The 57671-nt window shown below is 48.2% G+C and carries 53 protein-coding genes and 4 tRNA genes; 33 read left to right on the top strand and 24 right to left on the bottom strand.

Annotated elements, in window-relative coordinates; translation table 11 throughout:
- Window positions 1–565 precede the first annotated feature (565 nt).
- The 15 genes from ACXAH4_RS05545 to ACXAH4_RS05615 all read left to right on the top strand — a co-directional run bounded on the left by ACXAH4_RS05545 (window position 566) and on the right by ACXAH4_RS05615 (window position 13137).
- Window positions 566–1318 carry a hypothetical protein gene (locus ACXAH4_RS05545; protein WP_474845350.1) on the top strand — a complete coding sequence of 251 codons (753 nt, stop codon included), beginning with the start codon at window positions 566–568 and terminating at the stop codon, window positions 1316–1318.
- A 144-nt stretch (window positions 1319–1462) separates the two neighbouring features.
- A complete protein-coding gene (gene gmhB / locus ACXAH4_RS05550; protein WP_474881095.1) occupies window positions 1463–2014 on the top strand; it encodes a D-glycero-beta-D-manno-heptose 1,7-bisphosphate 7-phosphatase in 552 nt (183 codons plus the stop codon).
- Window positions 2015–2150: 136 nt separating this feature from the next.
- Window positions 2151–3140, top strand: coding sequence for a UDP-N-acetylmuramate dehydrogenase (murB, locus tag ACXAH4_RS05555; protein ID WP_474845346.1), 990 nt, complete (start codon window positions 2151–2153; stop codon window positions 3138–3140).
- The gene (birA, locus tag ACXAH4_RS05560; protein ID WP_474845344.1) at window positions 3137–4123 is read left to right on the top strand and encodes a bifunctional biotin--[acetyl-CoA-carboxylase] ligase/biotin operon repressor BirA; all 987 of its coding nucleotides are present in this window, start codon (window positions 3137–3139) and stop codon (window positions 4121–4123) included. Before murB ends, birA begins: the two co-directional genes overlap by 4 nt.
- A complete protein-coding gene (locus ACXAH4_RS05565) occupies window positions 4113–4853 on the top strand; it encodes a type III pantothenate kinase (RefSeq protein ID WP_474881097.1) in 741 nt (246 codons plus the stop codon). The genes birA and ACXAH4_RS05565 overlap by 11 nt, the downstream gene beginning before the upstream one ends.
- Before the next feature lie 115 nt (window positions 4854–4968).
- Window positions 4969–5044: transfer RNA gene (locus ACXAH4_RS05570), tRNA-Thr, on the top strand.
- Window positions 5045–5057: 13 nt separating this feature from the next.
- A tRNA-Tyr gene (locus ACXAH4_RS05575) sits at window positions 5058–5142 on the top strand.
- A gap of 33 nt (window positions 5143–5175) precedes the next feature.
- Window positions 5176–5250, top strand: a tRNA-Gly gene (locus ACXAH4_RS05580).
- 8 nt (window positions 5251–5258) lie between these two features.
- Window positions 5259–5334 (top strand) — tRNA-Thr (locus ACXAH4_RS05585).
- Window positions 5335–5404: 70 nt separating this feature from the next.
- Window positions 5405–6589 (top strand): elongation factor Tu, encoded by a 1185-nt coding sequence (gene tuf / locus ACXAH4_RS05590; protein WP_474845340.1) that lies wholly within the window; start codon window positions 5405–5407, stop codon window positions 6587–6589.
- A gap of 143 nt (window positions 6590–6732) precedes the next feature.
- Window positions 6733–7182, top strand: a complete 450-nt coding sequence (locus ACXAH4_RS05595; RefSeq protein ID WP_474845338.1) for a hypothetical protein — start codon at window positions 6733–6735, stop codon at window positions 7180–7182.
- Window positions 7169–8443 carry a hypothetical protein gene (locus ACXAH4_RS05600; protein WP_474881098.1) on the top strand — a complete coding sequence of 425 codons (1275 nt, stop codon included), beginning with the start codon at window positions 7169–7171 and terminating at the stop codon, window positions 8441–8443. The genes ACXAH4_RS05595 and ACXAH4_RS05600 overlap by 14 nt, the downstream gene beginning before the upstream one ends.
- Window positions 8444–8466: 23 nt before the next feature.
- Window positions 8467–10047 (top strand): sensor domain-containing diguanylate cyclase, encoded by a 1581-nt coding sequence (locus ACXAH4_RS05605; protein ID WP_474881100.1) that lies wholly within the window; start codon window positions 8467–8469, stop codon window positions 10045–10047.
- A gap of 209 nt (window positions 10048–10256) precedes the next feature.
- Window positions 10257–11930, top strand: a complete 1674-nt coding sequence (locus tag ACXAH4_RS05610; RefSeq protein ID WP_119499905.1) for a carbon starvation CstA family protein — start codon at window positions 10257–10259, stop codon at window positions 11928–11930.
- Between the two features lie 139 nt (window positions 11931–12069).
- Complete coding sequence (locus ACXAH4_RS05615; protein WP_119499906.1) at window positions 12070–13137, top strand: CNNM domain-containing protein; 1068 nt, start codon at window positions 12070–12072, stop codon at window positions 13135–13137.
- A gap of 7 nt (window positions 13138–13144) precedes the next feature.
- On the opposite strand, the gene pdsS is transcribed toward ACXAH4_RS05615, so the two are convergent.
- Together pdsS and pdsR are read right to left on the bottom strand one after the other, a co-directional pair.
- Window positions 13145–15322 (bottom strand): proteobacterial dedicated sortase system histidine kinase, encoded by a 2178-nt coding sequence (gene pdsS / locus ACXAH4_RS05620; protein ID WP_474881102.1) that lies wholly within the window; start codon window positions 15320–15322, stop codon window positions 13145–13147.
- Window positions 15323–15328: 6 nt separating this feature from the next.
- Window positions 15329–16018: a proteobacterial dedicated sortase system response regulator gene (gene pdsR, locus ACXAH4_RS05625; RefSeq protein ID WP_474881362.1), complete on the bottom strand. Its 690-nt coding sequence runs from the start codon at window positions 16016–16018 to the stop codon at window positions 15329–15331.
- A 258-nt stretch (window positions 16019–16276) separates the two neighbouring features.
- Between pdsR and pdsO the strand changes: the two genes are divergently transcribed.
- The 4 genes from pdsO (at window position 16277) to trmB (ending at window position 19491) form a co-directional block, all read left to right on the top strand.
- Complete coding sequence (pdsO, locus tag ACXAH4_RS05630) at window positions 16277–17011, top strand: sortase-associated OmpA-like protein PdsO (protein WP_474881103.1); 735 nt, start codon at window positions 16277–16279, stop codon at window positions 17009–17011.
- Between the two features lie 100 nt (window positions 17012–17111).
- Window positions 17112–18041 carry an ABC transporter ATP-binding protein gene (locus ACXAH4_RS05635; protein ID WP_119499908.1) on the top strand — a complete coding sequence of 310 codons (930 nt, stop codon included), beginning with the start codon at window positions 17112–17114 and terminating at the stop codon, window positions 18039–18041.
- A gap of 2 nt (window positions 18042–18043) precedes the next feature.
- Window positions 18044–18817 (top strand): ABC transporter permease, encoded by a 774-nt coding sequence (locus ACXAH4_RS05640; RefSeq protein WP_474881105.1) that lies wholly within the window; start codon window positions 18044–18046, stop codon window positions 18815–18817.
- A gap of 2 nt (window positions 18818–18819) precedes the next feature.
- Window positions 18820–19491 (top strand): tRNA (guanine(46)-N(7))-methyltransferase TrmB, encoded by a 672-nt coding sequence (gene trmB, locus ACXAH4_RS05645; protein ID WP_474881107.1) that lies wholly within the window; start codon window positions 18820–18822, stop codon window positions 19489–19491.
- A 105-nt stretch (window positions 19492–19596) separates the two neighbouring features.
- Here trmB and ACXAH4_RS05650 read toward each other — a convergent pair whose 3' ends face one another.
- The 3 genes from ACXAH4_RS05650 to ACXAH4_RS05660 form a co-directional block, all read right to left on the bottom strand.
- Window positions 19597–21909 (bottom strand): GH92 family glycosyl hydrolase, encoded by a 2313-nt coding sequence (locus tag ACXAH4_RS05650; RefSeq protein ID WP_474881109.1) that lies wholly within the window; start codon window positions 21907–21909, stop codon window positions 19597–19599.
- Window positions 21910–21964: 55 nt separating this feature from the next.
- Window positions 21965–22675 (bottom strand): FadR/GntR family transcriptional regulator, encoded by a 711-nt coding sequence (locus ACXAH4_RS05655; protein ID WP_474852180.1) that lies wholly within the window; start codon window positions 22673–22675, stop codon window positions 21965–21967.
- Between the two features lie 123 nt (window positions 22676–22798).
- The gene (locus ACXAH4_RS05660) at window positions 22799–25456 is read right to left on the bottom strand and encodes a TonB-dependent receptor (RefSeq protein ID WP_474845317.1); all 2658 of its coding nucleotides are present in this window, start codon (window positions 25454–25456) and stop codon (window positions 22799–22801) included.
- 404 nt (window positions 25457–25860) lie between these two features.
- Here ACXAH4_RS05660 and ACXAH4_RS05665 point away from each other — a divergent pair, with 404 nt between their 5' ends.
- From ACXAH4_RS05665 to ACXAH4_RS05680, 4 genes are all read left to right on the top strand, one after another.
- Window positions 25861–27096 carry a sugar MFS transporter gene (locus ACXAH4_RS05665; RefSeq protein ID WP_474845315.1) on the top strand — a complete coding sequence of 412 codons (1236 nt, stop codon included), beginning with the start codon at window positions 25861–25863 and terminating at the stop codon, window positions 27094–27096.
- A gap of 14 nt (window positions 27097–27110) precedes the next feature.
- On the top strand, window positions 27111–28289 hold the full coding sequence (locus ACXAH4_RS05670; protein WP_474845375.1) for an AGE family epimerase/isomerase: 1179 nt from the start codon (window positions 27111–27113) through the stop codon (window positions 28287–28289).
- A gap of 20 nt (window positions 28290–28309) precedes the next feature.
- Window positions 28310–28618 carry a mannonate dehydratase gene (locus ACXAH4_RS05675; RefSeq protein WP_474852186.1) on the top strand — a complete coding sequence of 103 codons (309 nt, stop codon included), beginning with the start codon at window positions 28310–28312 and terminating at the stop codon, window positions 28616–28618.
- A 110-nt stretch (window positions 28619–28728) separates the two neighbouring features.
- Window positions 28729–31692, top strand: coding sequence for a glycosyl hydrolase 115 family protein (locus ACXAH4_RS05680; RefSeq protein WP_474881111.1), 2964 nt, complete (start codon window positions 28729–28731; stop codon window positions 31690–31692).
- 68 nt (window positions 31693–31760) lie between these two features.
- On the opposite strand, the gene ACXAH4_RS05685 is transcribed toward ACXAH4_RS05680, so the two are convergent.
- Window positions 31761–32489 (bottom strand): EAL domain-containing protein, encoded by a 729-nt coding sequence (locus ACXAH4_RS05685; RefSeq protein WP_474845312.1) that lies wholly within the window; start codon window positions 32487–32489, stop codon window positions 31761–31763.
- 309 nt (window positions 32490–32798) lie between these two features.
- On the opposite strand from ACXAH4_RS05685, the gene panP reads away from it, so the two are divergent.
- Window positions 32799–34427, top strand: coding sequence for a pyridoxal-dependent aspartate 1-decarboxylase PanP (gene panP, locus ACXAH4_RS05690; RefSeq protein WP_474845310.1), 1629 nt, complete (start codon window positions 32799–32801; stop codon window positions 34425–34427).
- A 98-nt stretch (window positions 34428–34525) separates the two neighbouring features.
- Here the strand turns inward: panP and panC are convergent, their stop codons facing one another.
- The 7 genes from panC to sfsA all read right to left on the bottom strand — a co-directional run bounded on the left by panC (window position 34526) and on the right by sfsA (window position 40501).
- Window positions 34526–35374: a pantoate--beta-alanine ligase gene (gene panC, locus ACXAH4_RS05695; RefSeq protein ID WP_474881112.1), complete on the bottom strand. Its 849-nt coding sequence runs from the start codon at window positions 35372–35374 to the stop codon at window positions 34526–34528.
- Between the two features lie 3 nt (window positions 35375–35377).
- Complete coding sequence (panB, locus tag ACXAH4_RS05700) at window positions 35378–36172, bottom strand: 3-methyl-2-oxobutanoate hydroxymethyltransferase (RefSeq protein ID WP_119499914.1); 795 nt, start codon at window positions 36170–36172, stop codon at window positions 35378–35380.
- A gap of 61 nt (window positions 36173–36233) precedes the next feature.
- Window positions 36234–36737 (bottom strand): 2-amino-4-hydroxy-6-hydroxymethyldihydropteridine diphosphokinase, encoded by a 504-nt coding sequence (gene folK, locus ACXAH4_RS05705; protein ID WP_474845305.1) that lies wholly within the window; start codon window positions 36735–36737, stop codon window positions 36234–36236.
- Window positions 36730–38052, bottom strand: coding sequence for a polynucleotide adenylyltransferase PcnB (gene pcnB / locus ACXAH4_RS05710; RefSeq protein WP_303573946.1), 1323 nt, complete (start codon window positions 38050–38052; stop codon window positions 36730–36732). Before pcnB ends, folK begins: the two co-directional genes overlap by 8 nt.
- 84 nt (window positions 38053–38136) lie before the next feature.
- Complete coding sequence (gene gluQRS, locus ACXAH4_RS05715) at window positions 38137–39063, bottom strand: tRNA glutamyl-Q(34) synthetase GluQRS (protein ID WP_474845303.1); 927 nt, start codon at window positions 39061–39063, stop codon at window positions 38137–38139.
- Window positions 39064–39129: 66 nt separating this feature from the next.
- Window positions 39130–39579, bottom strand: coding sequence for an RNA polymerase-binding protein DksA (dksA, locus tag ACXAH4_RS05720; RefSeq protein WP_119503274.1), 450 nt, complete (start codon window positions 39577–39579; stop codon window positions 39130–39132).
- 220 nt (window positions 39580–39799) lie between these two features.
- Window positions 39800–40501 carry a DNA/RNA nuclease SfsA gene (gene sfsA / locus ACXAH4_RS05725; RefSeq protein ID WP_474845301.1) on the bottom strand — a complete coding sequence of 234 codons (702 nt, stop codon included), beginning with the start codon at window positions 40499–40501 and terminating at the stop codon, window positions 39800–39802.
- 69 nt (window positions 40502–40570) lie between these two features.
- Here sfsA and pepB point away from each other — a divergent pair, with 69 nt between their 5' ends.
- On the top strand, window positions 40571–41854 hold the full coding sequence (pepB, locus tag ACXAH4_RS05730; RefSeq protein ID WP_474845299.1) for an aminopeptidase PepB: 1284 nt from the start codon (window positions 40571–40573) through the stop codon (window positions 41852–41854).
- An 85-nt stretch (window positions 41855–41939) separates the two neighbouring features.
- Here the strand turns inward: pepB and ACXAH4_RS05735 are convergent, their stop codons facing one another.
- The gene (locus ACXAH4_RS05735) at window positions 41940–42122 is read right to left on the bottom strand and encodes a helix-turn-helix domain-containing protein (RefSeq protein WP_119499919.1); all 183 of its coding nucleotides are present in this window, start codon (window positions 42120–42122) and stop codon (window positions 41940–41942) included.
- Between the two features lie 173 nt (window positions 42123–42295).
- Here ACXAH4_RS05735 and ACXAH4_RS05740 point away from each other — a divergent pair, with 173 nt between their 5' ends.
- Entirely contained in the window at window positions 42296–42904 is a 609-nt protein-coding gene (locus ACXAH4_RS05740) for a YhgN family NAAT transporter (protein ID WP_119499920.1), read from the top strand.
- Window positions 42904–43485, top strand: a complete 582-nt coding sequence (locus ACXAH4_RS05745) for a YjaG family protein (RefSeq protein WP_474845296.1) — start codon at window positions 42904–42906, stop codon at window positions 43483–43485. Before ACXAH4_RS05740 ends, ACXAH4_RS05745 begins: the two co-directional genes overlap by 1 nt.
- Before the next feature lie 181 nt (window positions 43486–43666).
- On the opposite strand, the gene rsmD is transcribed toward ACXAH4_RS05745, so the two are convergent.
- Window positions 43667–44257 carry a 16S rRNA (guanine(966)-N(2))-methyltransferase RsmD gene (rsmD, locus tag ACXAH4_RS05750; protein ID WP_474881114.1) on the bottom strand — a complete coding sequence of 197 codons (591 nt, stop codon included), beginning with the start codon at window positions 44255–44257 and terminating at the stop codon, window positions 43667–43669.
- An 85-nt stretch (window positions 44258–44342) separates the two neighbouring features.
- Here rsmD and ftsY point away from each other — a divergent pair, with 85 nt between their 5' ends.
- Genes ftsY through ftsX form a run of 3 tightly spaced genes read left to right on the top strand, consistent with a single transcriptional unit; the run spans window position 44343 to window position 47539 of the window.
- Complete coding sequence (ftsY, locus tag ACXAH4_RS05755) at window positions 44343–45830, top strand: signal recognition particle-docking protein FtsY (protein WP_474881116.1); 1488 nt, start codon at window positions 44343–44345, stop codon at window positions 45828–45830.
- A 42-nt stretch (window positions 45831–45872) separates the two neighbouring features.
- Window positions 45873–46562, top strand: a complete 690-nt coding sequence (ftsE, locus tag ACXAH4_RS05760) for a cell division ATP-binding protein FtsE (protein WP_119499924.1) — start codon at window positions 45873–45875, stop codon at window positions 46560–46562.
- The gene (ftsX, locus tag ACXAH4_RS05765; RefSeq protein WP_474881118.1) at window positions 46559–47539 is read left to right on the top strand and encodes a permease-like cell division protein FtsX; all 981 of its coding nucleotides are present in this window, start codon (window positions 46559–46561) and stop codon (window positions 47537–47539) included. The genes ftsE and ftsX overlap by 4 nt, the downstream gene beginning before the upstream one ends.
- Before the next feature lie 81 nt (window positions 47540–47620).
- Here ftsX and ACXAH4_RS05770 read toward each other — a convergent pair whose 3' ends face one another.
- Window positions 47621–48859, bottom strand: a complete 1239-nt coding sequence (locus tag ACXAH4_RS05770; protein WP_474845288.1) for an EAL and HDOD domain-containing protein — start codon at window positions 48857–48859, stop codon at window positions 47621–47623.
- Between the two features lie 153 nt (window positions 48860–49012).
- On the bottom strand, window positions 49013–50230 hold the full coding sequence (locus tag ACXAH4_RS05775; protein WP_474881120.1) for an EAL and HDOD domain-containing protein: 1218 nt from the start codon (window positions 50228–50230) through the stop codon (window positions 49013–49015).
- A 428-nt stretch (window positions 50231–50658) separates the two neighbouring features.
- Here ACXAH4_RS05775 and rpoH point away from each other — a divergent pair, with 428 nt between their 5' ends.
- Window positions 50659–51513 (top strand): RNA polymerase sigma factor RpoH, encoded by an 855-nt coding sequence (gene rpoH, locus ACXAH4_RS05780; RefSeq protein ID WP_119499928.1) that lies wholly within the window; start codon window positions 50659–50661, stop codon window positions 51511–51513.
- Window positions 51514–51553: 40 nt separating this feature from the next.
- Here the strand turns inward: rpoH and ACXAH4_RS05785 are convergent, their stop codons facing one another.
- The 6 genes from ACXAH4_RS05785 to pip all read right to left on the bottom strand — a co-directional run bounded on the left by ACXAH4_RS05785 (window position 51554) and on the right by pip (window position 55617).
- Window positions 51554–51748 (bottom strand): YrhK family protein, encoded by a 195-nt coding sequence (locus ACXAH4_RS05785; RefSeq protein WP_349583794.1) that lies wholly within the window; start codon window positions 51746–51748, stop codon window positions 51554–51556.
- Between the two features lie 3 nt (window positions 51749–51751).
- Window positions 51752–52210 (bottom strand): carboxymuconolactone decarboxylase family protein, encoded by a 459-nt coding sequence (locus ACXAH4_RS05790; RefSeq protein ID WP_474881122.1) that lies wholly within the window; start codon window positions 52208–52210, stop codon window positions 51752–51754.
- A 101-nt stretch (window positions 52211–52311) separates the two neighbouring features.
- Window positions 52312–53118 carry a helix-turn-helix domain-containing protein gene (locus ACXAH4_RS05795; protein WP_474881124.1) on the bottom strand — a complete coding sequence of 269 codons (807 nt, stop codon included), beginning with the start codon at window positions 53116–53118 and terminating at the stop codon, window positions 52312–52314.
- Window positions 53119–53144: 26 nt separating this feature from the next.
- Entirely contained in the window at window positions 53145–54065 is a 921-nt protein-coding gene (locus ACXAH4_RS05800) for a bifunctional GNAT family N-acetyltransferase/hotdog fold thioesterase (protein ID WP_474845279.1), read from the bottom strand.
- Window positions 54066–54205: 140 nt separating this feature from the next.
- Window positions 54206–54643: a D-aminoacyl-tRNA deacylase gene (gene dtd, locus ACXAH4_RS05805; protein WP_474881126.1), complete on the bottom strand. Its 438-nt coding sequence runs from the start codon at window positions 54641–54643 to the stop codon at window positions 54206–54208.
- Window positions 54640–55617, bottom strand: coding sequence for a prolyl aminopeptidase (gene pip, locus ACXAH4_RS05810; RefSeq protein ID WP_474845275.1), 978 nt, complete (start codon window positions 55615–55617; stop codon window positions 54640–54642). Before pip ends, dtd begins: the two co-directional genes overlap by 4 nt.
- An 86-nt stretch (window positions 55618–55703) precedes the next feature.
- On the opposite strand from pip, the gene ACXAH4_RS05815 reads away from it, so the two are divergent.
- Both ACXAH4_RS05815 and ACXAH4_RS05820 read left to right on the top strand, forming a co-directional pair.
- The gene (locus ACXAH4_RS05815) at window positions 55704–55946 is read left to right on the top strand and encodes a DUF6677 family protein (RefSeq protein ID WP_119499934.1); all 243 of its coding nucleotides are present in this window, start codon (window positions 55704–55706) and stop codon (window positions 55944–55946) included.
- Window positions 55943–56593 (top strand): DUF2959 domain-containing protein, encoded by a 651-nt coding sequence (locus ACXAH4_RS05820; RefSeq protein WP_474881128.1) that lies wholly within the window; start codon window positions 55943–55945, stop codon window positions 56591–56593. The genes ACXAH4_RS05815 and ACXAH4_RS05820 overlap by 4 nt, the downstream gene beginning before the upstream one ends.
- A 49-nt stretch (window positions 56594–56642) precedes the next feature.
- Here ACXAH4_RS05820 and ACXAH4_RS05825 read toward each other — a convergent pair whose 3' ends face one another.
- Window positions 56643–57527 (bottom strand): virulence factor BrkB family protein, encoded by an 885-nt coding sequence (locus ACXAH4_RS05825; RefSeq protein WP_119499936.1) that lies wholly within the window; start codon window positions 57525–57527, stop codon window positions 56643–56645.
- Between the last annotated feature and the right edge of the window lie 144 nt (window positions 57528–57671).

A 57671-nucleotide genomic window follows, 5' to 3' on the forward strand; every position in this document is an offset into this window, starting at 1 on the left:
TGGTAGTGTGGGGTCTCCCCATGTGAGAGTAGCACACCGTCAGGCTCCCAATTCGAAGAAGCCCGCTCATCTGAGCGGGCTTTTTTCGTTTGTGCGAACTATATTTTCCGAACTTAGGTTAATCATACCTTTGCTGCTAGGTTGTTAATTCAGGAATTTGACAAGACGGATGCGGGATACTATTACTTAACTAGTAAGGAATGCTGAATATATTATCTGGGTATCCTTTCTAACCACGGCATCTCACGGCTTAGTACATGAAAAGCCCTATATAACACTGCACGCATGTTACTTCAGATTTAATTAAATAGTATTAGAATATTCTTATTTCACTTAAGAAATAAGAAATAATTTGTATCGAAAAAATTTACAATTAATTTGCGAAGAACCCTGCTGAAATTCAGGAATTTGAAATTAGTAAATCAATTTCAATAGCTTATAGGTCCCGAAAAACTTGGTTTGTTTATTGCTAAAAACGCATACTGTACTTTGTAACAATATGTACAGAATTTTAAAAATGTAGTTTTGGTTTTACTACGGGAAATGGACTTATAAGGATCTGGAAATGAAAAATACATTTGTAAAGTTCGGAGCTATTGCTGGTCTCACTTTGGCTTCAGGCTTCTCCGCTAATGCGACAATCTTAACGGTTTTTGATGGAATCGCCGATGGTGTTGCGTCTTTTGACAGTACTGTAGCGGCTGCTGGTGAATCAGTAACTGTTGACATCTGGGACACGATTTCAGGTGGTGTAAGTATTGATCGTGGTGACTACGTGATCACTCAAAATGACGGTGGTGCCGGTAGTGTGAGCGGTTATGGCAGTATGTCAGGTCGGGTAATTGGTATTAATCCGTCTGGTGGTGGTTCAACTCCACGCACGGACCCAATGGATTACTTTGGTAGCGGCATTACTTTTACTTTTGATTCACCTGTGAATGCTGTTGGTTTTGAAGTAGGTGACTGGGCAACTTGCTGTTCTTCTCCTACAACAGATTTATTTATTTCATTTGATGGGGGCACGCCGATTATGGTTGCGTCTGCATCATCGACTGCAGAAGGACGCTTTCCTTCTCAGGTAAATCCGTCAGCATCAGTTTTCGAAATTTTCGTAGCAGCTTTTGATGACAGTGATGAATTCACTACTGTGTCTTTCTGGGGGAACGGTATCGGTGAAGTATTATATGCAGGTGGTCAGTTACGGTATGCGCTGTTAGGCCAATCTAGCTTGCCACCTACAACATCAGTACCTGCTCCAGCTACATTAGGTATGCTGGCTTTATCACTGGTTGCTCTACGTCGCTTTCGTCGTTCGTAAGTAACTTAGTTTAATCACAAACACCATACCTCATTAAAGCCGCACTTTCGTGCGGCTTTTCAGATTGCCTTATTGCCCAATTCTTTTACCTCATTTCCGGCTGAGTGATACACTTGCCTCTAAATATTCTCTACTTAGTAAAACATGAAAGCCAAAGCCTTCTTCCTCGACCGTGATGGCGTTATCAATATCGATCACGGCTATATTTCTTCGCCTGATTCATTTGATTTTGTTCCGGGTGTTTTTGATGCCTGCCGCACCATCAGAAAAAATGGATATGAAATCATCGTCGTTACAAATCAGTCCGGTATTGCGCGGGGCTATTACGACGAAACAGCGTTTATGTCATTAACTACATGGATGCTCGGTGAATTCGAGAAGGAAGGGATCAATATTAAAGCCGTAAAATATTGCCCGCACCATAGCAAACATGGAGAAGGGAAATATTTGCTGGATTGCTCATGCAGAAAACCTGAACCGGGTATGCTGCTTGACGCGGCGAAACAATTTGATATCTCACTCAGTGAAAGCGTCATGGTAGGGGATAAACTATCTGATATTGAAGCAGGACGCAGAGCGGGAATTTCTCAGTTGTACAAAATAGGCAAAGATGATGAGAACAAAGAAGGTTATTACGTTACCTGCAATAATTTATACGACGTGGTTACCCATTTCTTCAGTCCTGGCGACAAATAAATAAACCAGATAACGATATAAAATAGTCCACCTTTGCAAAACCAATAGTCGCTGACCGGCTTTAAGCGCTGCGATGCTTTTATTCTCTGGTCAGTTCGCCTACCATTGCGGCAAAGAGAAAAAGTATTATTAGACTGTGCCCACACTAACATCACACCACACTTTCCACCTCCCGGCCAATTGCAAAGCAGTTTGTCATTTTACAACGCCGGATGAGTTTCTCCTGAACTGGCGGGAGTCTGCCTGTAGCTATCTTTTGGGCGGAGGCAGCAACACGCTGTTTTTATCAGATTTTGACGGCACGGTATTTATCAATGGCATGCGGGGAATAGAAGTTAATACCTCCGAAGATAGTTACAGGCTGCGCGTCGCCGGCGGTGAGAACTGGCATAACCTGGTTACTCACTGTTTAAATAATGGTTGGTACGGTTTAGAAAATCTGGCACTGATTCCGGGGTCTGCAGGTGCAGCTCCAATACAGAACATCGGGGCTTATGGTCTCGAGGTCGGCAGATATATCGAGTCTGTTGAGTATATTGATATCACCACCGGTGAACAGCACACGTTATCCAACGATAAATGTGAATTTGGATATCGCGACAGTGTGTTTAAACGCCGTCTGTCGGGAAACGTACTGATCACCTACGTTAATTTTCGTCTGCCGGTAAATAACGAGCTGATTGTGTCTTATGGGGAGCTTGCAACACTGAAGGACCCGACACCGGAAAGTATCTACAACAAAGTGATTGAAGTGAGAAAGGCAAAGCTGCCTGATCCTGATCTGTTGGGCAATGCCGGTAGTTTCTTTAAAAACCCTGTCATTACCGCGGCCCGTTACGAAAAAATTAAAGATACATACGGAGAAGTACCGGGATTTGCAGCCGGGAGCGGTAAAAAGGTGCCTGCAGCCTGGTTAATCGATCAATGTGGATTCAAAGGCCGCGAAACGGGTGGTGTGCGATGTCATCCCACGCAACCTTTGGTGCTGACCAATACCGGAAACGCTTCCGGTGAGGACGTGATCAAGATGGCGGGTGATATTATTAATGCCGTAAATGAAAAATTTGATATTCAGCTGGAGCCGGAAGTCAGGCTTGTTGGCAAATCCGGAGTAATTACGTTATGAAGCAGGCCTCGAAAATTATACGACAGCACATTTTGTCTGTACTGGCTGACGGACAATTTCATTCCGGCGAAATCATTGCTCAACAGGTAGGGCTTTCAAGAACCGCTGTGGCAGGGCACATCTCGCAGCTTGCTGACTGGGGCCTGGATGTATTTAAAGTAAAAGGTAAAGGTTACAGATTGAATCAGGGTTTTCCTATGCTCAGTACAGAGCAAATCAAAAAACACCTGGCCAGACCAGGGTTGTCGACCATACAGGTAGAGCCGGTACTGGCGTCCACCAATACAGAAATGAAAAAACGTATTGCAACAGCACGGCACGATTTAGCTGATGGTGACGTAATACTTGCCGAAGTTCAAACAGACGGTAAGGGCCGCCATGGTCGTAAATGGACTGCGCCGGTGGGAGGCAGTCTTACTATGTCTATGTACTGGTCTTTTCCGGATGGTTATCAAAGCATGGCCGGATTGTCCCTTCTCGTTGGGGTAGCCATCTGCGAAGCGTTAAGAAAATTCAAAATTGAAGATGCTCAGCTTAAGTGGCCGAATGATATTTATCTGAATGGCCGTAAACTGGCCGGTGTTCTCATTGAAGTTGAGGGCCAGATCGGCGCTACTGCGCACAGTGTCATTGGTATTGGCCTAAACGTGAATGTACCCGACACCCAGTATGATGTGGGTCAACCTCACAGTGATTTAACCGGCTACTTAGGTGAAGTGCCCGACCGTAACAGGCTCGCTGCTGCTGTTATCGAATCACTCCGGGAGTTGTTGCCTGAGTTTACTCAGCGGGGCTTTGGCAAGTTCGTACCTTACTGGGAATCTCTGGATTTATTTGCAGACAAGAAAATTGTTTTGCAAATGGGCGACAAGCGTTTCTCCGGTATTGACCGTGGTGTGGATCAGAGCGGGGCGCTGCTGGTAGAAACTGAAGACGGTATTACCCGCTTCCATGGCGGTGAGGTAAGCCTTCGTGGTATCTGATACCGCCGTTCTGTTGGTTGATGCCGGGAACAGCAGAATAAAGTCTGTTGCTCTTGCTGATGTTAAAGATTCAGAGCCTCTTGTTCATACAGATGCAGATGCATTTATTCTTTGGCTGTCGGATACACATTTCTCCCATATTTTTTTATCTAATGTGGGTAAAAAAGACATTTCAGAAAAAATTATTCATTTCTGTGACACAGAAAATAGAGTCATTCAGGAAATTTTTACCGAAAAAGAAAATTTTGGGGTACGCAACAGCTATCAAGATGTCACAAAAATGGGTGTCGACCGGTGGCTGGCGATGGTCGCTGCACAGGAAATGACCGGAAAAATGTTTTGTGTGATCGACATGGGTACTGCAATTACCTGTGATTTTGTTGAAGATGGTCAACATTTAGGCGGTTGGATAAGTCCCGGTTTTCATCTTATGCGTGATGCTCTGGTTAAAAATACAGCAAGAGTCACCTCAGACAACTCAGTACCGCAAAATTTAGCACCGGGCTCTTCAACCGAAATGTGCGTTGCTCAGGGTTGTCATGCAGCGCTAAATGGTGTTTATTTAAGCGTGATTGATTATTTGCTGAGCAAACGATCCGATTTTGCTGTAATTATCGGCGGTGGAGATAAAAATATGCTTGCAATAAATCATTCCACTGATACTATCCGTTCCGCGAATTTGGTGGTGCAAGGTCTTGCCCGCTACGCAAGAAGTAAGCTTTTTGCGTAACATTTTTCGTTTAATTTGAAAGAGAAAACGCTCTGACAAAAAAACGAAAAAAAATAAAAAAGACGCTTGCACGGAGTAATAACTTACTCTAGAATGCGCACCCACTTGATGAGGAGCCGACTTAGCTCAGTTGGTAGAGCAACTGACTTGTAATCAGTAGGTCGCCAGTTCGATTCCGGCAGTCGGCACCAATCATCAAACTCTGGAGGGGTACCCAAGCGGTCAACGGGAGCAGACTGTAAATCTGCCGGCTCAGCCTTCGCAGGTTCGAATCCTGCCCCCTCCACCACTTTTTCATTGAGGTGGCCAGAGAATTAGGAACGCGGGCATCGTATAATGGCTATTACCTCAGCCTTCCAAGCTGATGATGCGGGTTCGATTCCCGCTGCCCGCTCCAATTTCCGTGCTGATATAGCTCAGTTGGTAGAGCGCACCCTTGGTAAGGGTGAGGTCGGCAGTTCAAATCTGCCTATCAGCACCATTTCTCCCCAGCTCATGTTTAAATTAATTGTTTTTTATTTTTAACGTAACTTTGCTGGGATACTAGAAAAATGGCAAAAGAAAAGTTTGAACGTACGAAACCCCACGTAAACGTGGGTACAATCGGCCACGTTGACCACGGTAAAACCACTCTGACTGCAGCAATCACTACCGTCCTTTCAAAGACTTACGGTGGTTCAGCTCAGGCTTTCGACCAAATCGATAACGCGCCTGAAGAAAAAGCTCGTGGTATCACCATCTCTACTTCACACGTAGAATATGACACGCCTACCCGCCACTACGCGCACGTAGACTGCCCGGGACACGCTGATTACGTTAAAAACATGATCACTGGTGCTGCTCAGATGGACGGCGGTATCCTGGTAGTTGCTGCGACTGATGGTCCTATGCCACAGACTCGTGAGCACATCCTGCTGGGTCGTCAGGTTGGTATCCCTTACATCATCGTATTCATGAACAAATGTGACATGGTTGATGATGAAGAGCTGCTGGAACTGGTTGAGATGGAAGTTCGTGAACTTCTGACTGAATACGAATTCCCGGGTGACGACCTGCCAGTAATCAAAGGTTCTGCTCTGAAAGCCCTTGAAGGTGACGCAGAGTGGGAAAAGAAAATCATCGAACTGGGTGAAGCACTGGATTCTTACATTCCAGAGCCAGAGCGCGCTATCGACAAGCCGTTCATCCTGCCAATCGAAGACGTATTCTCAATCTCAGGCCGTGGTACTGTTGTAACTGGTCGTGTTGAGCAAGGTATCATCAAAGTTGGTGAAGAAGTAGAAATCGTTGGTATCAGAGATACAACCAAAACTACTTGTACCGGTGTTGAAATGTTCCGTAAGCTGCTTGACGAAGGTCGTGCAGGTGAGAACGTTGGTGTTCTGCTGCGTGGTACTAAGCGTGATGACGTTGAGCGTGGTCAGGTACTGGCTAAGCCTGGTTCAATCACTCCTCACACTCAGTTTGAAGCGGAAGTATACGTACTGTCTAAAGATGAAGGCGGTCGTCACACTCCATTCTTCAAAGGTTACCGTCCACAGTTCTACTTCCGTACAACTGACGTAACTGGTGCCGTTGAGCTGCCAGAAGGCGTAGAAATGGTAATGCCTGGTGACAACCTGAAATTCGTCGTTGACCTGATCGCTCCAATCGCGATGGAAGAAGGTCTGCGCTTCGCAATCCGTGAAGGTGGTCGTACAGTAGGTGCTGGTGTTGTAGCTAAAATCATCAAGTAATTGATGACTACACACTAGTCCAAAAAAAAGGTCGCGCAAGCGACCTTTTTTGTTTTTCTTTTCCTCCCGCAAAATTAGCAACTTAAAACATATCGGCTATAGTTAAGTCACCTTCTTCGTTACTCAGTAATCCCAGCTTCTTCATGACAAAAAGTTTGGCAATTATCTGGCTGCTGTTCAGCGTTGTATTCTGTACAACGTCTTTTCATGCAAGCGCGTTAAATGCTGAAAACTCCATTGCTGTCGTCGTTCACTCCGACAGTGCCGTCCAGTCCCTTTCGAAAGCTGAAGTCATCGATTTATTTATGGGGCGTTTTACCGAGACATCTGACGGCGAAGTGCTTATTCCCCTTGATTACAAATCTGAGCTTCATCTGAAAGGAGAGTTTTATCAGACACTGGTGAACCGCTCCCTGCGTCAGGTGAACTCGTACTGGTCCCGCTTACTGTTTTCCGGTCGTGCCAAAGCGCCGGTTCAGGTGAATTCGGTAGCGAATCTTGGTGAGTTGTTTAATGGCAATCAGCACTATATTGCCTATGTTCCAATGAATGCTGTTTCAGAGGAGATGAAAATTGTTCTTGTACTCGAATAAAATCCGTCTCTTACTCGTTTTACCTTTGTTGCTGGTCTCTGCCGCGGCACAATGCGCGGATGACGATAACTGGCGGTTCAGCGGTTTTGCAACGGTGGGCGGCAGTTACAGCAGTAACGACGAGCTTGCGTTCCGTTCCTCTTATCTGAATAAGCCCAGAATGCATTTTAATGTCTTCACCGATACCATGATCGGGTTTCAGTTCAACTATCACTTCTCAAACGATCTGGACTTAGTGGTACAGGCTATTGCACAGGACCGCGGAGACAGCGAAGTTGCTAACTATTTTGAAATGGTCTTTCTTCGCTATCAGTTCGACCGGAACTGGTCAGCCCGTGTTGGCCGGATGAATTACAACGCCTATTTACTCTCTGAATACAGAAATGTCAGCTATGCCTATCCATGGGTAAGACCGCCGGTCGATTTCTATTTGCCCACTTCATCAGTGTCGTATGTGGACGGTGCTGAGATTCAATACCGCCATAATGCGAATAACGGCGTGTGGCAGCACACATTTGCTGCCGGAAAGTCAGAAAGTAATCTGTTTGCCCTCGACAGTTTTACCACGATTTATTACGACTATGTCCTGAATGCGACTACAACATACGAGGCATACGACTGGCTTGTAAAGGTAACCGGGTCCTACTTTATGGGAGACAGAACCCATTTTAACGGAGGAGATTTCGAGGCCTTTTATGATAGCCTTCTGGCGGTACCTGATGTGCTCTGGCCGGGCGTTGATGAAGTCTATGATCATTTGCACATGGACAATGAGGCTATCTGGTATTTGTCTTTAGGGTATCAGTACAACAACGATGAATGGCTCGTCATGGCAGAAATGGTCGCGATGGATTCAGCCTGGACCCTTTTATCTCCTTATGTATCCGGGTATATCAGCCTTGGCTACCGTTTTGGCGACTTTCTGCCTTACATCACCTTAGCGGGGATAGAAGAAACTGAATCATCCCGGCAACTGCCAGTTCCTGATTTCTCACAAGCGCCAGATGCAGAAACAGCACAATATCTCGGTTTACTGTCGTTCGCCAGCCAGGAGATTTCGAATGCGATTTCACAAAGTCAGCGCTCAGTTAGTGTGGGAGTTCGGTGGGATGTATCGCCGTCGTCAGCAATAAAATTCCAGTATGACCATTATTGGATTGACGTTCCCGGTTATGCGCTCTGGGGAGTGAGTTTGTATCAGCAAGTATCCGGAGACCACATGAGCAACGTTGTCAGCCTGACATACAGTACAACATTTTGACGTAACGCAAACGGATTGCACGAATGTTTCTACGCAGACTACACATCCGGGTTGCCTCTATTATCGCTCTTATCGGAGGGATTATTGCCATTGCCGGTGGCAGTATCGTGTATCAGCAGAGCGAAGACTCTCTGATGTTTATCACTAAACAACTGGTGGCACAACTCGCTGACAGTACCCGCAAGCCTTCTGCTATCGCCGTTTATGTGGAAGACGATATTCTGGCGAAGGAGATTACCGAAGGTCTGGTGAGAAATGATTTAGTTATGGCTGCCGTGGTGACAACTAATGAAGGGGTACTGGCCCAAAGCGGAGAGCTTATAACGCCGGAAGGCGGTGTTGTTATTCCTTTGATTCACCCGTTTATCGAAGATCAAACCATCGGGAAGCTCTCTGTATACCCGGATATTGAATTTATTCAGCGCAACGTAAGCGAGTTCGCGATGCAGGGGAGTTTATCGATGTTACTGGTTGCTCTTTGCATTACCGTGGCCGTAGCAATTGTGACTAACGAAATGCTGTCCAGGCCATTATTGAAGCTGAGCCGCGAGTTTGAGCGGGTTGACCCTTCCGATCCTGACAACCTGCAAACTATCACAATAGTGAAGAAACGGCAGGATGAACTGGGCAAGCTGATTAGCCGGATGAACGGAATGATATCCGCGACCCGGCATTTCTACTTACAGGAAAAGCAACTTCGCAAAGACACCGAGAAACTGGAACGGCAATTCCGTCTTCTTTTTGAGAGGGCTACTATAGGTATTGCGCTGATTTCCCCGAAAAAAGGCCTGTTGCAGGCAAATCCGGCGTTCAGAAGCATGCTGGGTAATATCAGTTCGCTGGATACATTTTGTCGTAAATTTAACGAGTCCGGGCAAGTTGAAGCCATCGCTTCCAGCTTCTCAAAAAGAGAAAACGCTGAACAGGACTCTGTCGACCTTTCTTATTACGAGAACGGGGAAGTTAAATGGGTGCACTGTCTGTTTGCTTGCGTCAGTGAACAACGTATCAGTCAGCATCGCGAGGGTGAGGTACTCATTGAAGTTATCGTTAATGATATTACCGGGCGCATGCGACGTGAAGAGCAGGTGCGCTTTGCTGCTGAACATGATCCCCTCACCGGTTTGCATAACCGGCGTGGCGGTGAACCTTTCCTCAGAAATCTTATCTCTGCCTCTGCCGGTAATGACAAAACCTTTGTATTGATGATGATCGATCTGGACAAGTTTAAACCGGTGAACGATGAGTATGGTCATGAAGCCGGAGATAAAGTACTTGAAGCGGTGGGAAGCCGGATCCCGAGATTTTTTGCCGATGTTACCTGTGTATGCTGTCGCTGGGGAGGTGATGAATTTGTTGTTGGCTTGCTGGCAGGCAGGACCTTCCTGAATGACATCGACATTCAGTGCAAACTGCTTATCGATATGATCAGCGTACCGGTACCTGTTGAAGGCGTCGGCACGTGTGCTGTTTCTGCAACCGTCGGCGCAATGCTGCTGAAGCGTGAGCATGCTGAACTGACCACTTTACTGGCGAAAGCTGATGAGTTGATGTATGCCGTAAAACGGGAACACCGGGGCGGACATCGCATCGAATCGTATTAGAATTTCCGCACTCTCCGGGCAGTGTTGCATTTATTCAGGTGAATGAACTGTAATGCATTATGTACGCAGGTAAAATTTAACAGCTTGTAAATTATCAGGATGTGTCGTCACACGCCTGTCAATGCTGTATAAAAAAGCTTCACAACTCAGTGTACATTTCGTTACTTTAAATAATGATAACAACGTACCCTCTAACTCAGGATTAATCTATGCAGTCAATAATGATCGTCGTCCTTGGCATCATAGGCATGCTACTAGGATGGTTTGTATACTCCAGGTTCATTGCCGATAAGATTTTCCGTCTCGACGACAGTTTTGTGACGCCTGCTCACGAACTGCGCGACGGAGTCGATTACGTTCCCACAAACAAAGTGGTTTTATGGGGCCACCACTTTACCTCCGTAGCCGGTGCTGCTCCCATCGTCGGGCCGGCTATTGCCGTGTACTGGGGTTGGGTTCCGGCCGTTCTGTGGGTGGTATTCGGTACCATTTTCTTCGCCGGTGTTCATGATATGGGCGCTTTGTGGGCGAGTAACCGCCATAAAGGGAAGTCCATGGGGGCGCTGTCTGAAAGTGTTATCGGGAAACGCTCCCGTGCGCTTTTCATGGTCGTCATCTTCCTCGTACTGCTTATGGTGAATGCGGTATTCGGCGTGGTGATTGCCAAGTCGTTTGTCTCTCAGCCTAACGCGGTTTTCCCTGCCTGGATGGCGATTGTTGTTGCCCTGGTGATTGGTCAGTTGCTCAAGCGCAATTTCAGCCTTATTCCCATGTGTGTGGTTGGTATTATTGTGCTTTATGCGTCGGTTTATGCGGGCAGTTATATCCCTCTTGAGCTGCCGGAAACCATGTTTGGTTTATCCGCTAACGCCAACTGGATCATCATTCTGTTCATCTATGCTGCCATTGCATCGCTGTTACCGGTGTGGATGCTGCTGCAACCACGTGATTTTATCAACGGTATGCAGTTACTGGTTGGCTTACTGCTGCTGTACGGAGCGGTATTTATGTCTATGCCGGATATCACGGCACCGGCGTTCAATACGCAAACTGCTATTGATACACCGAGCCTCATCCCGCTGCTGTTCGTGACCATTGCCTGTGGTGCTGTTTCAGGTTTCCACGGCATTGTATCTTCCGGTACCAGCTCCAAGCAGTTGAATAAAGAGACGGATGCCCGTTTCGTTGGGTATCTCGGTGCTGTAGGCGAGGGAAGTCTTGCACTTATCACCATCGTTGCAGTGAGTGGCGTAGCCTTAGCCGCATCCCCTGAGGAATGGCACGAAGTGTACAGTCACCTTGGCGACGGCAGTGTTGCTGCCTTCATTACCGGTGGTGCAAACCTTATCCAGCAAGGCTGGGGATTACCGGTAGATTTCTCGTCCACCATTCTTGCCGTTATGGTTGTACTGTTTGCCGGTACTACCATGGACTCAGGTGTGCGTTTACAACGTTACATCATCCAGGAATGGGGCGAGATTTATAACCTTAATATCCTCAAAAATGGCGTTGTCGCTACGCTGGTTGCAGTGGGTACCTGTTTGCTGCTGTCATTCGGTGCCGGTGGCGCATCCGGCTCCGGCGGTATGATCATCTGGCCATTGTTCGGGTCGACTAACCAAATCCTGGCGTCACTGACATTGCTGGTTATCTCGGTAATGTTGATCAAAATGAACCGCCCGGCCATATACACGCTTATTCCGATGACGTTTGTTCTGGTGATGGCATTCTTTGCCGGTGTCATTAAGCTTCAGGAATACTGGGCAGCGGAAAATTACCTGCTGGTATTCCTGGATGCAGTGGTACTGGTTGTCAGTGTGCTGGTTATGCTGGAAGCCTGGTCTGTTATCGCTAAATTCAAGCGGGAAAAACAGCAAGCTTAAGCATGCATCCTTACTGAAATTAAACAGCCGGCACTTGCCGGCTGTTTTGTTTGTACAGGTGGATAACAGAATATCTGCAAACTGCCTGCAGATACGTTATGGTTATTTTTCGCGTCTAATTAACGGGTTTAGCAACGCTATGTTTCTGCTGATTGTTTATATTTTAATAGCGCTGGGCTTTTCATTTCTTTGCTCGATAGCTGAGGCGGTGATCCTTAGTATTTCTTCTGCCTATATTTCAGTGCTGGAAAAGGAAGGCGCACCTTCCGGTAAATTGCTGCGGGGATTGACCGATGATATCAACAAGCCCTTATCCGCCATTCTGACATTAAATACCATTGCCCATACCATGGGAGCCGCGGGAGCAGGTGCGCAGGCCGCCGTGGTGTTTGGCGACGCATATCTGGGGATCATCAGTGCGATTTTGACCTTACTCATTCTGATCTTTTCTGAGATCATTCCAAAGACGCTGGGCGCAACCTACTGGCGGGCACTGGCGACACCGACGGCATGGTTTCTGAAATACCTCACCTGGTTATTAACCCCCTTTGTATGGTTTTCTGAAAAACTCACAAAAGGGTTTAAAGAAGAAAGCCCGCTAAGAGGGCTGAGCCGCAATGAATTGCAGGCAATGGCTGAGTTGTCCTGGCAGGAAGGACAACTGGCCGAAAAGGAGACCGCCTTTCTGAAAAACATGCTGAATATGCATGAAGTGAAGGTGCGGGATGCCATGACTCACCGTACGTCGATGTTCTCCTTATCGGAAACCATGACAGTGGAAGGCTTCTTCCATCAACATGCTCATATGGAGTTCTCCCGCATACCGGTTTACACCGGCGAAGACAGTGAGCATATCCATGGTTTTGTTATGCGTTCAGATTTACTGCTGGCCTACGCCAGAGGGAATACGCAAAAACAATTGAAAGATTACCGGCGGGATATGATCACGGTATTGAGCAGTATGCCTATTGCCAATGTCCTTGATTTGTTCATGACGCGGCGGGTGCACATTTTCATGGTAGTGGACGAATACGGCGGTCTGGAAGGAATTGTTACGCTGGAAGATATTCTTGAGCATCTTCTCGGTATTGAAATTGTGGATGAGAAAGACAATACGGTCAGCATCCGCAAATATGCACAGAATATGGCGCGCCGCCGGGCTGCCATGCTGATGAAAAACGTGCCTGACCTTGGCGGCGATGATTAAAAAATCCCTAGACCGCCAGAGGCAACTGCACCACAACACAAACGCCGGTGTTGTCCGGCAGGTTATTCAGTTGCACACGCCCTTTGTGGTAGCCAGCAATCATATTGGCAATAAACAGTCCTAAACCAAGGTGAGGGTGTTCAGCGGATTTGTGACGTTCTTCATCCGGCCTCACCGATACCATCGACTGCAACAGGTTGTCGTTCATGTTATCGGGCAACGGTGGTCCCGGGTTGGTCACCGACAGTTTTACTGATTTACCTTCCCGCCATAAGTGCACTGTAATCGTATCGCCGTTGTGACTGAACTCCACCGCGTTGGCGATAATTTTATCCAGCATCTGCGCGAATAAATCCCCTGAACCCCGTAATTTTGCCTCTTCCAGCGAGATTTTAAGTTGGAAGGTGCGTTCAGAAAAAACATGGGCGTAACCATCAAAACAGCCGGAAACGACAGCGGCTGCATCGAACAGTTCGGGGTCTTCCTGAGCGATAGCATGTTCCAGTCGTGTGGCTTCACTCATACTGTTTAAAATGGTGCTTAACCGGGTGATGCCGCTTTGCGCCCGGCCAATCAGAACAGACTGCTGGGAAGGATCTTTCACTTCGCTGATGGTGTCCAGTGATGAACGTACAACAGCAATAGGCGTCCGCAATTCGTGGGAGAGTCGTGAGGCCATGTTTTCCAGATACGAATTGTATTGCTGAAGACGGTTTAACACGCCGGCGAAGGACTGATGCAAGTCATCAATTTCATCTACACGGCGCACTGCCGGTAAACTGCCGACAATTTTGCCGTTATCGTCAATCACTGCCTCAGTGTTGTCTCTCAGTGTCCGCACCCGGTTAGAAATACGGTTAGCAAACAAAAATAAACTGAGGGTGCCCAGCAGCATCACTGCCAGGATTACATGGAAAAGTTGCTCCAGAGCACGGTTTCGCAGGGTACGGATGCCGTTGGTGGTTTGTTCAACCACCACTGCACCCATTACGTTTTCCTCAATATAAATAGGGTAAGCGGCGGAAAGAATAACGGCTTTACTGTCAGGAGAAAGCCGCCATAAGGAATCCGGTGTGCCGGACAGCGCCGAAGCAATATCTTTTCCGGCTAATGCATACGCGCCCTGTAACTCATCAACAAATCCGGCTGGCGGACGGGTCAGGATATGATAATAAAGCGGCAGCAAAACATGCTGCTCAAGCCACTGCCACCAGCGATAGCCCTGTTGCTCTTGGCGGCGTACTTTAAACCCGGAGGCGGACTGGATCGAGCCGGCTCTGGCAAGTACACGCATGTGGTTATCGACTACCCACACCCGTGAATCGGCATATTTAAGCCCGGAAAGGATGCGTTCAATTTCCGGCGACGGCGTCAGTACCGTGCCCATGCCGTCGGCCTGATTGGGGTTCGCTGTGCCCACCGCGTAGCGCTTCTCCCGGCTGGCCGGATCGTCCACATCAACCAGCGCAAAGGCGAGAGCGCCTGTGGTCATACTCAATGGAAAGCGTAGTTCAATGCCGTATCCCTCACCGGTTAGTTGCCAGCGGCCCTGAATACGCAGTTCGTTGTCTGTGGCTCTGTAGCCCCCCGGCGTGTCGTCCAGCTTAAATGCATTCACCCAGCCTTCTGAGTAAGGTGCAATGACAAAACGTTCCAGTTCGCCGTCACCGGCAATAACACTGATCAGTAAATGGTCACTCTGATCAACGGCCAGTGCGTTAGATGCACGCCACACAACGCTGTCATCCTGCACATCAAACATGGCATACAGGTATTTTCCGTAGCGTCCCACCATATGATTAAAAGACAGTGTCACCGGCGGAAAATCCGCAACTTTGCCAAACCACGAAACTACCTGACCTTCACCATATTGCTGACTGAGGCCAGAGACTGCATTCCAGTCTGAAAATTTGCCATCCAGCTGAATGGGAGTGGGGATGGGCGGAGCGTACAAATCTGTGCCGGGGCGAACATCTTTTAAGTAGGCAGACTGACTGTCAAACAGGGCCGGGCGTTCGTGCAGCGCAGTGGCCACCGCTCTTGCTGTACCAATCATGGTTTGTTCCTGCCCGGTCCGCAAATATTGTTCAAGCTCCCACACATAGCGGTACCCCAGCCAGGGGATGGTGAACAGAAATAGCGACAGCACCAGCAATTGCAGGCGGATAGAAAAGCGTAAGTTCACGAACAATCAGCCCTGCCAGCGATAACCCATGCCATACACCGTATCGATATGATCAAAGGTGCTGTCCAGCTGGATAAACTTTTTGCGCATGCGCTTAATATGGGACGTAATGGTGGTGTCGTCGACAACCATCCGTGATTCGTCCATCAGTTGTTGCCGGCTTTTTACGTGGCCGGGATGTTTGATCAATGCGTGCAGCATCCAGAACTCTGTGACTGTTAAGGCAACCGGCTCGTTCTTCCAGCTTACTGTCATGCGGCTGACATCTACACTTAAATGACCAAGCTGAATTTGTTCGCTCTGTTGCTTCGGCGATGACAATAAGTCCGTGCGCCTGAACAGGGCGGCGATACGTGCGAGCAGATGCGCCATACTGATATCTTTTGTCAGGTAGTCGTCGGCTCCCATACGCAGTCCGCTGATGGTATCCACATCGTTGTCTCTGGCGGTAAAGAAAATGACCGGCATGGTCTGGGATAGCTGTCGCAATTGCTGACACAGCATAAAGCCGCCTTCCATTTCTTCTTTCAGGCCAATATCAATAATAGCCAGATCAGGGAGCGCCTGTGAGAAAGCATCAGAAGCGGATGGTCTGTCAGCATAGGCATTCACCTGATAACCCTGCGCCTGCAGTGCAGCAATATAGTTTTCCCTGATGGCGGCATCATCTTCAACAAGAGCAATAGTTCTTGGCATCGTCATTAATCTTTTCAGTTTCAGTGGCATGACTATACACCATGAAAACTGAACAATGCCTGATTAAGACAAAATTCCCCCGTAACGCCACTTTTTAGCCATATTTGCCCTGTTTAACCGGCGTAACGTGGTGCAGGTGACCTGATTGCCCCGATTTATCACAATGCTTCGCCACCTTTCCCCATTTCACTTGGAGCATGGTCAGATTGTGCCGGTTTAATTATTACCATCAACACTCACTCTGGTAAGGAAATGAACATGACAGGTAAAAAAGTACTTTTAGCAGGCATCATCGCGGTTATGGTTAACCCGGTAGCACAGGCTGCCAGTGACAGGCATTATCAGGAACAAAAAGACAAAGCTGCGGCAGTCGGATTAGGAACCGGCGTGGTTATCGGTGCTATTGTGGCAGGCCCTGTTGGCGCCGGCGTTGCCGGTATTCTGGGGGCCGTGATTGGTGACAGCAAGGCAACCAGTGAACAGTTAAAAGACACACAAGCTGATTTAATGGCCAGCAATGCTGCATTAACTGAATCTCAACAGCAGCTTCTGGCTGTAAGAGATGCACTGGAATCGGCGCAGCTTCAGGCTTCAATCACTCAGGTAGGTTTGACGTCGTATCCGGAAGAGCAGGTGATGGCGATGGAGAGTGCCATTCAGTTTAAGAGCGGCTCTGACGATATCGAAGCACTCTATAGTACGCAGCTTGATCTGATTGCGAAGGCGCTTAAGCAACATGAAGGGCTGGGGATCCGGTTAACCGGTTATGCGGATTATCGCGGCGAAGCCACCTTTAACCAGACATTGTCAGAACAGCGCGCCGGCGCGGTTAAACAGGCACTCACAGCACGGGGTGTGAGTGAAGATAAAATTGCCCTGCTTGCTGTCGGGGAAGCGGGCAGTCAGCATTCTTCTGCAGAAAATACCTTCTTCGACCGCAAAGTGGTTATGCAAATCTTGCCAGCCGGACAGGCTATGACGGCACAGCGCTAATTCCTTTCGTTAATCCTCCCAACCCCAACGTTTAGCGCCCGCAACGGGCGCTTTTTTCATGTTATTATTAACGGCTTAATGAAAACAAAACAGGCAAAGCATGAAAGCGCTGGATATCACAGATTTGAAGAAAATCTACAAAGGTGGCGTGCAGGCACTGCGCGGCGTCAACCTGCATGTAGATGAGGGTGATTTTTTTGCCCTGCTGGGACCTAACGGTGCCGGTAAATCCACCACCATCGGCATTATCAGTTCACTGGTTAACGCCAGCGAAGGCGATGTGAAAGTGTTCGGGTACGACCTGAATACTGAAAAAGAAAAGGCTAAATCCTGCATTGGCCTGGTGCCGCAGGAATTCAACTTCAACCAGTTCGAAACCGTACTGCAAATTGTACTGAATCAGGCGGGTTACTATGGTGTGCCCCGCAACGTGGCTAAAGAACGGGCCGAAAAATACTTAAAGCAGCTCGACCTGTGGGAAAAGAAAGACATGGCTGCGCGCACGTTGTCAGGAGGCATGAAGCGCCGCCTGATGATTGCACGGGCGTTAATGCACGAACCCAAATTGCTGATTCTGGATGAGCCCACAGCCGGTGTGGATATTGAAATCCGCCGTTCCATGTGGGACTTCCTTAAAACCATCAATGAACAGGGGATCACTATCATCCTGACAACCCATTATCTCGAAGAAGCGGAAATGCTGTGCCGCAATATCGCGATCATTGATAAGGGAACAATAGTGGAAAACACCAGCATGAAGTCACTGCTGGCCAAATTAAGCATGGAAACATTTGTGCTGGACCTTGGCAATTACGCTAACAAGCCGGTCATTTCAGGTTTTACTCACCGTTTGCTGGATGAAAATACGCTGGAAGTGGATGTGGAGAAAACTGAAGGGCTGAATCCGGTATTTACCCAGTTAACAGAGCAATCGGTGCCGGTGCTCAGTATGCGTAACAAGTCGAACCGCCTGGAAGAGTTGTTTGTTACCCTGGTCGAGAATGGCCGTAAAGCCAAAGAGGAGGCGTAATCATGCACGGACAAAATAACTGGATTGCGCTGAATACTATCTGGATTAAAGAATGTACCCGCTTTCTGCGCATCTGGGTACAAACACTGGTGCCACCGGCAATTACTATGACACTGTATTTTGTCATTTTCGGTAGTCTGATTGGCGAACGGATTGGTCAGATGGGCGGTTTCACCTATATGGAGTTTATTGTACCCGGACTGATCATGATGTCTGTGATCACGAACTCTTATTCAAACGTGTCATCGTCGTTTTTCAGCGCCAAATTCCAACGCAATATTGAAGAATTGCTGGTGGCTCCTGTACCGACCTGGGTGATCATTTTCGGTTACGTGGGCGGCGGCGTGGCCCGTGCTATCTTAATCGGCATTATTGTGACCTGTGTATCAATGTTTTTCGTTGATGTGCAAATTCACAACCTGGCCGCTATTGTGGTTACCTTGCTGCTTACCTCGACCTTATTTGCTACCGCCGGTCTGGTAAACGCGGTATTTGCAAAAACCTTTGATGATATCAGCATGGTGCCCACTTTTGTGCTGACCCCGCTGACTTATCTGGGCGGTGTATTCTACTCGTTAACGCTGTTACCGGAATTCTGGCAAATTGTCAGTAAGGCGAACCCGATCGTGTACATGGTGAATGGTTTCCGCTATGGCTTTTTAGGTGTGTCAGACGTTAATGTTTCTGTATCCATTGCCATTCTTATCGGCTTCAACGTGGTGCTTTACGCTGTTGCACATCATCTGCTGACAAAAGGTAGCGGGATCCGGAGTTAACTGTGAGTACCGGTAATTCCCGAGAAGTATTAAGTAATCAGCAGGGCATTCATGAGAAGCTTGATGAACTGGTTGAGCGGTACCGCCGCACGGAAAACCAGCGTCCGGTGAGTGACCATACCCGCGCATCTTTTGATGACGTGTGTGCGTGGTTGGATGACTGGCAGGGCGATGTGATTCTGGATTCCTGCTGTGGGGTAGGGGAAAGCACGGCCAACCTGGCTGAACGCTTTCCTGATGCCAGAGTTATTGGTATTGATAAGTCGGCGCTGAGAGTAGATAAGCACGTGCACTATCAGTCAGAAAATCAGAACTACGCTGTGTTTCGTGCAGATGTGAATGATTTCTGGCGCCTGGCTCGCACGGCGGACTGGAATATTGTGCAGCACTTTTTGCTGTACCCTAATCCTTATCCGAAACCGTCTCAGGTACAAAAGCGCTGGTACGCTTCTGCTGCCATGGTGGATATTATGGCGCTGTGCAGCAACATTGAGGTGCGCAGCAACTGGTTATTGTATCTGATGGAATTTGCCCGCGCGGCAAGTCACTATGGTTTATCCGGAGATATCAGTGAAATTACCGGTGATAACCACATGACCCCGTTCGAGCGGAAGTACCGTGGCAGCGGGCAACCATGCTGGCGGTTGAATACCCGTTACGATGAAGCTGATTAAATACATTTGTAAGCAGTAAAGGCCGGTTATCCGGCCTTTACTATTCTCAGAACGTCAATTTCTCCCTTTTAGATATGGAAGAATCGTCACTGAACACGATTAATCTCAGGGAGTGGACGTCATTTCAAGTTTGAGTAACCCTCCCCGGGTAATTTCTCCGTGTGTCAGATACCGGCGGTTAAGAGGCTTACCGTTTAACCATGCCGATTTAATATAACGATTTTCGTCACTGTTGTTCACGGTCTCAATCGTGAAATTTTTGCCACTGTAATAACGTTCATCTAAAGCAATGGTGATACGATCAAAGATCGGGCTTCCTATTTGATAAACGGGCTCTTGACGCGCGCCGCCATCGACCTGGAATAATCCGATTTTCATTAATACCGCAAGTGAACCCATTAATCCCTGGTCTTCATCACCGTTGTAGCCATGCTCAGGTGACAAGTTTTGATAAACCTGATTGACCACCTCCCTGGACCAATATTGGGTTTTGCCCGGCTCACCGAGTTCATTAAAGATAAAAGCGGTTTGAATTGAAGGTTGATTGCCGTAGTTCACAGGAATACGGCGGTACTCTTCGTGGGTTTCCTGAGCGTGCGCGGTACCCGAAGTAAATCCAAGTTTTTCAGCGGCTTCAAAGGCCTCATTCAAACGATTGGCTGCGACTTTTTCCCCACCCATTAAATCAGCGAGGCCGGCAATATCGTGAGGTACGTACCACGTCATTTGTGCTGCGTTCGACTCGACGAAACCGTGCCGGTATTCAAACGGGTCAAAGTCGGCTTTCCACTTTCCATTTTCATCTTTCGGACGCATGAAACCGGTCCCGGTATCATAAATATTCCGATAATTGAGACTACGGTTTTTCAGCCACTCAGCATCTTCAGCAAGGCCGAGTTCCTGCGCCAACTGTCCCAAAGTCCAGTCTTGATAAGCGTATTCAAGGGTTTGACCTGCTCCATCGCGGTGGAACGCGTCGCTTTCAACTGGCAGCGGGTAAGGCACAAAGCCCTTCTCGATATAATATTCCAACCCGCCACCTATGGCAGAGTCGTGTTCATAGCCTGCGTGGCTCATCATACCGCCTGGTAAGTGATTTTTTTTCAGCGCTTCATAGGCTTTCAGCGGGTCAAAATCATGAATACCTTTTAAATAAGTGCTGACGATAAATGGCGTAGACGAGGCGCCTGTCATTACGTAAGTGTAATTTCCACCAGATGGCCCTCTGGGCACATAGCCGCCATCTTCCGCCATGGTCAGCATCGAGTTTGAAAAGTCAGACGCCACCTTGGGATAGGCCAACGGCCACAAGGTTTGAATAGTCCACTGAGCGCCCCAGAAGGAATCTGAGTTGTGGTGATTGAATTCAGGTTGGTGTTGCGCATTTAAGGGGAGTTGTTTGATTTTTCGTTCAGCGCTGGTTTGATCTGAATAGCGGCCATCAACATCAGAGATAATTCGACGCCCTTGAAGCGCGTGGAATAAATCGGTGTAAAAACGACGGCGCACTTTTTCACTTCCCCCTTCTACCCGGATTTTCCCTAACCATTCATTCCAGGTATCACGTGAAGCCGCTACAGTGGCGTTGAAATCCCATCCGGGTAACTCAGATTGCATGTTTTGCTTAGCACCATCCTCATCTACGTAAGAAATAGCCACTTTCATCAGCACGTCATCTGTAGAGTCATCCAGTGTTAGCAGCGCTGCTGTTTCATTGACATCAATTTTGGCAACCGGCTTGTTCAGTTTGATATAAAAAAACACTGGTGTAGGGCGCGGGCGACGAATAGTGGGTGCATTAATCACAGAACCACTAAACGTGGTGTCATCAATTTGGGTAAAGCTGCCTTTGGATAACTCCGAGGGACCAAATTGACCCTCTAAATCCAGCAAGATCTGTTTCGGTCCCGCTTGTGTATATTCATAGTGATGAAAGCCAACGCGGGTGGTGGCGGTCAACTCAGCGTTGATGCCATAGCGCTCAAGGATGAGTGAATGGTAACCAGCCGCTACATTTTCTTTGTCGTGACTAAACGCAGAGAAATAGTCGTTTTCTATGTCTGCCAGTGGTCGCTGTTGAGAGATAGGAAGCACTGATAAACCTGACAACTGCCATGCATGGACATGGTTGAAGCCTTTTACTTCCTCAGTGTTATACCGGTATCCACTACCCCATGCTCCGTCAATTTCGGTGTCGGGGCTGAGATTCACCATGCCGAACGGTCGGGTGGCTGAATTAAAGTAAAACCAGCGGGAATTGGCTGAATCTAACCAGGGCCATACCGCATCGACAGGGGCAAGCTGTTCACTCACTGCTTGTTGCACAGAAACCGGTGCTTCTACTTTATTAGATTTTTCACAGCCAGCCAGCGCCGCACTGACAAATAACGCTGAAACAGCGCAATGCGTTAATCGCATGTCTTTCTCCAAGAGGGTTGCGATCAATCACACCGATGCATTAGGGGTCAGGTAACTAGTCGTCGTTTAAGGTGCACTCTGAGAACTCATTGATGACTCGCTGGATATGGGATCTCATTGCTTGTTTTGCCCGACTTTCGTCTCTGCTTTGTAATGCTTCTATAATCAGGTGATGATCTTCAATTATTGGTGACGCACCACGACGGCGAATTAACGCATCGAAAGTGGTATTCATTTCAGACCGGTTACGTAGCGACCACAACCCACAGATGATTTCGTAAATACTGGAGTTTCTTGTTGATTGTGCGATCAGCTCGTGAAAACTTCGGTCATAACTATGTGTTTTTGCTAAATCCTGACTCTCAAGATTTTGCATTTTCTTTTGAAACACTTTTAACTGATGAATTTCCTGATGAGTAATCCGCTGAGAAGCTAAAGCTGCGGCTTCTGATTCAAAATACAAACGGGCTTCCAGAATTTCAAACGGGCCGGGTAAGTTTTCTTCGATGTTGAGTTCGCTACGGCCAGATTCAGCGATGACATACACGCCGGAGCCCGAGCGAATTTCCACAATACCACTCACTTCCAGCGCGATCATTGCCTCGCGGATAGTGGGGCGGCTAACATTAAAGGTTTCCGCAAGTTTGCGTTCTGCCGGTAGTTTTTCACCGACACGTAAACTACCCTGACTTATCATCTCCAGGACTTGTTCGGCGATTTGCAAATAAAGGCGCTTGCTTGATAAATCATTAATTTGAAAGTGCATGAATATTGTTTTTTCTGAACCTGCTTTACTTCCACTCTAGCGTCTTACTGTTCGGGTGGTCAATTTACATGACCAAATAAAAGTATGTGGTTACCAAAAAAGGTAACCACATAAGCTCAATTGTCAGAAGCTGTACGTTACACCCATGAAGTAGGTAGAGCCAAAGGTCGCAACAGATTGTAACCGGGCTTTCTCGAAACGTGTTCCACGCTCGTAATCGCCGTTAACGTTAATACCTTCCAACGACACTTTTACGCCATTCTCAAACTCGTATGACATGGATACATCGACTTGTTTCCGGGCATCGAGTAAGCTTCCGGGATTAGGCACTATGGCACTGCTGTCACCGAAGTTTTCACCTGTTTTTGAGCCATCATTCAATGAATATTCACTGCGATAGTTCATGGCAATACGAATGGCGAAACCACCATTTTCGTAATAACCAATGAGGTTGGCAGTACGTTCTGATGAACCCAGAAGCGGTTGTTCTTCTTGTGGATTGTCTGCATCCAACAGGGTGTAGTTAGCGATCATGCCCAAACCATTAAATGGTGCTGGCAAGAAATCAAACGACTGGTTATAAGCAAGCTCAATACCATTGATCTCTAAAACACCATCGGTCGCACGATTTCGTGTGATGTTATAGATATAGCCATCGGTGCCACGACATTCACCGGTTGCTGAGTCAAATGAAACATCGGCTAATTGGAAATCACCCGGGCATACTGCCTCAGTAATAACCTGATTTTTAACTTCTTTTTTGAAGTATGCCAGAGTAATTGCACTTGATTCATTGAAGTACCATTCTGCGCTTAAATCGTACTGGTTAGCGGTCAGTGCCGGAAGGTCGAAAGAGCCTTCAGAGACATTCACAATAATATCGGTACCGTTGTCCAGAGTCGCAATCTCGCGGCCAAAGCTCGCGGTTTCACCAATAATCGGGCGCACCAATACTTTGCCTGCCGCAGCACGAATCACGATGTCGTCGGTTAGATCATAGGCAAGGTTTAAGCTTGGTAGCCAGTTGTCATAATCAAAGCTACTCGATGACGGTTCGGCAGAATCGCCGCCGATATCCGTAAATGCGCCTGTTGTTACTTGAATTCCGCCGTCATAAGTAACGGTGTCAACGGTACGATCTGTTTTAGCGTAACGTACGCCAATATTACCGCGAAGGTAATCATTACCAAAGTCCAGCTGTGTATAAAAATTGGTAATGTTGCGATCGATTTGAAAGAATCCGGCTTCCTGGAAGTTTGGTTCAATTGTCAGACCCGATTCATCAAAGGCTTGCAGGTAAGCATCAACATCCGGTAATACATAATTCAAGTTTAACCCGGCGAACTCACCGCCGCTAAAGTCGTTTACGGTATAACTCGCTTCTGCAACGGTGGGGAAAGGCGCAGTATAAATATCGTCGTCACGGAAATTCCGGTCATAACGCGTACTTTCGGTATCCAGAGTTTGTCTGCGGTGCTTGAAACCAAACTTCACGGCTTTGAAGAAATCGCTGTCGAGATAATAGTTGAAGTCAACCTGTGCAGCGAGCTCGTCAGTATCGTAAGTTTGCACTTTACCTGAGATGTCATTACGAAACAGATTATCTAACGCCCATGAGCTGGGATCTGACACCGGATTGAGGCCGTTTGAAGTGAATACGGGATTATTTGGATCCATGTCGACTTCAAGGTCTGAACGAATACCTAATACAACTGCGCGTTCTACGATATCAATGCTTCCCGCAGTGTAATGGAGTGCACTATTCATGGTGAAATCATCGGTAATCATCCATTCTGATGTACCTGTTACAGCATAGCTGGTGCGGTCTTCAGTTTGACGGGTATGGTTGGCTTCTACGCGAATGTTCTCAGCAAGGATATGGTCTACAGTATTATCTGTTTGGCCCAGGTAGGTAAGGGTGGGTTCAGGATCACCACCACCAAAAAGTGGAACTAACTGCTGGAAGTAAATCTTACGTTCATCCTGTGCAAGAATCCCTGTTAATCCAAATTCCAGAGTATCGCTGGCTACATATTGTATTGCTGTATTTAACAGATAACGTTGCGTGTTGCCGTCTTCGCGGCGCATACGGGGACGATTGGTTCGTTCCAGTGGGATGCCATTAGCTGCGTAATCGCTTTCGCCATCGCTGTTCAGGTCAACATCGGAAAAACGTTGGCTGTACATTAAGTCATAACGGGTATCGAGTTCCTGATAACCAAAGTTAACTAAAACACCAAGGTTGTCATTAAATTGGTCGATATACGTAAAGCTTCCGCCGGGTGTGGCACTGCTGCGGTCTTCTGAGTAGTTTGCCTCGACTTTTGCAAGCATCTTGCGTTCGGAATAGTTGAGAGGCTTAGCTGTGCCTATATTCACAGCACCAGACAAGCCGCCTTCATCCATTGATGCGCTGGGAGTTTTGAATACCTGAATTTCTGATGCCAGTTCTGACTGCACAATATCAAAGCGGAAGCCACCGTCAAATTGTGCGCTGGCAAACGCCTGACCATTCAGAGTTGTTGCCGCATATTCGGGGCCTAGTCCCCGAATGCTGATCAACGCACCGCGTCCGTTCGAACGTTGAATTTGAATTCCGGCAATACGTTGGATCGATTCGGCGATATTTTCATCAGGAAAACTTGAAATGTCGTCAGCGGAAATGGCGTCAGAGACACCTACTTCGTAACGCTTCATCGACAATGCTTTGGTGACACTAGAACGAATCCCTTTAACTTCTATCACTTCAGGATCCTGTGAGCTTGTTTCTTGCGCTAGCACCGTAATTGGTAATGCCAGTGCCAAAGCTGTGGCTAACGGTGTGAGTGTGTATTGCGCCCCGAATCGTCTTCTCATGCTGTCTCTCCCAGTCTTATGAATAATTGGTAAGGCCGGATAAGTATAATCACAAGTCAATGCTCCCAACAACCAAATTTTTACAATAAATAAACGCAGATTACATTTCTGGTACGTAAATTACGTTCCGGTTATAGGTGGTATTTCTTTCTGTAAATCACTTAGTTAGTGGTTCTGATAAATACAATATTTCTATAAAACAATGATTTGGGTGTCTTTCCCGGTTTGTGCGACCCCTTTATTGCAATGTTGATGGTCTTCATTTACTCTCTGTAAGGTGGCCTTACCAGAGTTGTGAGGTTGTCGAAATGTGAACATAAAGGTGACCAATGAATACAGTCAGTAATACACAAGCCTCAATAGCGAAGTCGCATTCGCCATTATTAGCGATGAGTGCATTGTTTTTTTTCTGGGGCTTTCTGACAAGCTTGAATGATGTCTTGATTCCTCACCTTAAAAGTGCGTTTTCACTTAATTACACTCAAGCCATGTTGGTGCAATTTGCCTTTTTCGGTGCTTACTTTCTTGTGTCACTGCCTGCTGGTAAGTTAATTAGGCGCCTGGGTTTTAAAGCCGGCATTATCGCGGGCTTATTAACTACAGCGGTGGGCTGTCTATTATTTTACCCCGCTGCAGAAGTGAAGTTGTATGTGTTTTTCTTAGGGGGGCTATTTGTTCTCGCAAGTGGAATAACGATATTGCAAGTGACGGCAAATCCCTATGTGGCTGCGCTTGGCGATGAAAAAAGCGCATCAAGCCGGTTGAATTTTTGCCAGGGATTGAATTCTGTGGGGCACACCGTCGCCCCGTTCTTTGGCGGTGCGCTAATCATTGGGGCGAGCCAGCTCGAAGGGCCTGCTAATCCTGAGTCGGTCCAAATTCCTTACTTGTTGATTGCGTTGGCGCTGGTTGTGGTGGCGATTGTATTTAAGCGTTTTCCACTACCTAAAATTGCCGCAGAATCCGGGCAATCTGCAAGCCTGCAAGGAGAGGCTGTGAAAAAGCTCACCGCTCATCGCCATCTTGTTTTAGGTGCTGTGGCGATATTTTTGTATGTCGGTGCCGAAGTATCGATCGGTAGCTTTTTGATTAACTTTTTAAGTAGCGACGATATCGCAGGTCTCACTCATAAAGATGCAGCCACCTATCTGGGGCTTTATTGGGGCGCCGCTATGGTCGGGCGTTTCGCTGGTGCTTACATCATGCAGTACATCAAAGCGTCTTCAGCACTCACATTTAACGCTTTGGCGGCTATATTTCTGCTCGTTGTTGTGATGTCAGCCAGTGGCAATATCGCAATGTGGGCTGTGGTATTGATTGGACTGTGCAACTCCATCATGTTCCCCACCATTTTCTCACTGGGAATCCGTGGGTTAGGGGCAGCAACGGCTGAAGGTGCGGGTCTGTTGTGTCTGGCTATTGTTGGAGGTGCAATTTTGCCTGTTTTGCAGGGCATTGTAGCCGACACCCTGAGTATTCAGATGAGCTTTATCGTGCCGTTAGCCAGTTATGGATTTGTGACCTGGTATGCACAAAAAGGCAGCAAGCTGCCAAATGAACAATAGAGGGTTAGATTATGTTGGACTGTAAAAGCGAACAGGCATTAACGTCACACATTGAAGATATACTGGCGTTTTACGCCCCGAATGTAATGGACGAAGTTAACGGTGGTTTTCATCAGAACTATTACGACAATGGTGACATTTTCGAACCGGGGAAAAAGCACCTGGTGAGCTCCACCCGGATGATTTTCAACTATTGCAAAGCCTATCAGCACTTTCAACGTGAAGAAGACCTCCAACGCATTGAGCACGGTTTAGTGTATTTGCTTACCCGGCACTGGGATGAAGAACGTCAAGCGTATAATTGGTTGTTAGATGCTAATACACCTGTGGACCAAACCAACCATGCTTATGGATTAGCTTTCGTGATCCTCGCGCTCGCAACCTGTGTGAAAACAGGACTTAACAAGGCTGAGATACCTTTATATCAGGCGTGGGAAATACTCAACGAGCGTTTTTGGCAAGAGTCCGATGGTTGCTATGCCGATGAAGCCTCACCAGATTGGTCAACGTTAGGTACGTATCGCGGTCAGAATGCCAATATGCATTGCTGTGAAGCGTTATTAATTGCCTATGATGCAACAAAGGATAAGGCGTTTTTAAAACGTGCTTATACACTGGCAAAAACTTTCGCGGTAGAAAAAGCAGCACTGACGCAAGGACTGATTTGGGAACACTACCATGCTGATATGTCGATTGATTGGGAGTACAACAAAGACGACCCGAAAAATCTTTATCGTCCGTGGGGCTTCCAACCGGGCCACCAAACTGAATGGACTAAATTACTGTTAATTTTGCATCGTCATCAGCCCGAAAGCTGGATGGTGGAAAGAGCGCAAGCGCTATTTGATAGCGCACTGAACCTTTGCTGGGACGAGGAAAACGGCGGTATTTTTTATGGTCATGCCCCTGACGGTGAAATTTGCGACAGTGACAAATATTTCTGGGTACAAGCCGAGTCGTTAGCAGCGGCTGCGTTGTTAGCTAAAGCAACAGGTAATGATGCATATTGGCAATGGTATGAGAAAATTTGGGCGTATTGCTGGAGCGCCATGATTGACCACACATACGGCAGTTGGTTCCGTGTACTTACGGCGGACAACAAGCCTTACAACAATGAGAAAAGTCTGGCTGGCGCTAAGTGTGATTACCATACCCAGGGGGCGCTTTGGGAAATTATCGAACAGGCATTATAACTTTCGAAGAGTAACTATTTATGATTGAAACGTGGAGATGGTTTGGTCCTGATGACACCATTACCCTGGAAAAAATCAAACAGGCGGGCGCAGCCGGTGTGACTGGGGTTTGCTACAACTTTATGCCGGTAGTTGGTTGGACACGTACTAACCTCAACTATCAATTGTCCGATAAAACATACGCACTTCGTTTTGAATACTCTGACTTTGCGGCATACGACGTTTACATCATGCAACGACGGGGCAGAAGCAGATTACCCGGCAAGTTTGCTGGCGAAAGCCAAAGCCCGTCTGGATGTCATGTCAGAAGAACAGAAAGTCTTGCTTGAAAGGTTTGGCTGAATTACCTGGTGTGATAAGTGCGGTTTCGTACATTCAGACTCGTTAGTAGTATTTTCTGCAAGGAGAAAGGACAGTGGTATTGTGGTGGAAATCCAAAATGTGGATGTTCGTAATTTTATGTAGTGTTGGCCTGAGTGTGCAAAGTTGGGCCGGGCCTTTTTCACTGGTTGGGGAAGAAGGCGTAGCCACGCTGTTTGTTGATGAATCAGATGCGACAGTAGTACACAAATCAGCGGCTATGCTAGCCAGCGATGTGGCGGCAATCAGCGGTCACAAATTGTCACTCGCGTCACATTTTAGTCCGGTTCCTCACACTGCAATTATTGCCGGAACATTAGGTCAAAGCGCTTTGATCGACAGCTTAATTGAACAGGGAGACATTGACCCGTCCTCAATTCAAGGTCAGTGGGAACGCTATCAGATCTGGCTGAAGCCTGTTGCTATTTTGGGTGACAAACCGGCTTTAGTCGTTGTGGGCAGTGACCGGCGTGGTACTGCCTATGGTTTACTTTCATTGTCACGTCAGATGGGCGTGTCTCCATGGGAATGGTGGGCCGATGTCACGCCCGCTACACAGTATCCTTTGTCTGTTGACGTAAAAACATCAGTCTCTTCATCACCGGATGTTAAGTATCGTGGTATTTTCCTTAATGATGAGGATTGGGGCTTACAGATTTGGGCAGCGAAAAACTATGAGCCGGAAACCGGTGACATAGGGCCAAAAACTTATGCCCGCGTATTTGAACTGTTATTGCGTTTGCGGGCCAATACTATCTGGCCCGCTATGCATAAAACCACAACACCTTTTTATGCAATTCCTGAGAATAAACAAGTCGCTGACGATTACGGTATTGTTGTCGGTTCCTCCCATGCGGAACCTATGTTGTCGAATATCAACGGGGAATGGGACAAGGATGTAATGGGGCAATATCGTTACGATACAAATGCTGGCGCCGTAAAGCAGTTTTTCAGTCATCGAATTAGAGAAACAAAAGACTTTGAGAGTATCTACACCGTGGCGATGCGAGGTGAACATGACTCGCCAATGATCATGCGCGACAGCTCCATGGCTGATCAGGTAGCTTTGCTCGATAAGGTGATTACAGATCAAAGAAAGTTATTGTCTTCGATTACTGGCGAAGATGTCGATTCCATTCCGCAAGCTTTTGTGCCTTATAAAGAAGTATTAACTTACTACCAAAACGGCCTCGAAGTACCCGATGACATCACGTTAATGTGGACCGACGATAACTACGGTTATCTGCGACAACTCAGCAACCCCGAAGAGCAAAAACGCAGTGGTGGGGCGGGTATTTACTATCACACGTCTTATTGGGGGCGGCCTCATGATTATCTGTGGTTAAACTCGACTAACCCTGTTTTAATGTGGCAGGAAATTACAAAAGCGTGGGATCTCCACGCCAGAGAGCAATGGATATTGAATGTAGGGGATATTAAGCCTCACGAATACAATACCGAGTTATTTATGGACATTGCCTGGCAGCGAGATCAGTTTAATTCTGCGGATGATGTTTACTTGCAAATGGCGGAGTATTTTGCCCGCGACCTGTCGGCCGGGGCATCAGATAAACTGGTCGCTATATTCAAACAGTATTTTCATCTTGTGTATCAACGACGCCCTGAATTTATGGCCTGGAGTCATGTCGAACCAGTGTCATTGCCTCAGCCCGGCGAACTAACACAAACTCATTACGGTGATGAAGTGAGCGCACTTATCACCCAGTGGCAGGCGTTGATCAAAGAAGTTGAAACCTTACAACCGCAAATCGATGAGACCCGTCAGGATGCGTTTTACCAGTTGGCCTATTACCCTATTGTCGCGGCCGGGAATATGAGCCTCAAATGGCTTTACCATTATAAAAATGTCTTTGCTGCAGCCCAGGGCCGTGGTGATGCTGACTGGTATGCAGAACAGATGCTCTCGAGTTATCAAACCATCCGGGACATTACCCGTTATTACAATACTGAATTAGCTGGTGGTAAGTGGCAGCACATCATGTCTGCGTCTCCGCGCAACTTACCTGTGTTTGATATACCTTCTTCGGCACAGCCTCATCGAGAGCAGAAGCAGGCTGTAGGGTTTGTGTTAGAGGGCTTCGACATGCCTGCCAATTCGCGTATCACTAATAGCCATGCCCGCACCTTACCTGTATTTAATAGTTTTACCCGTAACCCGCGTTTTATTGATATTTATTTGAATGGCTCTGAAGCGAGAAAGTGGAGTATTTCTCCTCAACAACCTTGGATTAAATTATCTAAAACACAGGGAAGATTGAGCCAGGCTCATCCTCATGAACGGGTGTGGGTGGATATCGACTGGGGTAAAGTCCCTAAAGGTGAAGCTTTAAAAGAGCCACCACTAGGGCATGATCATCAGTTAATACCTCCTTCATATAAAGTGCCCGGCAAACTGATTTTTACGACAGAAGATTTTCAATCGGATATTAGTTTGAATGTGTTTAACCCTGATTTACCAGAATTGAAGAGTTTCGATGGCTACGTGGAAGATCTGGGATATGTGGTGTTGGATGCGGCCAATTTCCAGCGTCAAAAAAACGGGGAAAACCGTCGTTGGCAGAAAGTAGACAATTTGGGTTACAGCGGCAGCGTCATGAAAGCAGTCCCCGTTACCGCCGACCCGGAGTCGGCAGATCTTTTGTCTCTTGAAGGTCCTGCATTGGAATATGATTTTTATACGTTTAATCAAGGTATGGCTGAGATTAGTGTGAATGTGGTGCCGACTCACCCTATGTATGAAGGACGAGGCGTTCGTGTTGCCGTTGTTGTAGATGATAACAATCCTGAAATATTGGATTTTCGTACAGAAGGGCGCAGTGAGACGTGGAAGCAAAATGTTCTGAAAAACCAGGCGACCGGATCTATCCAGCAGCTTATCGACAAGCCCGGTAAACACACGTTGACCATTTACATGGTTGATTCAGGTGTCCTGGTAGACTCGATATTAATTGACCTGGGCGGCAAGAAGGCAAGTTATGCATTGCCCGCAGCCACTGTTAATAAAGCGTTTGAGAATCGCTGATAATCTACTGGTTAAATCCTGAACGCTGCCCCTGATTTACCTGTGTAGACATATGCAAGTATGTTTTATCAGTGGGCAGCGGCGTTGCGCGGCACCGGAGCCGGTTCACAGAATACAAAACCCTGTGCATACTGAATCGGCAGTTGCATCACTTTTTCCAGGGTATCGGCATCTTCGACATGTTCGGCCACAATACTCATATGCCGTGTTTTAGCCAGGTCGCAAATGCTGAGTATGAAATCCTCGATTTCTTCGCTGTGGTCGAGCCGGCGCAATAAGCCGCCGTCCAGTTTTACGCCCCGTATTGGCAGCGACATCAGTTTACGCACATTGCCGCTGCTTTTGCCCAGATTATCAATAAACACCCCCATTCCGCTGTGCATCGATTTATCGATAAAGCGCTTGAGGATTTCATATTGGTGGCTGGCAACGTCAGCACTGACTTCCACACATACCCGTGAAGGATTCGGATAGTTGGCAAGTTGGGTGATAAGCGAGTTCAGCAGCTCTTCGTTATTGAGATCAGAGGCATCCAGGTTGATGTTCCAGGGCGTATTGGATTCTTCGAAATACACCGCACTTTTGCAAAACATCATTTCAGCCAGTTGGTGAATATGGTTGTTACGTTCAATGAGGTACAGAAAATCGCTGGGCAGGAAAACCCGTTGCTCAGGCGTAACAAGCCGTGCAAGGCATTCATAACGCCATACAATTTCTGACCTGATATCGACGATTGGCTGAAAGTAAGGCACAATAGATTCGAGAGTGTAGCTGTCTGTTATTTCACGAATTGGCATGTCACTCGCCTCTGGCTATTCCTGTCTTTTCACTATAGCAGACGTTGTCAGATTACCCATTCTCTATTTTCACATATTCGTGTTAACCGTAATGATGGGCGGTATTTAAAGTCATTTGGCGTGATTATCACTACCGTTTAATCCGTCTTACACTTGGCGCAGGCGTGTTTCCGGGGTAAAGTTCGGCACTTTGTAAGATGCGTGCTAAGTTTTCATTGTCACTGACGATGTTTGTCAGGGTGCAGCCGGTGTTGTACTTTGCCTGTGGCGAAGCGCGGTTTGCTCCAATTTAATTAAGAGGTGTGTGGAGTGGGTGAAGCACAAGTCAGTCTGAAACATCTGTTTCGGGTCTTTACTAAACCTGAACACAAAGACTCAAAGCTCGCACAAATCGAACAGCATTTGTCCGATAACATTCTGGATTTTCTGTCTCAGCACGTAGTGACGAAAAAGACGTCGCTGGAAGAGGTTGAGCAGGATTTTTCTGATCCCTTTGTGCCGGAATCCCCTGAGTTTGTTTCTTCTCACGCTGAGTCGTTGCTGAACAAGCTGGTCGCCCATTCTGTCAATACCTATTCCCCGACCTTTATTGGTCATATGACCTCTGCGTTACCCTATTTTCATTTGCCACTGGCCAAATTGCTGGTGGGCCTGAATCAGAATCTGGTAAAAATCGAAACATCTAAAGCCTTTACACCGCTTGAACGGCAGGTACTGGGCATGATGCACAACCTGGTTTATGGCCAGGAAGACAGCTGGTATCAGCAGTATTTGCACAGCGCCAGACATGCACTGGGAGCGTTCTGCTCTGGTGGTACGGTGGCAAACATTACAGCGCTTTGGGTTGCGCGGAATAAAATTCTCGGGCCGGATAAGAAATTTGCCGGTGTGGCTAAGTCAGGTCTTGCTGCTGCTTACCGCCATTATGGTATTAACCAGATGGGCGTAATGTGTTCCCGCCGTGGTCACTACTCATTGTCTAAAGCCGTGGATGTGCTGGGGATCGGGCGTGACAACCTAATTACCCTGCCATGCCCGCAACAGACCCTGTCACCTGAACAGGCGCTTGCTGAAGGCCGTCGCTATCAGGAAGAAGGCAATAAGTTGCTGGCTCTGGTGGGTGTTGGCGGTACTACGGAAACCGGTCACGTTGATCCGCTGGATGAACTGGCAGATGTGGCCCGTGAGCTGGGTTGCTGGTTCCATGTGGATGCTGCCTGGGGCGGCGCTACGTTGTTTTCCGGCACGCACCGGAGCAAGCTTAAAGGCATAGAGCGTGCAGATTCAGTTACCATTGATGCGCATAAGCAAATGTACGTGCCCATGGGCGCTGGTATGGCACTGTTTAAGAATCCTGAAGACGCCAATGCTGTGCGCCATCATGCCCAGTACATTCTGCGTCAGGGTTCGAAAGACTTAGGTGCAACAACGCTGGAAGGCTCCAGAAATGGTATGGCGATGATGGTGTATGCGTCATTACATATTTTTGGCCGCCGGGGTTATGAACTGCTGATCGACCAGAGTATCAGTAAGGCAAAAGCCTTCGCCCGTATGATTTCAGAGCATCCTGATTTCGAACTGGTGACAGCACCCACATTATCCTTGCTGACTTACCGCGTTTGTCCGCCGGTTATACAGGAAAAACTGAAAACCGCTTCTGATGACGAGAAAGCACGCCTGAATCACAAAATTGATGCGCTGGTGGTGAATGTGCAAAAGCTGCAACGTGAAGCCGGTAAATCCTTCGTGTCACGTACCCGTCTTGAAAACCCGGACCTGAATCCGAAGCCGGTAACTGTATTTCGTGTAGTGCTGGCCAATCCGCTGACGACAGAGCAGGATTTAAAGAATATTCTGCAGGAACAGTCTGAAATCGCCCGCGCCCGCCATGCCTGGGCAGAGCTGGAGAAAGCCATTCCTTCTGCGGTTGCCGGTTAATATCTTCCGGTAAGCTCCGCAATATCGCAGTAACCTGCGGGATCAAAAAAGCCGCGCAAGGGTATTTAACCTTTGCGCGGCTTTTGTTTGTGCTTAGGCTACTTGCTAAAGTGAATATTGTCGATGAGACGGGTGTTGCCCAGATACGCAGCTACAAGGATCACGAACTCCGTCGACGCCGCAGTCGCATCGGTTAAGTCAGCAGCATTTTTAACTGCCAGATAATCCATGCGGAATCCGGACTTATTAATGTGAGCACTCACTGTCGATATAAGCGATTTTAAGTCTGTCTCGCCAGCCAGAATTGCGGCTTTCATATCGCACAGTTGCTGATAGATAACCGGTGCAATTTCACGTTCCTGCGCCGTGAGATAACCGTTGCGTGAACTCATTGCCAGGCCGGAGGCCTCTCTTTCGGTCGGCACCCCTTTGATTGACAGACCCATAGATAAGTCTTTCGCCATTAAACGGATAACCTGCAACTGCTGAAAATCCTTTTCACCGAAAAAGGCGGTATCCGGAGAAACCATATTAAACAGTTTACAAACAATGGTAGCGACACCACGGAAATGTCCCGGACGACTTTCGCCGCAAAGGATAGAGGAAATGCCCGGGACTTCGACAAAGGTTTGCTGCTCAAGGCCTCTGGGATACATTTCTGCCACTGATGGCAGAAAAACAGCATCTACGCCAAGGCTTTCAAGCTTTTCTTTATCTGCATCCAGTGTACGGGGATAGTTATCCAAATCTTCATTTTTCCCGAATTGCATCGGATTGACGAAAATCGATACCACCACAATATCGCACTCAGCTTTCGCTGCACGAACAAGCTGCATATGGCCATTATGCAAATTACCCATCGTCGGCACAAAGCCAACAGTTTTACCTGCCTGCACCCATGCGCTGCGTTGCGCACGTAAGTCTTCAACTGTTGTCAGAGATTTCATGAATTACTCGAAGCTGTGAGAGGCGCCCGGGAAAGCACCGCTTTGAACATCGCTGATATACTTTTGCACTGCTTTTCGCATATCACCGGTTTCTGCCAGAAAGTTCTTTGAGAACTTCGGCATGTAATTGGCTGAGATGCCGAACATATCGTGCATCACCAGAATCTGTCCGTCAGTACCGGCTCCTGCACCAATACCGATAACCGGAATGGACAGTGCTTCAGACACTTTTTTACCTAAAGAGGTCGGCACACACTCCAGCACCAGCAACTGCGCGCCGGCTTTTTCCAGCGCAAGGGCATCTTCAAGGAGTTTTGCCGCTTTATCTTCTTCACGGCCCTGTACTTTAAAGCCGCCAAAAACATGAACCGACTGCGGGGTAAGACCAAGGTGTCCGCACACAGGAACACTGCGCTCTACCAGGCCTCTGACAGTCTCTGCCAGCCACGCACCGCCTTCAATTTTCACCATGCTGGCACCGGCAGCCATCAGTCGGGCAGCGTTCTGATAAGCATGTTCAGGTGTGTCATAAGACATAAAAGGCATATCCGAAAGCACAAAAGCCCGTTTCGTACCTTTTCTCACCGCGCGGGTGTGATAAGCAATATCGTCTGTGGTGACGGGCAGGGTGTCTTCTTCACCTTGCAGCACCATGCCCAGTGAGTCACCGATAAGCAGGACATCAATATTCTGTTCATCGAACATCTTGGCAAAGCTTGCGTCATAGGCGGTGAGGGCGGTTATCTTCTCGCCGGCTGCTTTTTTGGTTTGAAGACCGGAAATGGTGATTTTTTTCATGGGAACAACCTCATTTGACACACCCCTGAGGGTGTTGAACAGATTGCGAACTATACGGATTTTAAGACTGATTGGAAGGCGTTATACGCCGAAGTCCCTCAAGATTGCAGCGGGACACCCACAAGGCGATGGGGTTACCGTCCGGCATGATCATAGATGGCGCAATTTCAAACAGCGGCACCATCACAAACTCCCTGGCGGCCATACCATAGTGAGGCAGGGTTAACTCAGCGGTGTTCATCCCGGTGTTGCCGTAAAGCAGCATGTCTAAATCAAGGGTTCGCGGGCCCCAGCGCTCACCTTTGCGCTCACGGCCATGACTGTTTTCAATATTCTGTAATGCCCGTAATAGTTCCACGGGTTCCAGTGCCGTTTCCAGCAGGCACACTGCGTTAATATAGTCCGGTTGATCCTGCGGACCCATAGGAGAGGAACAATACAGAGATGAACGGGCCAGAACACGGGTGTCAGCCAGTTCGCCCATAGCCTTTGTGGCAGCCTCAAGGGTTGCACCTGAATCGCCCAGATTACTGCCCAGACCAACGTAAACGTGTTCTTTATGCATTACCGGCATCCCGTTTTTCAGGTGAGCGGCGGCGCCGCTTTCGCGGGCCTGATGACTTGTTGCCTTCCGACTGGCGCAATGCGTTCAGTAACTTTTTTTGCTTACCCTGGTCGGCGTGCTGGAATTCGGTCCACCAGTCAGCCAGCTCCATTGTATTGCCACCTTCAATTTCGCCGCGGGCATGCAGGAAGTCATAACCGGCACGGAATTTAGGGTGCGACAGCAACTGAAATGCGCGGCGGCCAAAGCGTCGTGGTAAACGTTGTTGCAGGATCCAGATATCACGGATAACCGTGGAGAAACGTTTCGGGATCATAATACGTTGCACCTGACGGTGAATCACTTCACCGGAGGCAATATTAAAGGCGTCGTGCTGATTCAGGCCGCTTTCTGCCTGCAGCTTCTGCGCATGTTCTTCCAGCGGATACCATAGCAATGCCGCGTACAGGAAAGCCGGTGTTACCCGCTGGTTGCTGTTGATGCGCTCATCGGTATTTTCCAGCACTTTAAGAATAAACTGACACTCACGGCTGTCAGGATTTTTCGCAATGCTTTCTAACTGCGGGAATAACGGCGTTAACAACCCGTATTGCTGCAATAAGCGGAAGGTTTGCACACCGGCGCCGCCAAGGAACAGCTTCAGAGTTTCTTCAAATAATCTTGCCGGCGGAATGTTTGCCAGTAAGTGTGCCAGCTCAGGGATAGGTTTTGCTGTACGGGGCGTAATCGTCATGTCCAGCTTGGCAGCAAAACGGATAGCTCGTAGCATGCGCACCGGGTCTTCACGGTAACGGGTTTCCGGGTCACCAATTAAGTCTACCTCGCGGTTTTTAACGGCATCGCGGCCACGGGCGAAGTCGGTAACTGTAAAGTCAGCCACGCTGTAGTACATGGCATTGAAGGTGAAGTCCCGGCGTTCGGCGTCTTCTTCGATAGTACCGAACACGTTATCCCGGACCAGCTGGCCCTGCGCGTCCTGCTGACCCAGTTTATTGTCTGATTCGCCTTCACTGTGGTGACCACGGAAAGTGGCAACCTCAATGATTTCCCGGCCGAATACAATGTGGGCAAGGCGGAAACGGCGGCCGATCAGCCGGCAGTTTTTGAACAGGCTTTTAATTTGTTCCGGTGTGGCATTGGTAACGACATCGAAGTCTTTTGGCAGTTTACCCAGCATAAGGTCGCGGACACAGCCACCCACCAGGTACGCTTCAAAACCGGATTTATTGAGGCGGTACAGCACTTTCAGCGCGTTATCACTGATGTCTTCCCGTGAAATACCATGCTCGGCACGGGGAAGGGTATAGGCCTGTATCGTTGCTTCTGAGGCCGGGTCTTTACTTAATACCCGTTTTACCGTTTTAAACACGCGCGTAATGATGATGCTGTCTCCGAAAAATTAAATGCCACAAAAAATAAAGGGTCTATGATAAGTGGATTCTGACGCAGCGACAATAATTTCGCGCTGCCTTGGTATTCTATCACAACCCCAGTGTTCAACTGCCCATTGTAGCACTTCTGCCGGCGGAGCATTTTTAGCATCTTCCGGAAGAGCTAAGCCTAAGAAGGTCAGCGCTGCGGCGAGGTTTTCCGACGGGGTTAAGTTATTGAGGGCTGCAGCATGATTCTGTTTACTCAATTTGCGCCCTTCAGACACAGAGGCCACCGGAACATGGGCATACGCCGGCGCACGTGCCTGCAGCAATTTGTAAAGGCTTAAGTGCGTTGCTGTTGTGGTAAGCAGATCGCTGCCCCGTACAATATGGGTAACACCCTGGTGTATATCGTCGGCCACCACCACCAGATTGTAAGAAAATAATCCGTCGCGACGTTTGAGCACGGTGTCTTCAAAGGCGTGGGCGTCGGTAACGTGTACCCGTCCCATAATACGATCATCAAACCGGGTGACCGGAGAGGTCATCTTTAACCGGATTGCCGTGCCGTCACCAGTGAGATGTTTATCTCTGCAGGTGCCGGGGTATGTGCCGCCGGCTTCTTTAATCATCTTTCTCGTGCAACTGCACCGGTATGCCAGGCCTTGCCGGATAAACTGGTCTGTGAGCGCCTGATAACGGGCATGTTCTGCAGACTGATACATGACTTCACCGTCCCAGTGAAGATGGTGAGCTTCAAGTGTGTCCAGAATGAGTTTGTCGGCACCGCCAACGCAGCGGGGTTCGTCTATGTCTTCCATTCGCAGTAACCACTGCCCTTGATGATGTCTGGCATCAAGAAAGCTGGCAAGGGCGGCTATCAGCGAACCGAAATGAAGAGGACCTGAGGGAGAAGGGGCAAATCTGCCGGTATAAGAATGATGACCCGTCATAATATTACGAGTAAAAATGACTTAAGGCGCGGGTTTAGCACCGGCGCCCTGAGTATCAGAAAAGCGTTAGCCCTGAAGCTGCTTTTCTTTGATTTCTGCCATTGTTTTACAGTCGATACATAAATCAGCTGTAGGGCGTGCTTCCAGACGGCGGATACCAATTTCGATACCGCACTGATCACAGAAACCGAAATCATCGTCTTCAATGCGACGCATGGTTTTCTCGATTTTTTTAATCAGTTTACGTTCACGGTCACGTGTACGCAGTTCAAGGCTGAATTCTTCTTCCTGCGCTGCACGGTCGACTGGATCAGGGAAGTTGGCAGCTTCGTCTTTCATATGCGTCACAGTACGGTCTACTTCTTCACGCAACTGATCACGCCATGCTTTAAGCAACAAACGGAAATGCTCCATTTGCGCATCGTTCATGTATTCTTCGTCAGGCTTTGGCTGGTAAGGCTCAAGGCCGGCTAAGGCTAAAAGGCCCAGGGATTTCGTTTCTTTTCCTGTTGGCATGTGCCACATCTCCTACACTACGACACCCATATGTCCTGAACAACCGGGAATCTATAGCAGAATCGCTATGTTCAGGCAACCTTTGGTGTCAAAGTTACCCTTCCGTTATTTAATGCATCCATTGCTCTTCGAATGCAAAACGCCGGTGGCGTCTGTGCACCACAACGGTAAAAAGCAAGCCGCAAATATGGCGTTCCTTTGAGAAATTGCAACCCCTTTTTCACCAAATTACTGGTAGTGATTGATTTACCTTAATATTTTGTTCATTGATTTCGCAACCTAAAGCGATGATTTGCATTCCTTTATCGTGCGCAACCTTTACGGCTGCGGCATAGTTTGGATCAATGTGCTCTGCAACCCGTACTTCACGTATACCAGTATGCTGCACGCAAAACACCAGAGTCGCTGGCACGCCCGCTGCGGCCAGATTACCCAGTGTCTCGCAGTGTTTGGCGCCGCGGGTTGTTCTGGCATCGGGAAAGTAGCCTTTTCCCTCTTCCAGCAGAGTGACAGACTTCACTTCTATATAGGCATCGCCTTCAGCGGTTGTGATACGAAAATCGAAGCGGCTGTCGGCGCCGGGTGGTGTCACCTCTGCTTTCCAGTCCTGTACGTGAGAAAATTCGGCTATGGTATTGTTATCCAGTGCTTCCGCTACCAGTTTATTAGCATTATGTGTATTGATGCCGATGAAGTGTCCGTCAAAGGTTTTTGCCAGTTCCCAGGTGTAGGCCAGCTTGCGTTTGGGATTATTTGAGGGGCTGAGCCAGACCTCGTATCCCGGTTCGGCGCAGCCAGTCATTGCGCCGGTGTTCGGACAATGCGCAACCACTTCTTCGCCTGAATCCAGGGTTACATCGGCAAGAAACCGTTTGTAACGACGAATAAGCTTTCCGTGAAGTAAAGGCGTAGTAAACTGCATACAAATAACCAGTCAATTTAATTGTCTGAAGATAAAGAACACATTGTAACAAGCTAATAAGGAATTGTTATGTCGATTTTTTCTGTGTCACTTTCCACCGGAAAGGCGCCGGCTCACTGGGGCGAAAATGCCAGATTAAGCATGACAGCAGACGGTGCTGTTATCCATATTACTGAGAAAGGCGACAGCACAAGATTGATTCGTCAGGCGGGCCGTCGTATCGACGGACTCGGCATCGCTGAAGTTCAGCTGACCGGTGACTGGTCTAAAGAGCAACAATGGGCTTTTGCCCTGAGTTATACCCGTGCGAGAAAGCCCGGATCAATCCGCTGGGCAGACACCGGTGATGTTGCTGAGTTAGATAAAGCGTATGCCGCCTTGTTGTTTACCCGCAGTCTGGTGAACGACACCCCTGAAGATTTATCACCTGAAACCCTTGCCGGTCGTGCAGCACAGTGGATTCAGTCGCTGGGCGGAGACAAGGTCTCTTACAGTATGACAGTGGGTGAAGCACTGCAGAAAGCTGGCTGGACTGGTATTTATAACGTCGGTCGTGGCAGCGAGCGTCCGCCGGTGTTACTGGAGCTGGACTATAACCCCACCGGCAACAACGATGCACCGGTCGATGCTGTGCTGGTAGGTAAAGGCATCACCTTTGACAGTGGTGGTTACAGCATTAAATCCAGTGAAGGGATGCTGGATATGAAATGTGATATGGGCGGCGCGGCAACAGTAACCGGTGCCCTCGGACTGGCTATCAGTCAGGGACTCAAAAAGCGTGTGAAACTGCTTTTATGTTGCGCTGAAAACCTGATTAGCGGTCACGCATACAAGTTGGGCGATGTACTGACCTATAAAAACGGGCTTACAGTAGAAATCGTCAATACCGATGCAGAGGGTCGTCTGGTGCTTGCTGATGGCTTGATCCGTGCAACTGAAACTGGTGCTCCCCTTATAATTAACGCGGCAACGCTGACCGGTGCAGCAACGGTTGCATTAGGTAATGACTACCATGCTGTTTTCAGTATGGATGATGACGCCAGACAAGCGATGCTTGAAGCAGGTAAAGCCGAGGGCGAGGGCTTCTGGCCATTGCCGCTGGAAAAATGGCATCAGGATAAGTGTCCGTCTGCTTTTGCTGATACTGCCAACAGTCGTCCTATGAAAGGAGGCGGTGGCGGCGGCGCCTCAAATGCAGCCGGTTTCTTATCCCGTTTTGTTAATGAAGAAGGTAAGGGCTGGGTACACCTGGATCTGGCTGCAGCTTACAACGGCAGCGCTACACCGGAAATGCCGGCAGGTGCAACAGGTATTGGTATCCGCAGTATTGCGCGAATGCTGCAGCAGAACTGAACACTGATGAACAGATAAAGAAAAGCCCCCGGTTTTTACGAATAATGCCGGGGGCTTTTTCATTCTGAATTAAAAATGAAGCAGGTCAGATGCCGCCTAACCGTTCAGCCAGCACTTTATAACGCTCCACATCGCCCTTATCGAACAGCGGTTTACCTTCGCTATCCTTCTCTTTTGCAACTAAAAGGCTCTCTCTTTCAAGGCGCTCTACGCGGATAGGCTGTACGTCAAGAAATGTCGCCACTTCTTCAATAGACATCAAACTCATAGTTCTCATTCCTGTCTGATTAGATAGTAAAATCAACGCGTAAATGCGACAATCCTGCGCTAATCTATCATTCTTATTTACGCTGTTGGCTAAATTTCCGTTTTTAACCGGAAATCTAAACATAGCAGCGGGTCCGGGTAAGTCCAATTACACTTTAGGGGAGAATCTCTTTCATGGATACGTGGTCTGCGGCCATCATGTTATTTCTGATCATGGATCCACTGGGGAATCTGCCGGTGTTTATGTCGGTGCTGAAGACCATCGAGCCTAAACGACGCCGTGTCATACTGGTGCGGGAACTAGTATTTGCACTTATCATTTTGCTGATATTTCTGTTCAGCGGTCAGGCTGTGCTGGATTTCCTGAATGTCCGTCAGGAAACCGTGAGTATTGCCGGTGGTATCATTCTGTTCCTGATTGCTCTGAAAATGATATTCCCTCCGCAGTCGGGTAACGCGCTGGGGCTGGCCGTGGGGGAAGAGCCGTTCCTGGTTCCGTTGGCAATACCTATGATTGCGGGCCCGTCGACCCTGGCTGCACTTATTCTGATTGCTAACCAGGCGCCGGACAGAATGACGGACTGGACGATTGCATTGGGAGCAGCCTGGGTAATCAGCGCGATCATTTTGCTATTCTCTGAAGTGTTTCACCGCTTATTGGGTGAGCGCGGCTTAACCGCCATGGAACGTCTGATGGGGATGATTCTGGTGATGATTTCAATACAAATGTTTTTAGATGGTGTCAGCCATTACTTTCAACATGCTTCCGGAGCGATACAATAATGAAAAAACTGTCTACATTTGCACGGGTGAGACAACTGGAAGGATGGCGTGCCGTTGCCTTCAGCGCTGCGCTGCTGGAGCGGATGTTACCGAATTATGCGTTATTTAAAGAAGTCACGGGCTTTGATGATGAAGGCGTTTGCAAAAACTGTTTATCTTTATTGTGGGAATCGGTACGCAGCCCGAAAAGCAAAATCAACTTTTCTGTTCAGCTTGAGAAAGTAGAGTGCGTCACCCCTGATACCGCAGATTACGACACCTTCGGTGTTTACCCTGCTATCGATGCAACAATCGCTCTGGCTGCGGCGATTGGCCTTGTGCTGAAGCAGGATCTGCAAGGGGCTGTGGTGGTCAGTAAGCTGTCGCAGGGCAGTGTGGAAGCTTACCTGCTGGCATCCGGCGTTGACGAAGAAGACATTAAAGGCCATCCGCTGATGGTATTTGAAGTAGAGCTGCAAAACGCCATGCTCGACCTGCTGGAAAAGGACGGCAGTCCGCTGTCCACCTGCGACGAACTCAAGGCCCTCGCTCTCGAAGAAGGCATCTCCAACATCGGCCTCGAAATCAATCCTGAGGCGTGAGCCCTTTCGGGGGATCGGCGTGTAGTTCGGGAACACGCCGTAAATCCATCCCTGGAGGCTTGGCAGTCGCATCCCTGCGACTGACAGTTTCCGAACTACACACCTTCACCGCCTGCGGGCTCACTGCGTACAGCAGTGCCCGACAACCGCATTAACGCCTGCCTCTGGCTTAACCGCTCAGTCAGTCTTCCAGTGATAGCAAGCAGTACATCACCTGTGCGAGTTTCTTTTCTTTAACTACCTGCAGGCGTTCGCTGATGAGCGGGGAGGGGGCGTTGATTTCCTGCTCGACGTAAATTACACCGTCGGGTTTCAAAAGATTCCGGCTTAGAATGACTTGCAGAACCGGTTCAACGAGGCCGTGATTGAAGGGGGGATCGATGAAAATAATATCGAACTGCTTGTCTGTGGAAGACAATACCTGAACAGCATCGCCATTGATCACTTCACCATTTGCAGACATTGCTGAAAGGTTGGTTTTCAGTTGTGCGGCCACATTTCTGTCTTTCTCAATGAATGTGCAATGTCCGGCATAGCGGGAAAGTGCTTCAAAGCCAAGTCCGCCTGAGCCTGCAAAAGCGTCGAGACAGTGAGCGTCGGGTAAATCATGCATCAGCCAGTTGAACAGGGTTTCTCTGTTCCTGTCTGTAGTGGGACGTAACCCGTCCACATCTGCCACGGGCAGTTTCCGGCCGCGATACTGACCTGAAATGATCCTGACGTTGCCTGATTTCGTCTTTTGTGTCTGAGGCTTTCTGGATACTCGCTTCATAGGGGCTGACAATGTATGATAACGGCTATTGAAAGCCGGCCAGTGTAGCCGAATTTTGCCGATTTACTAAGGATTTGACCAAACAATGTCGAAACTTTTTGGCTGGTTCAGAAAGAACAAGCAACCTGAAAAAGAACAAAGTGAAGTAAAGCCGCAGGAAAGCAACGCGGTTGAGACGCCAGAAACAGAAGTGCCTGAGCCTGCGCAAAGTAATGTTGAAGCTGAGGCCCCTGCCGGAGAAACTAAACCTGAAGATGCTGTACTTAAAGAGCCCGTAATTGAAGCGGAAGTGGATACGCCGGTTGAACCGCATGATATCGTTAAGGCTCAGCCAGAAAGCTCTGCTGCAGTGCAGTCTGAACCCGAAGTACCTGCATTTGATGAGCCTGCACCAGAGCCGTTAATACGGAAAACTGGACCTGAGGATGCAACCGGACCGGGATGGGTTGAGTCTGAGAAGGTAACCCAACAGGTAAAACAAGACGAAGTTCAGCCGGAAGTTGTTTCTGACGAAGACATTACGCCGGAAGAAATGACGCCGGTTGTCGCCGCCGTGCCTGAACCTGAGCCGGAAGTAGAATCTGAGCCGGAACCTGTTGTTGAAGCAAAGCCCGAAGCCAAAGAAGAGAAAAAGTCTCTTTTCAGTCGCCTGAAAGCCAGCTTATCGCGCACTAAAACAAACCTTGGCAGTGGCTTTATCAGTTTGTTCCGCGGCAAAGCCATCGACGATGATTTGTATGAAGAGCTTGAAACTCAGTTGCTGGTGGCTGATGTGGGCATGGACACCACACAGAAAATCATCAACAAACTTACAGACAGTGCAAAACGTTCGCAACTCAAGGACGCTGAGGCGCTGGTGGATATCCTTAAAGGCCAGATGCGTGAGATGCTCAAATCTGTTGATCGCCCGCTGGCTGAAGATATGAAACAGCATAATGCGGGTAGCGGACCATACGTCATTCTGATGGTGGGCGTTAACGGTGTGGGTAAAACCACCACCATCGGTAAACTGGCAAAACAGTTCCAGCAACAGGGTAAGAAAGTCATGCTGGCTGCGGGTGATACCTTTCGTGCTGCCGCCGTTGAACAGCTTCAGGTTTGGGGAGAGCGTAACAAGATTCCTGTTATCGCCCAGCCCACAGGCTCAGACAGTGCATCTGTATTGTATGACGCTCTGGAAGCCGCAAAATCCCGTGGTACAGATATTCTTATCGCGGATACCGCCGGCCGCCTGCAGAATAAAAATAACCTGATGGAAGAACTGAAAAAAGTGGTTCGGGTAATGAAGAAACTCAACCCGGACGCACCTCATGAAGTCATGCTCACACTAGATGCAGGAACGGGCCAGAATGCAGTAAGTCAGGCGAAGCTGTTCAACGAAGCCGTAGGTCTGACAGGTTTAACGCTGACCAAGTTGGACGGTACTGCTAAAGGCGGCGTGATTTTCTCTATCGCTGACCAGTTCGGTATTCCAATCCGTTACATTGGTGTGGGTGAGGGAATTGACGACTTGCGCACATTTAACGGCGATGAATTCATCGACGCACTTTTCAGTGAGAGCGAAAACGATTAACGTAGAGAATTCAGTATCCTTTCGTCGTTGCAGGATTAGCAGATGATCAAATTTGAGCAGGTAAGTAAAACCTACCCCGGTGGTCAGCGCGCACTGTCAAAAGTGAGCTTTCACATTGAACCGGGTGAGATGGCTTTTCTTACCGGCCACTCCGGCGCGGGGAAAAGCACGCTGCTCAAATTAATCAGTATCATGGAACGCCCCAGTGTGGGCAAGGTACTGATTAACGGTCACGATCTGAACGAAATAAAACGCCGGCAGATAGCGTTTATCCGCCGGGATATCGGCATGATCTTCCAGAGCCCGCATTTGCTGGACTCAAAATCAGTTTTCGATAATGTGGCGCTGCCACTTATTATTGAAGGCTATACCCGTAAAGAAACCTCTAAGCGTGTTGAAGCAGCGCTGGAAATGGTGGGATTGCGGGATAAAGCCCGCAGTTTGCCAATGATGTTGTCAGGTGGTGAAGCTCAGCGCGTCGGCATCGCCCGTGCGGTGGTTAATAAGCCGCCTCTGTTGTTGGCCGACGAACCCACCGGTAACCTCGATCCTAAGTTATCTATGGAAATCATTCGTCTGTTTGAAGACTTCAACCAGGCCGGCGTTTCTGTGTTTGTTGCGACCCACGATCTCGGGCTCATAGCCCGGATGAAGTACCGCACACTCACATTGAGAAACGGGCAGATGATCACCGACGGATTATCTGAGGAACAGGGAGGAAACTGGGCATGAGTATTTTATTCAAAGGCCGCTCTCAGGGAGCCAGTGATACCCGCATTGGCATCGTTCAGGTTATCAGTGCGTTCTTCATCAGTCATGTCCGTCAGGCTTTAGGCAGCCTCGGGGAATTGTGGCGTCAGCCGGCCGCATCGTTAATGACTATTGCGGTGCTTGGTCTGAGCATAACCTTACCGGGCACACTCTACATTCTGGTTAAAAATACTGAAAAAATCAGTGCAGGCTGGGATCAGGCCTCGGAAATCTCCTTGTTTTTGAAAGAAGACACACCACCAGCCAGCGCGCAGCAACTGGTTGCCAGGCTGAACACCTGGACGGAGATTGACAGCGTTACTTTCATCCCCGCAGATGATGCCCTGAAGGAATTTCAGCATTTATCCGGACTGGGTGATGCTATCGCCTATCTGGAGTCCAATCCTTTACCTGATGTGGTGCTGGTGACGCCGGACGAGAAACATGCTTCGCCTACATCCGCCAAGTTACTGCTTGAAAAGCTCAAAGATCAGCGTGAAGTCGACATCGGTAAGCTGGATATTGAATGGCTTGAGCGCTTGTATGCGCTGTTGGATATTGCCAGAGAGCTGGTGTCGCTCATTGGCGTGTTGTTGTTTGTTTCTGTGGTACTGATCATTGGTAACACCATCAGGCTGAACATCCTTAGCAAGCGGGAAGAAATTCTGGTGATGAAGCTTGTGGGCGCGACTGACGCATTTATTCACCGGCCGTTTTTATATACCGGTTTCTGGTACGGATTGTTGGGTGGTTTGATTGCCTGGTTCGCCGTCATCATTATCTTATGGTGGATGGACAGCAGTATTCAGGCATTTGCGACGCTCTATCAGAAAGAATTCAATATTACCGGTCTGTCCGGTACTGCCTTACTGACGATGCTGGGTTTGTCGATTCTGTTGGGTTTACTGGGGTCACTGATGTCAGTACAGCGGCATGTCAGAGAGATTGAACCGCAATAACCACTTCATCATCCTATTTTAAACGGCTGAACAGGTTACTTTCTCCGTGTATCCGGTAACCTGTTGTCTCTGCATAACCCTTCAGCGCATGACCGGCTTAGGGAAATATGCCGAGATGGTGGACCGGACGCCGTTTCCCCACTGAATAGCCTGATTGTAAAGTACGTGAAGCTGCTTCTGGTCGATATCCAGCACTTTGGACTGCTTAATAATATTCATCCAAAGGGCACCCTCGAACGCTCTTGCCAGCGCTACATAGCTGTTAAATTCGCTGGATTTACCCAACAACGCATCATTCACTTCGTCGGTCAGCGGCAGTTGTTTAAGAACGTCAGGCATATCCTGATCAAGGAGTGCATCCAGCAGTGAAAACAGGCCTATCAGGAAGCCGATTGGCGGATTCGTGTTAATGCCGCGCTGCTGAGAAAGCAAATCGAAGAATTTCGCCCGCACCAGTGACATGTGGATCAGCTCCAGCGGTTTATTGTCACTTAAATTGGCCAGCGATAATAAAGCGATGAACTTCTTAATTTCCACTTCGCCCATGTAAGTCAGGGCATGTTTTAGTGAGGTAATTTTGTAACGTTTATTGATTGCCGGGTTATTAATAAATTTGAGTAGCAGGAAGCTGAGAGCAGCGTCACGCTCAATGATCTGGTTGATCCGGCTGATGTTAAAGTCGTTGCGGGCACTTTCTCCCATCAAATCAACCAGGTTCATTTTCGAAGCCGGCAAGTGACGATGGAGTCGCGCTTCCGGCAGGGCGAAGAAATAGCCCTGGAAGAAATCAAACCCGAGAGAGCGGCAACTGTCGAAATCTTCGTGGGTGTTTACCTGTTCCGCCACCAGTTTGATATTGGCATCAAGATAACGGGGGATATTCTTTTCAATCAGATCGTAGTTCGTTTTGGTGACATCAACTTTGACCACATCAATCAACGGAAAAATGTCCTGCTTCCCGCTCAGCATCATGGGATCATCAATGGCCAGACTGAATCCGAGATGTTTAATATGCGTGCAGGCTTCCAGTAATCCCGGTGTCGGTGCCATGGGTTCATTCAGCTGCACGACAACAGACTCGGGATTCAAGGAGGTAGGAAAGCGGGAAATCAGAGTGTCCGGATTAAAGTGAATAAACGATTTCTTTTCACCGGAAATATCGTCCAGCCCTAACGGATGGAAATGTTGGGCAATATATTTTGCTTTGTCCGGCTCTAATTCGGGGTAAGCGCCGCTTTTGCCGTCACGGAACAAAAGCTCATACGCGAAAACATCCTTTTCACGGTCTAAAATAGGCTGGCGTGCAATAAATGCGAACATACGACCTGACAATCCCTTCAACAATGGTAACGACAACTTTGTAAGTTGACTGCTAATAACACGGCATGAGCACGATGATATCAACTTTATCTTATGGGCCGCAGATTATCTATGCTCACGTAATTCTTTTCACTTATACAATGGGCAGAATTATTAATTAATACTATTTTCCATCGCGCCGGCCCATTTAAGTGACGAGTTATACATACCATGAAGGGTGGTCTGGCGAATACCATATTTCTTTGAGAAGGCTTTTATTGTGGACCAGCGGGCGGACTCAATATGTTTTGCCAGCAAAAGGCAATCACTGAGCATACCCGGATTACCTTGTAAAGCGTGCTTCACTTCTTCACTCACCGGTACTTTCTCCAGCAACTCGCTCATGGGCTGCAGCATCATGGCATCCAGCAACGACAGCAAGCCGGCGAGAAAACTGGCGGGAGAATCGTTCAGTTCGTTCATACCTGCAACCAGCAAGCTGCAGAACTTTGCTCTGACGAGGGATAGTTGTAACAGTTCCCGTGGACTGTCATTATTCAGGTTTGCCAGGGCAATCAATGATACGAACTTTTTCACTTCATTTTCACCAAGGTAATTCAGTGCGTGGCGCAAATCTTTTACCTTTATCCGTTTATTGTAAAACGGATTGTTTATAAAGCGAAGTAACAGAAATGTCAGCGATGCATCCTTGTTGATAATGTTATTTATGCGGTCGAAATCCATCGGGGATTGATTACATGCGCTGATAAGCGCAAGCATATTCATCTGAGCCGGGATAATTTGTTTATGACGGACGAGCTCCGGCCGCGCCAGAAAGTAACCCTGAAAGTAGTGAAAGCCCAACTCTCTGAAACGTTCGAATTCGGCGTAAGTTTCAACTTTCTCGGCGAGCAGCTTGATTTCATACTGGCTTATTTCTGGCAGCAGAGAAAGGATCCTTTCCTCTTTCATTGAACGGATATCAAATTTTATGACCTGAACGTAAGGCAATAGTGGCCGCCATTTTTCGTCAGCGTCAAAATCATCAAGTGCCAGTTCAAACCCTATCTCGCGAAGGTGCCGGCATGCAGCAATAAGAGTCTCATCAACCTCGACGGTTTCCAGGATCTCAATCATCACCATTGAAGGATCCAGCGATGTGGGAAAGCGGTGAATTAATGTATCGCGATGAAAATTAATGAAAGCTGTCTTTCCACCTGTTATCTCATCCAGGCCTATTCCAAGGTGAGTTGAGCTGATTATTTTCGATGTGGCTTCATTTGGGTCGATATCTGGAAATCCGTTACTTTTTCCATCGCGAAAGAGGATCTCATAAGCGATAACATTTAGTGCCGTGTCAAAAATTGGCTGTCTGGCGACAAAAGAGAACATCCATACCTCCTGTATGATCTGTTTCCGTTATTATTTTGTTAGTTTTGACCGGCATGAATCTCATTATGTGTGTCTGTCGTATACACAAGCGAACATTTACAGCTGTCAATTACTACCCATGGATTTAGCGTATACGTTTGAAGGATCAGGAAAAATTGGTATTTCGTCTAATTTCCGTGCTAAACGCGGTGAGTGGACTGATTTGAGAGACTAATTACATGACAGAACGTTTATCGATATCTATCGTTTACTCTGTCGTGCTGAGTGGTGGTTTCATCGTCTGTACGGAACTAATTTGATGCAAATCAGGTCTTGATATTTAGTAATTTGTCACTATATTCCTAACTTGGAATTATCTGCGACAATCAAGGACTCGAAAGGCACTGCCCGTTTTGGTACAATACAGTGCTTAGCAAATTGAGGTGAATATGAGCAATAACATGCAAACAATGGCATTATCGGTGCCCCACAGCGGTAGCATCGAAGGCTACATTCAGGCTGTGAGCAGCATCAACATGCTCTCTGCTGATGAAGAAAGAAGTCTGGCGACACGTTTACGTGACGAAGGCGATCTGGAAGCGGCAAGAAAGCTGGTCATGTCGCATTTACGCTTTGTTGTACATATTGCTAAATCCTATTCAGGATACGGTTTGCCGCAGGCTGATTTGATTCAGGAAGGTAACATTGGCCTGATGAAGGCAGTTAAGCGATTCGATCCGGGCGTAGGTGTGAGACTGGTGTCTTTTGCTGTTCACTGGATCAAAGCTGAAATTCATGAATTCGTACTGAAGAACTGGCGTATCGTTAAAGTGGCTACCACGAAGGCGCAACGTAAGTTGTTCTTCAACCTGCGCAAGGCGAAAAAACGTCTGGGCTGGTTCACTCACGAAGAAGTGCAAACTGTTGCTGATGAACTGGGTGTAAGCACGAAAGAAGTGCTGCAAATGGAAGCCCGCATGAGTAGTCAGGATCAGGCATTTGATCTGAGTGCTGATGACGACGAGAGTGGCAACTTTGCGCCTGTGCAGTTCCTTGAAGATAAAAGCGCAGATGTTGAGATGGACGTTATCAATAATGACTGGGATAGCAATGCTTCCAAACGTCTTTATTCTGCTATCAAAACGTTAGATGAGCGTAGTCAGGACATTATTGAAACTCGCTGGTTGGCAGACAATAAGATCACACTTCAAGATCTTGCCGACAAATATCAGGTTTCTGCTGAGCGTGTACGTCAGATTGAAAAAAATGCCATGAAGAAACTTCAGGCAGCAATGGCAGCGTAAGCATTAACTAATACGCGATAGAAAATTGAAAAAAGCGCCGTCAGGCGCTTTTTTTATGCTTAAGGAAATCAACTGTGGATGTGTATATCCATAGTGCCGATCCCAACATGAACAGATAAACACCGGTAACGGCATAATCTGCAAATTGCGGCAGAAACAGGGAGCTGCCACTGAGAAAGGCGAAACCGGCCAGAATATTGAGTAAGTAACAACTTGACGGGGCAATTGAAAACACAGTTTACCTCTTTTCTGTTAATGCCGGAATAAAGTTGAATCCTATCGACAGACGGTTCCAGCTGTTAATTTCTAAAATAACCGTGGTGAGGTCAATTACTGACTGCTCATCAAAAAATGATGACACATGATGATAATCGTCATCGCTTACACCGCTTTCCAGACGGGTTAACGCTTCAGCCCATCTGAGTGCCGCTTTCTCCTGGTCAGTAAAGTATGGCACTTCCCGCCATGCCTGTAACATATCCAGACGTTCCTGTGACTCGTCGTGTTGCCTGAGCTCTGCTGCATGCATGTGCAGGCAAAAAGCACAGCCGTTGAGCTGTGAGACACGTAATCTGATGAGATCGGTTAAAGACTGTGTAATCGCACTATCTGTAGCCGGGCGGCTTAATGCGGTCAGGCATTTAACAATGCGCGGGGCACAGGCATATACGGTGTCCTGTGTAATACGAGTTTGCATATCTGCTCTCCTGTAAAGTAACTGAGAAGCAGTGTAGGCAATGGTTAACCGTCATTATTGTAAAAATACGACACGGGTGTGGATAAGCAATAAATGAGGGGTTACGGGTTATTTTTTTGTTTTCTCTGACGATACCTGGCGGGTGTTTCGCCCACAAAATCACGGAAGTGATTGGTGAAATGTGCCTGATCAAAGTAGCCGCTGGACAGGGCGATATCACTGAGCGGCGCATTACTGTAAATCAGACTTTTCCTCGCCAGATAAATTTTACCAAACATCACCATTTCTTTGGGTGCCAGGCCGAGTGCCTGTTTGCATTTACGCTGTAATGTCCGTGTGGAACAGCCAAACAACTTTTCGAAATTTTGAGCACCGGCCTGGTAAGAAGATGTTACCAGCGCTTCTGTCAGTTTAAGACGCTGCTGCGTGTTGTTGCTGTGCCGGTGAATTTGCAAAGTAAGCCAGTCTGTAAGTACAGCGTAAACCTGAGGTAATGGCTTTCCACATAACGCCTCTGACGGGGGCAGCGGCTCCTGAAAAAGTGCAGACAGCGGAATATCTGTATTTTGTGGTACCGACTCTGCTTTTATACCGAAACATTCTGAGAAAGCGCCGGGATGAAACCGGAAACTGACAGCAGAGGGACGATTGAATTTGGATAAATTGCCGGTTTTCGTTCCGAATAACACGGTGGCGTCATAACAAACATCATCGACTGAGAATGTCAGGCTATGGCCGCCATCCGGATAGCACCGTTCTGTGGACAGCGCAGTATGGGTGGCATATTCAGACTGCCACACAGAGTGGAGCCAGGGCTTTAAATGAGCCGGTACGGGCACAAAAGTCATGTGCCCGGCGGTAAGTGAGGCGGCGGGAATAATTTGCTGTGGGGGTATGATGACTGTCACAACGTAACCTGCCGCCGCACGATTAGTTACTCTTCTTCGTCCTGCTCTTTCTTCGGAGGAAGTACCCAGAAAACACCACGGAATTCAGCCACGGCGTTGTCGTCATCCATAATATCGACCTGCAATGTGAAACTGCATTTCTTACGCTTTTCCAAGGGGGCAAATTTGCCGCTTAAGCTCTCCACATGACAGGTGGCACGGGGTTTCATTGTAATCGGCTTATGATAGTGAATATCACCGTCACCCAGTACAATATCGCCCATCAACTGGCGTTCTTTCAGTTGCAGGAAAATCATCCCCCATCCGGTGAGAGTGGCCAGAGAAAAAATACTGCCGGCGAACATAGTACCGTGAATATTGATATTTTTATTCAGTGAGGCCCGTGTCTCCAGTGTACGGCCGGTATACTGATGCAGCTTGATGCCCATGTGTTCGGTAATCGGGATTGTTTCGGTCCATGTGTCCTGAAGCTCTTTGCACCACTTCGGATGCAGCATAACGATCCCGGGATCAGTAAGCTTCTTCACCATTTGCTGGCGTTTCAGCATACCCAGTTCATTCGGGGCTTCCCGTTCGATAACGAAGCCGCAGGAGCTGAAAAAATCGATGGAGGTTTCGCGGCTGTTGGTTACGGCCCGTATTGCGCCCATCTCACGGGCAACGCCTTCCAGCGCTCCCAGAATCATCTGGCCGAGGCCTCTGCGCTGATAATCAGAGTTAACAGCAATGTGACGAATCTGAGCTTCTTCTGCCGTATTCAGATGAACGCGACCGGCAGCAACAATGTCTCCCTTGCCGTTTACGATGACACGGTGCTCCGCAACCTGTTCATACTCATCTTTTTCTGAACCGGGAGGAAAATTCCATGGCTGGCGCAGATAAGTCCATCGAAACGCGAAGTATTTTTCTAGTTCTTCTTCTGTTTTCGGTGTGGCTACTCTAAACAATGTATGAGCCTTTTTAAAAATGCATCCGTCGCCCATTTAACCCTAAGGTGACCCTGCTTAACAAGGCAATTCACCGATATCAGGCTATCCGGCCGGGATTAAGAGAATAAATAATTGAAATGTGAAACGTTTGCAGAAAATTACACGGCGAAATGGAATGTAACCGGCCCGTCGTTAATCAGTGAAACCTTCATATCTGCACCGAAACGTCCGGTCCGGACCGGAATGCCCAGCGAGCTGAGGTGCTCTGTGAAGCGGTTATAAATGGCTTCGCCATGAGCAGGACTGGCGCCTTTTGAAAACCCCGGACGATTACCTTTTTGCGTATCTGCCACCAGCGTAAATTGTGACACGACCAGTACTGCGCCGCCGGCCTGCTGAATATTCAGGTTCATTTTACCGTCGTTATCACTGAATATCCGGTAATTCGCTACTTTCCGGGCGAGTTTTTCGATTTGTTCTTCGCCATCTTCTTTTTCTACTCCGAGGAGTAACAGTATGCCATGCCCGATGGCTCCGGTGACATCACCGTCTACTTTTACACTGGCTTCAGATACCCGTTGTACTAATCCAATCAACGCTTTTTCTCCCTGAGATAACGGGACATATCACGGGTGGCCCTGCAAAGAGCCAGTGCTATGCCCGGCTCAGATGTGCTGTGTCCGGCTTCCTGAACTATCTGCAATTCACTGTTTGTCCATGCTTTATGTAACGTGTATGCCCCTTTTGTGCTGCATATTACATCGTAGCGGCCGTGAACGATAGTGCCCGGAATGTGGCTGATGGCCGCTGTATTCTGCAGTATAAAATCTTCGGGAATAAAGCAGTGATTAGCCAGGTAATGGCATTCAAGTTTAGCCAGGCTGGTCATCAGGCCTACCGGATAATGGCCGGTGAGCTCACCGGTTCCTGCGGGCAGTGACAGCCTTGAAAGGCGTTCTTCCCAGATGTACCAGCGTTTCAGCGCACTGAGTCGCTGAAGATCGTCAGAGGAGTCAAACAGTTTGCGGTAGTGGGCACACACAGAGGCGGTATTCAGATCGCCCTCAATACCATCTATAAAGAGTTCGTAGTGTTCGGGAAAGAGGGTCGCCGCTGCCCCCTGATGTGAGATAAACCAGTCCCGGTCTTCTTGCCTGGCCAGAAAAACGCCCCGCAGAATGAGTCCGGAAACGGTATCCGGCGCATCGATTGCAGCAAGCAAAGCCAGTGTTGAGCCCCACGAACCACCAAACAGGATCCATTGCTCTACGCCTAATAACTGTCTTAAGCCTTTTATATCGCCCAGAATATGTTGTGTAGTGTTGTTTTCCAGAGAACCGAAAGGCTTGGAACGGCCACATCCACGCTGTTCAAATGCAATGATGCGGAAACGGTTGCCATCGAAAAAGCGCCTGTAACCCGGGGATAAACCTGCGCCCGGACCGCCATGTAAATACAGAACGGGAAATCCATCCGGATTGCCACTTTCTTCGTAATACAGTGAGTGACCGTCACCCGTGTCAAAATACCCACTGCTGTAACATCCAATGTCAGGGTAAAGTCGTTTCATTTTATTTCAGTGCGTTGTATGTCTGGTTTTTTTGGTTTAGTTTAGCTACTAAAACACATATTTACGTAATATACGAGGAAGTTTATATGGCAGGTCAGGGTTCAGGCGGTAACGTCATCGCAGCAATCTGTAACTTTTTTATTCCCGGATTAGGTCATCTGGTCCAGGGGCGGATCTTAAGAGCATTCGTGTTCTTCGTGATTTGCTTCGCCTGTTACGGGCTTGCCGCAACAGTCATTTTCTTTTTTCTGTGGCCGGTGGGGGCGATTTTCCACCTGTGGGCCATTATTGATGCCGCCCGCTACAGGGGGCCTGAGGTACAGTTATGATGGGTAATGTTAAGACCGGTTTACTGGCAATCGCAGCTTGCGTTGCGCTGTCCGGATGTCAGTCTGCTTATTACGGCGCCTGGGAGAAGCTTGGCGTAGAGAAGCGGGACATTCTGGTCGACCGTGTTGAAAACGCGAAAGAGTCTCAGGAAGAGGCGCAGGAACAGTTTGCAGATGCACTGGAAGAGTTCAGCGCGCTGATTAATTTCAACGGCGGTGAACTGGAAGACGTTTACGATGAACTTAACGGCGAATTTCAGGACAGCCAGGCTGCCGCTGCTGACGTTACTGCCCGTATCGACAAGGTGGAAAGCGTTGCAGAAGCCCTGTTTTCTGAATGGGAAGATGAGCTGGAGAAATACGACAGCGACAAACTGCGCCGCTCCAGTGCAGAAAAGCTCCGTGCTACCCGTCGCCAGTACGAGACCATGATTAAGGCCATGAGAAAGGCTGAGAGCCGCATGGAACCGGTATTAACGGCGCTTCAAGATAATGTGCTTTACCTGAAGCATAACCTGAACGCCAGTGCGGTGGGTGCACTGGAAGGTGAGCTGAAAACTATTCAGCAGGACGTGTCCCGTTTAATCAACGAGATGAAAGCGTCGGTTGCAGAGTCAGATGCGTTTATCCGCACCATGAAAAACTAAACGACTCAAAACTGAAAAGCTGGCAGATTACTGCCAGCTTTTTTTATGCCTATTCCAGAGGGACCTTCCGCGGCTCTTCACTGGCTCTGATGTCACCGAAGGCATCTTCCAGACTGCAGGTAAATTCAGCACCAATCAGCACCACCATCCACGATACATAAACCCACAAAAACAGTATTGGCAGCACGGCCAGCGCACCGTATATCACCTGGTATGAAGTAAAGTTAGTAATATAAAGAGCAAACCCTTTTTTCGTGAACTCAAAGCAGATAGTCGCGACGACCGCACCGATGAGAGCGTGGGAATAGCGCACACGGCGGTTGGGCACCAGCAGGTAAAGAATCACGAAAGCCAGCAGTGCAGCGAAACTCGGGATCAAAGTGAGCATAAAGGTACCCACGCCGGGCGTGTATTCTTCAGCAAATTCCGCCACGCCAACCAGATATGAGCTGATTGCCACGCTGGAGCCCATGAGCATCGGCCCCAGAGTAATCACCATCCAGTAGATGGCAAAAGTATAAATAACCGGCCTGTCGCTTTGCGTACGCCAGATGCGGTTCAGTGTTTTGTCCACATTTGAAATCAGCAGCAGGGCGACGACCAGTAACGACAAAATACCCACAGCCCCCATTTCCGAGGCATTGGAAACAAAATCGGTCATGTACTGCTGGACGACATCGCCGGCAGTCGGGACAAAATTAGAGAAAACGAATTGTTCCAGTTTACTGCGTACTGATGCAAAAGCCGGGAAGGCTGACATAACAGTAAATGTCACCATGATGAACGGCACCAGTGACAGCAGTGTCACGTACGCCAGGTGTCCGGCCGAGATAGTAATGTTGTCCGCTTTACAGCGGCGCAGGAAAATATGGAAGAAGGCATTGAGTGCGGGACGTTTGTCATTCCACAGCTTTACCCAGCGATTATCTGTCAAAACAGACTCCTTTCAAACTGCACGGATAGTTTCATGCTTGTACAGTGTAACCATTCGCAGTCATGGGGGGAATGTTTTGTTGGTTTCTCAGCAGATTGTAATGTCTGGCGTGGTGGCGAAATTGCGTAAATTGCCAGGCATCGT

Source organism: Alteromonas sp. ABV2_168 (assembly GCF_056161165.1).

Excerpts from the sequence above, each read along its gene's own strand:
- ACXAH4_RS05545 (WP_474845350.1), top strand. The coding sequence starts at position 566 with ATGAAAAATACATTTGTAAAGTTCGGAGCTATTGCTGGTCTCACTTTG.
- gmhB (WP_474881095.1), top strand. The coding sequence starts at position 1,463 with ATGAAAGCCAAAGCCTTCTTCCTCGACCGTGATGGCGTTATCAATATC.
- birA (WP_474845344.1), top strand. The coding sequence starts at position 3,137 with ATGAAGCAGGCCTCGAAAATTATACGACAGCACATTTTGTCTGTACTG.
- tuf (WP_474845340.1), top strand. The coding sequence starts at position 5,405 with ATGGCAAAAGAAAAGTTTGAACGTACGAAACCCCACGTAAACGTGGGT.
- ACXAH4_RS05595 (WP_474845338.1), top strand. The coding sequence starts at position 6,733 with ATGACAAAAAGTTTGGCAATTATCTGGCTGCTGTTCAGCGTTGTATTC.
- ACXAH4_RS05605 (WP_474881100.1), top strand. The coding sequence starts at position 8,467 with ATGTTTCTACGCAGACTACACATCCGGGTTGCCTCTATTATCGCTCTT.
- ACXAH4_RS05610 (WP_119499905.1), top strand. The coding sequence starts at position 10,257 with ATGCAGTCAATAATGATCGTCGTCCTTGGCATCATAGGCATGCTACTA.
- ACXAH4_RS05615 (WP_119499906.1), top strand. The coding sequence starts at position 12,070 with ATGTTTCTGCTGATTGTTTATATTTTAATAGCGCTGGGCTTTTCATTT.
- pdsR (WP_474881362.1), bottom strand. The coding sequence starts at position 16,018 with ATGCCAAGAACTATTGCTCTTGTTGAAGATGATGCCGCCATCAGGGAA.
- pdsO (WP_474881103.1), top strand. The coding sequence starts at position 16,277 with ATGACAGGTAAAAAAGTACTTTTAGCAGGCATCATCGCGGTTATGGTT.
- ACXAH4_RS05635 (WP_119499908.1), top strand. The coding sequence starts at position 17,112 with ATGAAAGCGCTGGATATCACAGATTTGAAGAAAATCTACAAAGGTGGC.
- ACXAH4_RS05640 (WP_474881105.1), top strand. The coding sequence starts at position 18,044 with ATGCACGGACAAAATAACTGGATTGCGCTGAATACTATCTGGATTAAA.
- ACXAH4_RS05650 (WP_474881109.1), bottom strand. The coding sequence starts at position 21,909 with ATGCGATTAACGCATTGCGCTGTTTCAGCGTTATTTGTCAGTGCGGCG.
- ACXAH4_RS05655 (WP_474852180.1), bottom strand. The coding sequence starts at position 22,675 with ATGCACTTTCAAATTAATGATTTATCAAGCAAGCGCCTTTATTTGCAA.
- ACXAH4_RS05665 (WP_474845315.1), top strand. The coding sequence starts at position 25,861 with ATGAATACAGTCAGTAATACACAAGCCTCAATAGCGAAGTCGCATTCG.
- ACXAH4_RS05675 (WP_474852186.1), top strand. The coding sequence starts at position 28,310 with ATGATTGAAACGTGGAGATGGTTTGGTCCTGATGACACCATTACCCTG.
- ACXAH4_RS05680 (WP_474881111.1), top strand. The coding sequence starts at position 28,729 with ATGTGGATGTTCGTAATTTTATGTAGTGTTGGCCTGAGTGTGCAAAGT.
- ACXAH4_RS05685 (WP_474845312.1), bottom strand. The coding sequence starts at position 32,489 with ATGCCAATTCGTGAAATAACAGACAGCTACACTCTCGAATCTATTGTG.
- panC (WP_474881112.1), bottom strand. The coding sequence starts at position 35,374 with ATGAAATCTCTGACAACAGTTGAAGACTTACGTGCGCAACGCAGCGCA.
- panB (WP_119499914.1), bottom strand. The coding sequence starts at position 36,172 with ATGAAAAAAATCACCATTTCCGGTCTTCAAACCAAAAAAGCAGCCGGC.
- folK (WP_474845305.1), bottom strand. The coding sequence starts at position 36,737 with ATGCATAAAGAACACGTTTACGTTGGTCTGGGCAGTAATCTGGGCGAT.
- gluQRS (WP_474845303.1), bottom strand. The coding sequence starts at position 39,063 with ATGACGGGTCATCATTCTTATACCGGCAGATTTGCCCCTTCTCCCTCA.
- dksA (WP_119503274.1), bottom strand. The coding sequence starts at position 39,579 with ATGCCAACAGGAAAAGAAACGAAATCCCTGGGCCTTTTAGCCTTAGCC.
- sfsA (WP_474845301.1), bottom strand. The coding sequence starts at position 40,501 with ATGCAGTTTACTACGCCTTTACTTCACGGAAAGCTTATTCGTCGTTAC.
- pepB (WP_474845299.1), top strand. The coding sequence starts at position 40,571 with ATGTCGATTTTTTCTGTGTCACTTTCCACCGGAAAGGCGCCGGCTCAC.
- ACXAH4_RS05735 (WP_119499919.1), bottom strand. The coding sequence starts at position 42,122 with ATGAGTTTGATGTCTATTGAAGAAGTGGCGACATTTCTTGACGTACAG.
- ACXAH4_RS05740 (WP_119499920.1), top strand. The coding sequence starts at position 42,296 with ATGGATACGTGGTCTGCGGCCATCATGTTATTTCTGATCATGGATCCA.
- ACXAH4_RS05745 (WP_474845296.1), top strand. The coding sequence starts at position 42,904 with ATGAAAAAACTGTCTACATTTGCACGGGTGAGACAACTGGAAGGATGG.
- rsmD (WP_474881114.1), bottom strand. The coding sequence starts at position 44,257 with ATGAAGCGAGTATCCAGAAAGCCTCAGACACAAAAGACGAAATCAGGC.
- ftsY (WP_474881116.1), top strand. The coding sequence starts at position 44,343 with ATGTCGAAACTTTTTGGCTGGTTCAGAAAGAACAAGCAACCTGAAAAA.
- ftsE (WP_119499924.1), top strand. The coding sequence starts at position 45,873 with ATGATCAAATTTGAGCAGGTAAGTAAAACCTACCCCGGTGGTCAGCGC.
- ftsX (WP_474881118.1), top strand. The coding sequence starts at position 46,559 with ATGAGTATTTTATTCAAAGGCCGCTCTCAGGGAGCCAGTGATACCCGC.
- ACXAH4_RS05770 (WP_474845288.1), bottom strand. The coding sequence starts at position 48,859 with ATGTTCGCATTTATTGCACGCCAGCCTATTTTAGACCGTGAAAAGGAT.
- ACXAH4_RS05775 (WP_474881120.1), bottom strand. The coding sequence starts at position 50,230 with ATGTTCTCTTTTGTCGCCAGACAGCCAATTTTTGACACGGCACTAAAT.
- rpoH (WP_119499928.1), top strand. The coding sequence starts at position 50,659 with ATGAGCAATAACATGCAAACAATGGCATTATCGGTGCCCCACAGCGGT.
- ACXAH4_RS05790 (WP_474881122.1), bottom strand. The coding sequence starts at position 52,210 with ATGCAAACTCGTATTACACAGGACACCGTATATGCCTGTGCCCCGCGC.
- pip (WP_474845275.1), bottom strand. The coding sequence starts at position 55,617 with ATGAAACGACTTTACCCTGACATTGGATGTTACAGCAGTGGGTATTTT.
- ACXAH4_RS05815 (WP_119499934.1), top strand. The coding sequence starts at position 55,704 with ATGGCAGGTCAGGGTTCAGGCGGTAACGTCATCGCAGCAATCTGTAAC.
- ACXAH4_RS05820 (WP_474881128.1), top strand. The coding sequence starts at position 55,943 with ATGATGGGTAATGTTAAGACCGGTTTACTGGCAATCGCAGCTTGCGTT.